The sequence below is a fragment of the Brumimicrobium aurantiacum genome, assembly GCF_003402975.1.
Taxonomy (GTDB): domain Bacteria; phylum Bacteroidota; class Bacteroidia; order Flavobacteriales_D; family Crocinitomicaceae; genus Brumimicrobium; species Brumimicrobium aurantiacum.
In genome coordinates this window covers 230,686-288,356 of the sequence record NZ_QURB01000001.1, presented here as the reverse complement: position 1 = coordinate 288,356, position 57,671 = coordinate 230,686, and the positions used below count along the sequence as shown (strand labels likewise).

Here is a 57,671-nt window from a genome sequence, read left to right as displayed (position 1 = left end):
ATAAGAAAATACATCAGGTTCATACACTAAGTATTTTGGTGCGTTGCTTGTATCTTTTTTCGATTTTAAAGTCATGAAAGGTTTTCCAGCAAGGATATATTTCATGTCGATTAAACTGTCTTTCAACCTTTCTGCTGTAGTGTTGATGGTGTATTGATTGATGTCGAAATCTTCAAAAAGATTATTCCATGTCCAACCTTGTTCAACAGTGTCATATTTTACAATATACTCGTCGAGATCGAAGCCGAATGTCAAATCCTCCTCTACAAAAACAGTGTCTTCCAAAGTGATGTCTTCAACTTCAACCTTTTTAGATTGGCTGCAAGAATTTGTGAAGAATAAGAGTGTGAAAAACAAGAATGCAAAATGAAAACTTTTCATAACGACTAAAGCTACTTTATATGTTGCAAAGATTGGTTAACGCGCTGTTAGTGAATTAATTAGCGATCTTTGCTTTAAAATTTATGTCCAAATTTAATGACTTTAGGTAGTTTATCGAAGGAATTAACGCTAAAATTTGAAACTTATTCTCTTCTATTCTAACGAAATATTAACTTTGCAGTTCAAATTTATAACAATGAAGATATTACTTTTAGGTTCAGGAGGACGAGAACATGCATTGGCTTGGAAATTATCAAGAAGCAGTACCTTAGACGCATTATTTATTGCACCTGGAAACGCAGGGACAAGAGAGTTTGGAGACAATATTTCAGTTGATCCTTGTGATTTTGAGGCGGTGAAGAAAGTTGTTTTAGAAAAAGGAATTGATATGGTTGTTGTTGGTCCTGAAGCGCCATTAGTAGCTGGTATTTCAGACTTTTTTAAGGCCGACGAAGATTTGAAGAATGTGTCTGTAATTGGACCAAACAAAGAAGCTTCACAATTAGAAGGAAGTAAAGATTTTGCAAAGGATTTTATGAATCGTCATAACATTCCCACAGCAAAACATAAAACATTTACAAAAGACACCATCAAGGAAGGTTTTGCGTTTTTAGAACGTTTAAAAGCTCCTTACGTTTTAAAAGCTGATGGTTTAGCAGCAGGAAAAGGTGTTTTAATCTTAGAGGATTTACACGAAGCTAAAAAAGAATTTTCTTCAATGTTATTGGACAATAAATTTGGAGGAGCAGGCGCAAGAGTTGTGATCGAAGAATTCTTGAAAGGAACAGAGATGTCAACATTTGTATTAACAGATGGAGATGGATTCAAGGTTTTACCAGAAGCTAAAGATTATAAAAGAATTGGAGAAGGAGATACAGGTTTAAACACCGGTGGAATGGGAGCAGTTTCTCCAGTGCCATTTGCTGAAGGTAAATTCTCAGATAAAGTTTACAATCAAATTATTGTTCCTACAATAAAAGGGTTGAAAGCAGATGGAATTGAATACAATGGATTTATCTTTATTGGTATTATAGAAGTAGCTGGTGAACCATATGTTATTGAATATAACTGTCGTTTAGGTGATCCAGAAACAGAGGTGATTCTTCCTCGATTAAAATCAGATTTGGTTGACTTATTTGAAGGTGTAGCAACGCAAACTTTATCAGAACGCGATATTGAATTTGATCCGAGAACTGCTACAACAGTAATGATGGTTTCGGGTGGTTATCCTGAGGCTTATCAAAAAGGAAAAATGATTTACGGATTAAATGCAGCCAACAATAGTTTGATTTTCCATGCGGGAACAGCTTCTGACGGTCCTGCGGTTACAACTGCTGGAGGTAGAGTTTTAGCTGTAACATCATTTGGAAAAGACATTGAGGATGCATTAGAAACTTCTTATGCTACAATCGAAAATATTGAGTTTGAAGGAGCATACTATAGAAAAGATATAGGGCAAGATTTAATATAGCATAATTTTTTTTCTACATTAGTACCCAATATATTATATGGATCCATCGAGTTTAATCGTTATCGTTATCGCTATCTGTGCATCTGCGTTTTTCTCAGGTATGGAGATTGCATTCATTACTGCGAATCGATTGAAAATAGAATTGGATAGCCAAAAAGGCTCTTTTTCTGGTCGTGTTCTCGCGAATTTCGTTAAAAATGACAGTCGATTTATTGCTACAATGTTGTTAGGAAATAATATCGCACTAGTTGTTTATGGGATTTGGATGGCGAAAATTATGCAGCCTTGGATTGAGCCATGGGTTGGTGGAAGCGAAGCGGCGGTATTGCTAGTTCAAACCATTTTGTCTACTTTGTTAATATTGGTGACAGCAGAATTTATTCCGAAAGCCACTTTTCAAATTAATCCAAATCGTGTGCTCCAATTTCTGTCTTTTCCATTAGCGTTGATTTATGGATTGCTTTATCCGTTAACGATTTTCACAATGACCATCAGTAATGGCTTGTTGAATTTGTTTGGAATGGATACCAAAAGTGGGGAATTGGTCTTTTCAAAGATTGATTTGGATGATTATGTTCGTGACCTCAATGAACGAATGGAAGATGAAAACGAGCTGGATAATGAGATGCAAATTCTACAAAATGCAATTGGCTTTTCAGATGTAAAAGCAAGAGATTGTATGATTCCTCGAACAGAAATTGTTGCCTTAGATATTGAATCTTCAATTGACGAATTAAGGATACGATTTATTGAAACAGGTTTATCCAAAATCTTGATTTATAGAGATACCATTGATAATATTATTGGTTATGTCCATAGTTTTGAATTGTTCAAAAAACCGAAAAGAATTAAAGAGGTTTTGATACCGATTGGTTTTGTTCCAGAAGCAGTTTTAGCCAAAAATTTATTGGAATTATTCGCCAAACAACATGGAAATATTGCCGTAGTTGTAGATGAATATGGAGGAACATCTGGTTTAATCACAATTGAAGATGTAGTAGAAGAAATTTTTGGAGATATTGAAGATGAACACGATATGGATCAGCTGTTGGAACAGCAAATCGATGAAACTACTTATTTGTTTTCTGCTCGACAAGATATCGATCATATAAATGAAACTTATGGATTTGAATTAGAAGAGTCTAGTGAATACGAAACTTTGGGAGGTCTTGTCTTGCATTATTTAGAGTCAATTCCTGAAGAAGGAACGGTCCTAGAGTTGGAAGATTTCAGTATGAGAATAGAAGCCGTTTCCGATCGAAGAATAGAAGTTATTCGTTTAAAGAAACATACAAATAATTAAGATTCTATTTTTAGTCGTCTTTATCCTTTCATATTTTGAATCATAATATTATATTCGCAACCTTAAATTAAACAGAGAAAATGGCATTAATTGGAAAAATACGCGAGAAATCGTGGCTATTGATTGCAGTAATAGGTATTGCAATGCTTGCATTTATTATTGGTGACCTAGATTCTATCGGAAGTGGTCCTCAAGAAGATGTATATGGTATAGGTACTGTAAATGGGGAGAAAGTTGATGAAGAACAATATAACCAGTTCTTAAATAATGCACGTAATAGCATTATGCAAAGTAAACAGCAACAAAACCCTACAGAGCAAGTAAGATTTACTGACGCTGATGATCAAAGAGCAATTCGACAAGCTTGGCAAACATCATTGATCAACGAATTGATGGCAAAAGAATACCAAGAAGTTGGTCTTGTAGTGGATGAATACGAATTGGAAAATGTTCTTTACGGTTCTAATGGTTACACTCCATCTGTACTTTCAGAGCAATTTAAAGACTCAGTAACTGGTGAATTTGCACCGGATCAATTACGTCAAGCTTTAGAAGATTTGCAAGCTTCTCCTGAACCAGGTGCTGCACAACAGTACAACGATTTAATGGAGTATGTGAGACAAATGAGAATGGAGGAAAAGTACAATACTTTAATCTCTTCAGGTGTTCATGCTACAACATTGGAAGCGAAAAATGAATTCGATGCTAAGAAAACGGTAAAAAATGTAACTTACGTTTACCAAAGTTTTTCTCAGGTTCCTAACGATGCAATTGGAGAGCCAACAGAAGAAGAGTTAAAAACTTATTTCGAAGAGCATAAAAATGAGAGCAAGTACCAGCAAAAAGCAAGTCGTAAAATTGCTTATTTCGCAATAGATGTAAAACCAAGTAAAGAAGATTCTACTTCTTCTTTTGATCGTTTGAATAAGTTAAAACCTAAATTTGAAGCAACGAAGAATGATTCGGCTTTTGTTCTACGTTTTAGTGATGTTAAGAAATATGCGAATGATTCAACTGCTATGGCTAAGCCAGAAGGTTCTGCAAATCAAGGGTTGACTTACCCAGCTTCTGTAGCTTCAGAAATGGAGAATGCGAAAGAAGGTGAAGTGGTTGGACCTTATGTTGGAAGAGGTGGTGCAATGATTTCTAAAGTTATTGGTTTCGGTGAAGAAGAAACTGCAACTGTACGCCATATCTTATTGAATGCAAAATTGCCAGAAGAAGTTGAGGCAGCACAAGCTAAAGCTGATAGTCTTATCAAAGTAATCAAGTCGAAAAATAATTTCGAAGAGATGGTTACTGAATTTAGTGAAGATCCAGGATCAGTAAACAACGGAGGTAAATATGAAAAGTTCCCTAAAGGACAAATGGTGCCTGAGTTTAATGATTTCTCTTTCTATAAGCCTATAGGAACAATTGGAACAGTGAAAACGTCTTATGGAATTCACATTGTTGAAGTATTAGATCGTGAAGCTACAAAGCGTCCAATCCTAGCAAATATCATTTTAAATGTAGAAGCAACAAAAACTACAGCTGACCAAGTGAATAGTGAAGCTTCAAACTATATTTATGACTTAGATGAAAAATTCCAAGGTAAATCATTAGAAGAAAAAAACACAATCTTTAAGGAATACGCAGTTGAAAACGGATACACAGTGCGTTCAGCGACGATTCTTGATGAAGAGCCAAGTGTTACAGCTTTCAATGAAATTGCAGAAGGAAGAATCTTGAGAATGGCTTACGAAGAAGATAGTAAAGCTGGTACAATTAGTTCTTCACCAATTCGTGATAAAAACAGAATTATTGTTGCTTTCATTTCTGATATCGTGGAAGAAGGTACACCAAAATTTGAAACGGTTAAAGATGTAATGCGTGCTGATCTGCGTAAAGAGAAACAAGCGAATTACTTGATTGATCAAATGATAGACCGTAAAGATCTACAAGCATTGTCAACTGAGTTGGGTGCTAAGTTAGAATCTGAAGGATTGACATTCTCTGCAAGTAATGTTGCTGTAGGACGTGAGCCGCAAATTATTGGAACAGCATTCTCTGGATTAATGGATGGAGAAACTTCTGTACCTGTAAAAGGAACAAATGGAGTATTTGTTTTAAGAGTAGACCAAACAACTCCAGCTCCAGAAACAACAGATTTCTCTGCTGAAAAAGAGCAAATCAAATCGCAAAGAGAAACAACAATTAAGAATCAATTTAGAACAGCTTTAATTGAATCAGCGAAGGTTATTGACAATAGAAAATTAAGAAGATACGGAATTAGATAATCCGATATTCTAGATATTAAAAAAACCGTCTCGAGCAATCGTAGACGGTTTTTTTGTGACTATAAATTTAAAGTGTACCCTAGTTTTATAAAGGATGGTTTTTTAGTTTTTGTATCAAACCCTATAAGCAGTATATGCTTACCTACAAAGGATTAAATGAACTAATTTCTCCAACGATAGAAACCTGCATTAAACGGCATATTTCCTTGGTGTCTGAGTAATTGCCTAAAAGGTACATGATCTTCGTAATTGCAGACTCTGTGGTCATGTCACCACCACTCACAACACCAATTCTATTGAGCATTGTCGAATTTGCATATTTTCCTTGCGCCACACTTCCTGATGTACATTGTGTAACGTTGATCACGATTCCTCCTTTCTCTATATATTCTTTAATCAATTCGAAGAATAGTGAGTTGTTTGGTGTGTTTCCAGAACCAAAGGATTCTAAAACAATTGCCTTGGCATGATCTGTATTGAACATGCTTCTATACACTTCCGTTGAGAATCCTGGGAAGATTTTCATTAATGCCACACGTCGATCCATTTTGAATTTTGGTTCAAGCTGGGGTAAGTTACTCCTATAAAAAGCAGAAGTATTGTATCGAATATCAACACCCGCTAATGCCAAGTCTAGGTAATTTGGCGAAATAAAGGCCTCAAACGCATGGGCAGAGATTTTGGTTGTTCTGTTTCCTCTATAAAGCGAATACTCAAAATAAATCGCAACTTCTTGAATGATAGACTCACCTTGTTGGTCTTTACTCGCTGCAATCTCAATAGAAGTAATTAAATTCTCTTTTCCATCAGTTCTAATTGTTCCAATAGGCAATTGAGATCCTGTTAAAATCACAGGTTTTTGTAATCCTTGCAACAAAAAGCTCAATGCACTTGCCGTGTATGCCATTGTATCTGAACCGTGTAAAACCACAAATCCATCAAAGTCTTCATAGTTATCTACCACTTTTTGAGCGATGTCTTGCCAGATATCTGGATTCATATCAGAAGAATCAATGGGCATTCCTAATGAAACCACTTTTAAATCAGCATTAATGCGTGATAATTCTGGTATTTGGTCGCTTAAATGATCGAAATCAAAGGCCATCAAGGCTCCAGTTTCTGGATCTTCAATCATTCCAATTGTTCCTCCGGTGTAGATCAATAAAACTTTCGATTTCTCCATTAGCTTATGCTTTTATTGTGAATACTTCTAAGGCATTTTTAGTGGTGATTTCACCCACTTTCTCTTCGCTGATACCATATATGTCCGATAGTTTTTTAGCAATCAAAGGAATGTATGAACTTTCATTTCTTTTTCCTCTGAAAGGTGTAGGAGAGAGGTAAGGTGCATCGGTTTCTAAAACGAGGTCTTCTAAAGCTATATTCTGAATGGCTTTATCTACACCACTATTTTTAAAAGTAACAACTCCGCCAATTCCCAATTTAAAACCACCATAATTCAAAATGCGTTTAGCCTGTTCTTCCGTTCCAGTGAAACAGTGAAAAACTCCAAAAAGACGCTCATCATTTTCTTGATCTAAAACTTCAAAAATTTCATCAAAAGCATCTCTACAGTGAATCACAATTGGTAACTCTTCTTCTTTCGCCCAATTGATTTGCGCACGAAAAGAAGCCGTTTGCTCTGCTTGTAATGTTTTGTCCCAATACAAATCAATACCAATTTCTCCTATGGCAATATGACGTCCTTTTTTGTAGTGTTTCTTTGTTTCTTCTAGCTGTTTCTCCCAATCTTTGGCTACATCACAAGGGTGAATTCCCATCATTGAATAGCAAATACCAGGATAATCTTCAACCAATTGCTCCATTTTGGGAATTGAAGCCAAGTCAATATTCGGTAGAAATAGTTTTTTAACTCCGCTGTCAATCGCACGCTGAATCATTTCAGCTCTGTCTTCATCAAACTGTTCTGCGTATAAATGCGCGTGTGTATCAATGTATGTCATATTACTTATTTCTAATGCGTTTGTAAATTTTTATTCCAATCATTAAGGCAATGGCTACTGCGAAGAAACCAATTGTTCCATAAATCCAGTTTAAGCTGTTTTTCATGATCACTAAGAAAACAATTGCAACAAGTGCTAAAGTAGCTACTTCGTTCCAAAGTCTAAGCTTGTTGGATGTCCAAGTAAACTCATTGTTTTTCAATTTAAACATGATTTTCTGACAAGTGAAATGATAAATTAAAAGCAGTAAAACAAATGCCAATTTGAGATGCATCCAATCCATTTTAAGTAATGCAGGATTGTAAATCAACATAGAGACGCCAAAAATCACTGTTAATATCATCGCCGGTGTGGTAATGATCCACCATAGTTTTTTTTCCATTTCGACAAATTGCTTACTCAAAATGTTTTTCTCAACTTCATCCTTTTCCTGTGCTTCTGTATGATAAATAAATAGACGCACAATGTAGAATAGTCCAGCAAACCAGCTGACCATAAAAATGATATGCAATGCTTTAAAAACGGTATAGCTCATAAAAAGCAAAGTTAAGGGGATTCTTTAATATATATGAAAAATAGTGAGGGATTTGAAAATCAGTAATAAACCATCGGCTATAATTGGAGTTGATTAACAAACTAAATGAAGAGATTGAGAGTTGTTATAATCTAGGTTTTACTTTGGGTTTATGTTCATCAATTTAGGTACAAGGTAAATCAATTCTAGATTGAAGCTAAAAAAAACTCTTGATAATTCGTGTATTGATGTTGGTAATAATTACTTTTTCAAAAGACTTCGAAGAAAAACTATTTCGCTTTTAAGGTGATTAATTTGGTTTTCAAATTGGGAATTCAATTCTTTTGAAGAATAGTTGTGGTTTATTCCTATATTCCCTTCTTGTCTGCAGTTATTGAAAATTTGTTTCTCATTAAATCCAAGGATTTCAATAGCTGGTATTTCTAATATTTCACCAATTTGATTTAATCTATCTATAGTGATTTTTGTTTCACCTGTTTCAATTTTGGAATAAGCCCTTGTACTTATTCCAATTTCTTGAGCTAAGAATTCCTGTGTTAAATTTTTTAACTCTCTAATTTTTTTGATTTTATTATTGGCATCTAGTATCATTATTTCAAAATTAGAATAAAATATTCATTTAATTGAACTTTTTAAGTGAATTAAATTCAAAGTTTGAAAATAAATTTGTAATAATTAATAATTTAACACATTTAAATTTATGAAAAAAATTTTATTGATGACTATTGCATTGTGCTTAGTTAGTGCTCTAAAAGCACAAGTAATTAGTACAAATGTTGCTTCAAAAGTGCATTTTGGTACTTACACCTATTATTTCCTTGAATCAAATACGGACGATATTTATAAAACATCTGCATTCCCTGATGATGTTTTAGCTATTTCGCAGTACGTGGAGTTAAGGTATAATTCAGATAAGGAAACTTACGACATAACAATTCCTGAATTGGATCATCAAGGAACGGCATCACTAGAAAGCGGATCCACCCCTCCAGTCTCAGAAATTTATTGGGAAGATCTTGATATGCCAGCATTTTCAAATAATATGCTGCATTTTGATGACAGTTTACATGCGGTTAACTTTTTTATTCAGCTTGATAGTATTTTTTCTCATTATAATCAATCAGATTTTGATTCAATTGCATTGGCTTTTCATGAACATTATTCAGATTATGTTTCTTTTTGGATGTATCTAGATGCGAAATATCATAATGATGATGATGGTTTGGATTATGATACATTTCTTGCATTAGAAGAGGAAGAATTTATTTCAGACCCAGTGCAACAACTACTCGTTTCTGATAAAAGATTAGTGAGAATTGATGATAGGGTATTTTATTATAATGATTTAAACCAAATAGTAAGTACAGAGTTTGATAACTATGCTGCAATTGAATTTTTGGATTCAGTTAGTGAATTGGAAGACTTTGATATTTATGACCCTTTTAGCACTGTTCTAAACAATGCTGATTTTGAATTGCCATACCATTATGAATATTTTCCGTTTAATAATTTACCTACTCCATATGATGATCGTGTTCCTGGCGATGGTGATGGCAACGATGATGGTGATTCTCCACTTGCCTCAATTGTTTATGTTGGATTCGATGATCCGAATCAAATTCGCTATACCTCGTATGTAATAACTGATAATGCGCCAAATGACTGTGATCCAAACACTAAGGTTCTTTCGGTGATTTTAAAAAGGGGTGAAAGAGAGTATTGGGACTCAAACGGAGATGGTAATGTTGATCATTTAGACCAATATGATTGGGTTGATTTACCTTATTATTTTGATGCGAGTAATAATGCGGAATTAACAGTAGATTGGGATGATGGATCAGCGATAGAGGTATTCCAAAACTATTCATATGGAGAAGGTAAGTACCACTTTTATTCTAACCTTGGTACTTATTATCCGACAACAACATTAACTCTGTTCATTCCAGAGGAGAATCAAGCCGTTACTTTTGTTGATGGAACAAACGCTCCAAACACTGATGCTGATCATTTTACATTTGTTAATAATGGCTTATTATGCTCAAACGCTGAAAAACAAAGATGGAATCATAAAGAAGATGGTGATTATAGATTACGAACTAAAATATGGGTAAATAACAATTTTTTTGGTAAACATTTTGGAGCCTATACACAAATGTGGAAAAAGAATGCGTTCGGTAATTTTAATAATAAAAAAGCAGATGCTATTGTGGTGAATATAATAGGTACCTTTCGAAATGATCAAGATTGTACCGTAAATACAACCAAATCAGGAAGCAAAACAAGATCAAATAAAAAAGAAGCAAGAAAATCGAAAAGCAAGGTATTTGATGATAGTAAATGGGCAATTGGAAACGAGGATATATATTCATATCATTATTTTTTCAATGGTGGAACTACAATACTCCATAATATGATATTGAATTTATGTGAATAATTTTTTTAACTTTATAATAATGTTCAGACAGATATCGTATCTGTCTGAACATGTTTTTATTTTAGATACATAACTTATGAAAACTAATCTTCCCAATTCTTCTTTATTGTTTTTTTTGGTAATATTTTTTTCGTCTATAATCTATGGACAAAAAACTAGAAAAATTGAAATTTACAATAATCCATTTGTTTATCGAGGCAATGTAAACAATCAATTCACAACAGTAGACCATAAATATGTTGTAGGAGAGTATCAAGTGCCTTATATTTTTGAAACAGGATTAAACTATGTTTCACAAAAAGAAAAGTGGGGATGGTATGCTGGGCTTTCTTTTATGATGGAACAACAAACTTTTTCATTGGAATTCTACGCTCCTGCAGAGTATTATGTTTATAGACCAACACGCATATTTCAATATAATTTTGATTCCTACTTTATCAGTTATAAAGCTGGGGTAAATTATTCATTAACATCAAAGATTCAGTTAAATTTAGGTATTAGTATTTATGATCAAATTGCTCCTTGGTACAATTTCCCTGGACACAAAAGTGATTTATCAATGGGATACAAATACGAACCTAATGCAGACCCAGGCCCACATCCTCCAGAAGAACTCCTAATAGCCCATTACAATATTGAAATACATGATGGTACTCCGTACTCTACTTACTTTATCCCAGAGTTACGAATAGATTATGAGGTCTTTAAGGATGTTTGCCTAGCTTTCGGAGTTCGATCTAAATTTTGGACAGGAAAATTTGATTATAGGTTTATTGCAAAAGTAGATGGCTATCTTGACGAAACAAATCAAATACATCAAACTTTTCATGAGTCCAAAATTAAAAGTCAAGGATTGTACACCTATATTGGGATTAAATATGATATTCCAATAGAAAGATGGACTTCAAAATAATTTTAAAGCTTAATTTATTTTAATATGAAAAATCAGTTCCATATTTTTACAATGATTTTGGTGTTTTTGTGTACTTCTCAATTTTCAAAGAGCCAGAATACTGAATTAGAACATACAATTCAACCTTTCTATACTCCTTTTATATTAAAAGCAGGTAATCTTTCTAGGCAGTACGCTTCATTGTCCAATGAACGTGTAGATGTAGAGTACGCCACTCCCTTTATTTTTGAATCTGGAATAAACTATGTCATTTCATCCGAGAAATGTGCGTGGAGTTTGGGATTTTCATTTATGAACCAACATCATGTTATGAGAAGCACATATCCAAATCCCTATGAGGAATATGAAAGTGATTATGCGTTGGAAAATAAATTTAAGTTGAAGAAGTTGACTTCAAACTTTGTTGGATTTAAAGGAGGTGTAGGGTTTAGTCCATTTGAACGATTCCGAATAAATTTTGGTGTGAATGCTTATTTTTCGGTCACACGGAAGTCAAGAATTCAATATTATGGTATACATAATCAGGCGTCATATCATAAAGATAATGACAGCTTTCAATATACTTATGAACTAATGACTCCAGAAGGTTTGCAAACAGTTACCACAAAAACCAAAGTAATGTATGAAGAACAAAAATCCAAACCAATTTTCCTTCCAGAAATCAGTTTAGATTATGAACTTGTTCCAAATTTGTTGTTAAACCTAGGTTTTCGTTGCCAATTTTGGGAAACACCCGAGAATTATCGTTTTAAATACACAGAAAGTGGTTTCATACACTCTACAACTTTTGAAGAGGAGGAACTTCATGAATCCAGAATTACTGCACAAGGTTATTATTTCTGGCTTGGTGTAAAGTATGATATTCCTATCCTTTTTAGGAAAGAATGAGGATTGTTAAGTCTTCTTCCTTGGTCCCTCCCGATTTTTACTGGACAAGTTATCCAAAAAGAGATGTAAAAGAACTATCCTTTTATAATGAGATCAAGGTTAACTTAACTTTGGATTTTTTGATGAAAAATAAAACCAACTACTAAATATAAATCATTATTTACCTTTCTTTAACTTAATTGTCTCCTGCTTGTATTAATTTTGTAGAAAAATCAAGATGATGAAAGCAAAAGCAGCAAAGGAATCGACTACTATAACAACTAAAATTGTATTGCCTAACGACACAAATCCACATGGGAATTTATTTGGAGGACAACTATTGGGTTGGATGGATGTCACAGCAGCGATTTCTGCTCAACGTCACTGTCGAAGAGTCGTTGTAACTGCTTCTGTAAATAACGTTTCGTTTGGTTCTCCAATTAGAGAGTCGGATGTGGTAACGCTTGAAGCTAAAGTTTCGAGAGCATTCAACAGTTCAATGGAAGTTTTTATCGATGTATTTGTTGAAAATCAAGTGTCAGGTGTCCGTTCTAAACACAATGAAGCAATTTATACTTTTGTTGCGGTTGATCAAAACGGTGGTCCAATTAGCGTTCCCCCGATTACTCCAGAAACAAAAGAAGAAATTGAAAGATATGATGGGGCATTAAGAAGAAAACAATTAAGTCTTATTCTAGCAGGGAAAATGAATCCTCAAGATGCAACAGAATTGAAAAGATTATTCTTGCCAGAAGAAGAGTAGTTTTTCAATTACCATAAATTTGATAATATCAATTCTTTAGGGTTATCAAGCGTTAACCAATCTTTGATTTCGACTTTTAACAGAACCTTATTTACTGATTGTTGGTGCAAGGTGATTTCACCATTTAGCTCCGGTGAGGTTATCGAGAGCTGTAATATGTTTGGTGAAGAGAACTTCTTGAATTTATTAAGATTAATCGCTGCTTTTACATTCTTTGCTGAAATTTCTGTTTCTAAAGGAGGAAGCAAGGCAATATGTAGTTTGTCTTTTTCTTGGTTGACATTTGGAAGTTTAAATACTGTGTTTAAAGCTGATTCAATCTCTTTACTTTCCCAGAAAATCCCAATGTCTAGGACACTGTCGATGGTTATGACTTCTTTTTCAATCTGATTAAAATTGTCGTCAAACTCTGTGATGTATTGAACTTTTTTCTTGACTTCTCTGCCTCCTAGTTGAATCGAAGCATTTCCTGTCCATTGTGAGAGAAGTTCGGCCCATTTTGAATCAAAATTATCAATGAATTGATATCCCAAATCGCTTAAATATGAATTTGAATATCGTTTAAAATGTTTTGAATCAACATTGAAAAAGCTTTGGATGACATTTTTTTCAGAATTATAGATGAGTACACTATCCTGATGTTTTTTTAATGGATGTGGGCCTTTCGTTTGCCAATCAATGAATAATTGAAAATCATCATTGCTTGTGTACGAGAATGTTGCAAAGTCTGTTGAATCGAGTGTAGATTTATTGGCAGTATTAATAATTCCAATGCCTTGAGTGCTTAGGGTATTTTTAAAAAACGAATTTAAAGGATTTTGATTTATCGCTATTGATTCAGGAAGAGTGTTGCCATAAGTTAGTTTAATATATCTTTCTTTAACGACAGCACTAATAGGGAGGTTTTTAGAAAGGAATAGCGATGGATTTTGATTAAATGTATCAAGTTGGAATAAAGTCGCTAAAAGTTCAAATGACTTTTCAAAAGCTTTTTGATCCGTAATTTCAGCATACAATGTTGTCGCATTTCCTTGGTAGAAATCATGGGTGAGAAAAGCATTTTCAGATTTGATTCCTGATGTTTCAAGTGTGTTTTTTATTTTTCCCAATAATATACCTAGACCTATTTTCTTCGTAACATTATTATTGAACAATATGGCTTCGTCAACCATTTCTTCAAGATTAGCATGGTAAATAATATTTGCTTGTTCAACTTGATTGATAAGTTGAAAAGGACGATCATTTTTGTTTTTTAGGAAATAGACGAAAAAAGCAACTACAGCGCTTGTAATAATAACTGCAGAGATAAATTTTACTGTAGTGCTTTTGCGCATAAAAAGAGTTTAGTCATTGAATAAAAAAACTGAGTTGATCAATTCGAATAAGAAGTAACCACCATTTTTGTAGGCTCCATTTGTAATCATATTGATTTGGTAACTCATTCGGTTGTCTTTGATAGGTGTTAACTCCACATCAACTTTTCCTGTTTTGTCTCCAAACAAACGAATGAATTTTTCCTCGTTTTTCATTAATCCTAAATCTAAAATATCTGGAGTAATGGTGCTGAAGTCCATGTGAGCATAAACCATTGTAGACTTTCTAGCTTTTTTATAAATGTCTTTATTAAATGCGTTTTGATCAAAACCATTCAAATGATCTTTTACCACACTTTCGTCATTTGTTACAATTAGAATATCATCAACAATAGCAATATGGAAAGGTATACCTAAATCGAATGGACCTTGTTCAACGGTATAATAGTACTCATTTTTCGTCACTTTTTCTTCTCCTAATTTATTGAAAGCCTTTAAATACTTCTCTAGTAAATAAGCACGTTCATTAGAAAGAGCAAAGGTAAACATCGGAATTTTCTCTAAGTAAGTTGTATCAACTTCTGTGTATTCGAATGTTTCGCTATCATATTCGTAAGATGTTTTTGACAGTAAAACTTCCTTAAATCCAGCATAAGAAACCAAAACCTTTGGAGGGTAAACCGATGTTACTGCTTCTATGTCTATAAATTCATCAATAGTAGACCAAACCGCAGATGCTAAAACCATTTCACCATCATCAGAAGCGTCAAGTTTAGGCATGTAAATCTCTTTCAACTTCTCATATGCCCCGAAAGTATTCAAATTATAAATAGCTAAGCCTTGTGCATTGTCAGGTACATATTTAAAAAGATCTTTATCTATTTTACCTGATGATCCTTCAGCAATGATTTCAGCAAAATTATCAGATACTTTTATATTCCAATCCATTTCAATACCTGTAGGAGAGAAATTGATGTAGGCAAATTGACGCATATCTTTAACCTCATCATAAATATATTCTTTCACAGGATAATGTCTTAGAACATTAACCATGTCAAGGTTCATTATTGGATTGATATACATTTTCGCATCAGAAGATTGTTTACTTACTTTTCTAAATTCTTCATCATTATCATAAAGGTTGTTGGCTGGACTTTTTACGAAGTTTAAATGCATGTTTTCAATATTCAATTGCTCAGCATTTGTAATAGAATCAAGGACCTCATCATATCTTTTCTTTAAGGCAATTTGTTTTAGCTCCTCATCAGAAATGATTTCCTCTTCCACTATTTCTTCTTCTTCGTAAATTTCCGATGGAGGCATCTCTACAGATTCTTCTTCCAAATAAGGCTCTTCATATACAATAGTTTCCTCTACAGGTTCGTATGCTTGACTTTCATAATAATAGTCATTGTAAGCATAGATGTTCTTTGGTTTTTCCCAACCTTTTCTTGCATATAATGCATTTGTTTTGTCACGATAAACATAATTGTTATAATCAATTAGGCTAATGAGTAAAGTTGATTTTTCAAGTGAAATTACTCCTTTGTTTGATTTTACAAAGCCTTTGAGTCTTAATTCTGCTTGATCGTATTGATCAAATAATTGAAGGACTTTTTCTTGGTCATCAATTGGGATAATCACATTCATCGATTTGAATCCACTTTTCTCAATGTTGAATACAATTAATTTAGAAGAAAAGTTGACACCTAAATCGTATAGATTTTGAATCTTATTTTCATCTGTTGAAATAGTCCTTAAGGTTTTTTTTACAAATTCTAATTGATTGATTTCTTCAATTGGAACTGATTTAGCAATTTTTCCTAAGTCTACCTCCATTACGAAGTAGGCTGAATCTGAAATCATTTTCTCAACCTGACTAAATGTTGAGAATGTAATTAGTAGGGCAAATAGTGAACAGAATATGTTTTTCATAAGTTTATTATATATAAGGTGTAAATTTAATAAAAATACGATGTATTATTTTTTAGTTGTGATGCAATAATCAATTAATGATGGTTGATCGATGATTTGTTTAGGTGTTAATTGAAGCATGGCAGCCTTCCTGTTTTTTGAGATTTTTAATAAATCTGAGCTGGCTGTCGATATTTCATTTTCAAATCGTTGAATAAAAACGCATTTTCCTTCATGAAGTTTTTGATATGCTTCTTCTGATTTTACTTTCTCTTTCCATTGATTAGGCATTAATGCTCCAATTTTTCTTTTGTACAGATTATTAGAATGAACTAAAACAATTGCCTTTACATCATCATTGGCTGGTTCCTTGCTGATTTTTTCAGAAACTTGAATAATAGCATCCTTTAAATGTGTTAAAGATTTGAAGTCTAAACTCAGTTTCAACACCCAAGAATCAGTGTCAAGAGAAGAAGTGATGTTTGATATTCCATCGTTTTCCTTTAATAAATGGGTGTATTGATTTAGTTCTGCTTGTAATTCTTTTTTACTAGGAACTTTTTTTCCTTGAATGCTGTCCATCACCATAATTGAATTGATTTTGGGGGTGCTTGCACTTAAATTGACAGTTAATTTATAAGTTCCACTACCATCACTTTTTAGTGTTGTATCTTCAATGAGTTCAAAACAACTTGTAAAGCTGAAAAGAATGAAAGAGAGTAGTAAAATTCTGAGTATTTTATGCATAAATGATTCTTTGACAACAATATTAGTTGTTTTTAAAGGTATATTTTAAAATTTGTCGAAAAAAATATGTTTTTGGTTTTAGTACCGATATTTTGTGACAAGAATGACTTAAATTATGGTGGTTTTGTCTTAGGAACCATCTTATAGTCTTAATTATTAGTCTTGTACCTCTTTATTTTTTTATCTATTATTGGAAAGCTAAAAAATAATTGTTGGACGATTATCCGACATTTGTCGCTTAATGGCTGTTTTTAATCGACGAGTATATCAATAAATCCCATGTATTTAGGAATTTAACCGATTAATTTGTTTTGTTTGTGACAAAGTTCACATGCGGTTTTCTTGCAAGGCTACGTTTCGAAATTAAAAATGCTTATCTCAAAAAAATAACTATTTTATTTATACTTTTGTACCAGTAGTAGTAGGTTAGGTTGATTAGTGTGATAGGAGCTTAGAACGCCAGTTCTGGGCTCCTATTCTTTTTTTGTAGAATAGTTTGTTTATTTTTGTTGACTACATTCCACAATACTCAAGCAAGGTGATCGATAAAAACACTCTTTCAGAAAATATCTTTAAAGTTAAAACAGAATCAGATTTTAATCGGTTAGCTCTAGAAGTTTATAATTATCAGTACAATCATGTATCATTATATAAACAGTTTTGTGATACATTGAATAGACCGGCTCCTCAGCATTATTCCGAAATTCCTTTTCTTCCAATTTCATTTTTTAAGACCCATCAAATTTTATCAGATGAATTCTCAAAGGAAGATGTGCTACTTTTTAAAAGTTCTGGAACAACAAAAAGTATTCGTAGTCATCATTATATTGCTGATGTGAATTTATATGAAGATTCGTTCAATAAAACTTTTGCCAATCAAATTACTGAACCAAAGTCTGCTATTATTTTGGCTTTACTGCCCAACTATATTGAGCAAGGAGAATCTTCTTTGGTTTATATGGTAGATGCTTTAATTCAACAAAGTGAAGATGATTTGTCAGGATTTTATTTATCAGATATAGATTCTCTGATCGAGGTGATTGAGCAAGCGAAGCGAACAAAGAAAAAGGTGGTTCTTTTCGGAGTTTCTTATGCTTTACTTGATTTAGCAGAAAAGAAAATTGATTTGTCAGGTGTAATTGTCCTTGAGACTGGTGGAATGAAAGGCCGAAGAAAGGAAATGATCAAAGAGGAACTTCATGAAGTATTATGTGAGGGATTAAATCTGAAACACATTTACTCTGAATACGGAATGACTGAATTACTGTCTCAAGGTTATACAAATGGTACAGAATATTTTACTCCAGCACCATGGATGAAAGTCTTGATTCGTGATGTTAATGATCCACTTCATATTCGCAATGATGGAAAAACAGGAGGTGTTAATATCATCGATTTGGCGAATTTATATAGTTGTTCATTTATTGCAACCGACGATTTAGGTGTTCAAAATCACAATAAATTTAAAATTTTAGGTCGTTTTGATCAAAGTGATATTAGAGGTTGTAATTTATTGGTTAATTCGTAGAGTGGAACGTTATTTGTTCTTATTTTCGTATAAACATTAGAATCAAAAATAAAGAGAATGAAAATACTTATTGCATTAATCACAGTATTGTTTTTAGGAAGTTGTGCAACAAAGGTTGCCTACACGACAAAGATTAAGGAGGAGTTCGAATTAACTTCAGACAAATTGAAGAAAGTACAGTTCTATACTTCAGAAATCATTATTTTAGAAAGAAGTGATGAGCAAACAAAAATTGTTACAACTGGTGATGATGGTGAATTGGTAACCTCTGAGCGTTCAACTTCTGAGCGTATTGTTATTCCAGCAAATCGTCCATGTATCTTTGAAGAATTGGAAGAAGACGGAACTGTTCAAATTCGATTTGAATTAGGTAACGGAAGGGTTTTAAGGTTTGCTGAAAGAAAGAATATTTCAGATGGACGTTTCTACCTTGTTGCACAATGGCAGAACGGTAAAGGTGAACTTGATTATGGTGGATCTGTATATTACGCAGTGAAACAAAGTGCTTCGGCCTACTTAATGGTGAAATTGAAAAACTGGAAAAAGAATCAACAAAAAGACCGTGTAGTAAAAGGTATGAAAATATAAATTTAATTAAGGAGTGTTTAACGCTCCTTTTTTTTGTCTTAATTTAAAAATAGGAATTATGAAAATTACGTATTTGGCGCTAATCTGCCTTGGCTTTTTAGTAGCTTGTAACTCTTCTCAAAACACTGAAGAAATCAGCAGTGACTCAAAGGATGCAGTTGTTATAAGTTCAGAAATTGAAGTGGGAAAAGAACTAGAAACAGAGAAAGATTCACTTCCAAGTATTGAAAATAATAGATTGAAGGTCAATGATGAAATGATGCCTTTCATTAAGGAGGGACAATTGTTGGTGACAAGTTTTGAGAAAACTGGTGATGAAGATTATTTGAATTTAGCAAATGAATTGGCAGAGCAGAATTCAAAATTAATCTCAAGTTGTACAATGTCTGGTGGAGATCATGATGTATTACACGAGTGGTTAGCACCTCATTTAAAGCTGACAAAAGACCTTCAGAATGCTGAAAACATCGAAATAGCCAATAACATTGTAGATTCTTTAGTGGCTTCTTATCATACTTTTGATCAAAACTTTCGCTAAATGTAAAGAAAGAAATTTAGCAATATATAAGTGTTATAGAAATTTGTTTTACAAAGCAATTTTAAATTAATTATGAATAAAACAGCAACTATACTTGGAGCAACAGGACTAATTGGGAGTCATGTTTTGGAATTCCTTAAGAAGAACTCTGATTACGATGAAATTCGTGTTGTATCGAGAAGGCCACTTTCAATTGATCATCCAAAAGTAAATGTTGTGGTAATTGATTTCTCTGATATGTCCCAATTTGAAGAAGCGATTAAAGGAAGTGATGTCGTATTTTGTGCCATTGGTACAACCCAAAAGAAGGTGAAAGGTGATAATGAGAAATATAAATCTATAGATTATGATATTCCCGTTAATGCCGCCACGTTTTGTCTGAAACACAATTGTGAACAGTTTCTGCTTGTTTCTTCTGTAGGTGCTGATCCTTCAAAAAAAGGCTTTTATTTAAAATTAAAAGGAAAAGTAGAAGAGGCTATTAAATCAAAAGTGAACGAGAAGACAGGTTTTACTTCCTTGTCCATTTTTAGGCCTTCATTGTTGTTGGGGAATCGTTCTGAAAATAGATTTGGTGAAGGGGTGATGCAATTCGTTGGGAAGGCTTTCAAATTTTTGACACCCCAGAATTTCAAGCCTATTTATGGTGAAGAAGTGGCTAAATCAATGGTGAATGCTGCCCGAAATAGCAAAAAAGGAATTGCTGTTTATCATTATAACGAGATGAAGGAACTTAATTAAATCTTGAATTCGATATTTAAAATCCTCCCCCTTAGTCCCCCTCCAAAGGGGTTAACATAGAGACTCACTTTTATGTATGCGATTGATGATTTTGATTGTTAAGCATAATCTTAAATGGGCAAGATTTGGTCCGAAGCATCTCCTTCTAAGGAGAGGGCAGAGGAGAGGGTGTCAAATCACACTAACAAAAAAGGAGCTCAATTTCTTGAACTCCTTTCAATATTGTCTTATTCTGGTTTTGTAATAATGTGTTCAATAGCAAGGCGTGATTAATTTTGAAACCTAAGGAGTTGACATTTGTCAATGACTGCTTTCAAAAATAATTGCAACGCCGATAGTGGACATATTATTACGAAACTATTATTAAGTAGTTTGTTTTCTTACCTTTACCTAAAAGAATAAACATATCGTTGATCAATTGCTCCTCAGTTAAAACAAAATCTTCTTTTACCTTCGTTTTATTAACGCTAATCGCATTTCCTTTTAACTCTCTTCTCGCTTGACCATTTGAAGCTAAGAATCCTGTTTTTGCTGATAACGCATCAATAATTCCAACACCTTCTTTCAGTTCTTCTTTACTCAGTTTTGCTTGAGGAACTCCATCAAATACAGATAAAAAGTCTTTCGTTGATAGTGATCTTAGATCATCTTCCGTTGATTTACCAAACAAAATATTAGAGGCTGCAATTGCTGTTTTTAACGCTTCTTCTGAATGAACCATAATTGTAACTTCTTCTGCCAATTTCTTTTGTAATTGACGTTGGTGAGGAGCTTCGTTATGTTCAGCTACTAATGTTTCAATTTCTTCTTTAGATAAAAATGTAAATATCTTAATGAATTTTTCGGCATCTTCATCTGAAGTGTTTAGCCAATACTGGTAAAATTCGTATGGCGAAGTTCTCTCTTCATCCAGCCAAATGTTACCTCCTTCAGTTTTACCAAATTTGGTTCCATCTGCTTTTGTAATTAATGGACAAGTCACGGCGAATGCTTTTCCGCTTTCCACACGACGTATCATTTCTGTTCCAGTGGTTATATTTCCCCATTGGTCAGAACCTCCCATCTGAATAGTTACTTCGTTTTCTTTATATAAATGTAAAAAGTCATTCCCTTGAACCAATTGGTAAGAAAATTCTGTAAAAGACATTCCTTCAGGATTTTCTCCAGTTAATCTTTTCTTAACTGAATCTTTAGCCATCATGTAATTTACAGTGATGTGTTTTCCTACGTCACGGATAAAATCAAGAAATGAAAAATTTTTCATCCAATCGTAATTGTTTACTAAAACTGCTGCATTTTCATCTTCAGTGTCAAATGCTAGAAATTTACTCAATTGTTTTTTAATCGAATCTTGATTGTGTTTAAGCTCCTTTTCATCAAGTAAATTTCTTTCTTGTGACTTTCCAGATGGATCACCAATCATTCCTGTTGCTCCACCAAGAAGTGCGTAGGGTTTGTGACCTGCCTTCTGAAAGTGACGTAACATCATCACACTCACTAAATGTCCAATGTGTAAAGAATCTGCAGTTGGGTCTATTCCCACATAGGCTGAGCGCATTTTTTCCAATAAATGCTCTTCTACACCTGGCATGCTGTCGTGAATCATGCCTCTCCATTTTAGCTCTTCGATGAAGTTCTTGTCCATTTTCTTTATTTTTTTTCAAAAATAGTATTGATAAATGAAATTCTCACATTTCTTGCGTTTTTTATCTAATTCAGTATTTGATTTTCAGCTTGGAAATTGTTTCTTATAGAATAGGATTTTTCTATATTTATAAAAAACAAACTAAACCAAATAAAATGTTAGAATCTAATATTACTGAAAAGTCACTTAAAGAACTGACAGAATCATACTATTCAATTGATTCTTTAGCAAATTATATAGACATTTATAGAATCTCAAAGGAAGATCCTGTTGATTTCTGGAATACCATCGCGGAACGTAATTTTTCATGGCGAAAAAAATGGGATAATGTACTCAATTGGAATAAAGAAGAGGCAACTGTAAAATGGTTTGAAGGTGCAAAATTGAACATTACAGAAAATTGTATCGATAGACATTTGGCAACAAAAGGTAACCAAACCGCAATTATATGGGAACCTAATGATCCTTCTGAGGAAGCACAGCACATTACTTATAATGAGCTTTCAAGTCGTGTTAACAAAATGGCGAATGTGCTTAAAAACAACGGAATCAAAAAAGGAGATCGCGTTTGTGTATACTTACCAATGATTCCAGAGTTGGCCGTGACTGTATTAGCATGCGCTAGAATTGGAGCAATTCACTCTGTTGTTTTTGCAGGATTCTCTGCTACAGCTTTGGCTTCTAGAATTAATGATTCTGAATGTAAAATATTAATTGCTGCAGATGGTTCGTACCGTGGTGCTAAGAAATTAAATTTAAAATCAATTGTTGACGAAGCCCTAGAAGAATGCCCTTCAATTGAAACGGTTATTGTATTCAATAGAGTAAATCTAGATATTGATATGAAAGCGGGTCGTGACCGATGGTTGGACAAAGAGCTAAGTTATGTTGATGATGTTTGTGAAGCGGAAGAAATGGACGCAGAAGATGAATTGTTCATTCTCTATACTTCTGGAAGTACAGGAAAACCTAAAGGTATGGTTCACACAACAGCTGGTTATATGGTTTATTCTGCATTTTCATTTAAGAATGTATTCCAATATAAGGACAATGATATTTATTGGTGTACTGCCGATATAGGTTGGATCACAGGACATTCTTATATTGTATATGGTCCTTTATTAAATGGAGCAACAACGGTTATGTTTGAAGGTGTTCCGTCTTATCCAGATTACGGAAGATTCTGGGAAATAATTGAAAAATACAAAGTAAATCAATTCTATACTGCACCAACTGCTATACGTGCATTGGCTAATCATGATATTGCATTCGTTAATAAATACGACCTTTCTTCATTGAAAGTTTTAGGATCGGTAGGAGAGCCAATTAACGAAGAAGCATGGAATTGGTATAACGATAATATTGGGAAGAAAAAATCACCAATTGTAGATACATGGTGGCAAACAGAAACTGGAGGAATCATGATTTCACCAATTCCATTTGTTACTCCTACAAAACCTACTTTTGCAACACTGCCATTGCCGGGAATTCAACCAACTTTGTTGGATAGTGACGGAAATGAAATCGAAGGAAATGGCTGCAGTGGAAGGTTATGTATTAAATACCCTTGGCCTAGTATCGCCCGTACAGTTTATGGCGATCATCAACGCTATAAAGACACTTATTTTTCTGCATTTGAAGGAATGTACTTTACAGGAGATGGTGCCTTAAGAGATGAGGTAGGCTATTATAGAATTACAGGTAGAGTTGATGATGTGGTTATTGTTTCTGGACATAATTTGGGAACAGCTCCTATCGAAAATGCCATTAATGAGCATCCAGCTGTAGCAGAGTCTGCAGTAATTGGTTTCCCTCATGATATTAAAGGAAATGCTTTGGCAGGCTTCGTGATTTTAAAAGATGAAAGTCGAGACCATGATAATCTTCAAAAAGAAATCAATGCAATTATTTCGAGTCAAATTGGACCAATTGCAAAACTTGATAGAATTCACTTTGTGTCTGGACTTCCAAAAACCAGAAGTGGTAAAATTATGCGTCGAATCCTAAGAAAAGTTTCTTCAAATGAAATGGAAAACTTAGGCGATACTTCTACTTTGTTAGACCCTACTATTGTGGATGAGGTAATAACAGAAGTGAAAGCAGTGCTGAAATAAATGGCCAACCTTTTTTCAATTTTTAACGTACTTTGATTAAACTTTTTGAAAACTAAAGGTTTAATCATAAAAAATAATACACTATGAAAAACTTTAAATTTACCACATTTATTACCTCAATTATGCTGTCTTTAAATGGTTATGGTCAGAACCACTCGGCCTTCCTTGATTATAATAACGTTAGTGCAATGATCATGAATAATGGCTCTTTGTTTTATGATATTATGGCTGGTTCTGCGGGTTATGAAGTACCGGCCGGAAGTAATAATCATTTAATCTTTCAAGGAGCATTTTGGTTTGGAGGCACAAATGAAAATGGAGACTTAAAACTAGCTGCTCATGCCTATGGAGAGGATAACGATTATTCAATCGGCCCATATTCGAGTACAGGAGAATATATGGAACCTGTATATTTTAATAAATACAATTCAGGTCTTTGGTGGGTAGAACGTATAGACATTATTAATCATATCAATAATCATGGCCAACAAGGATATGTTACTCCTTCTTCAATAATGAATTGGCCAGGAAATGGTGATACAACAGTTGGTGTTGCACATCAATTGGCACCCTATGTTGATGTAGATAGCAATGGAGTATATGAACCACATTTAGGTGATTATCCATGTATAAATGGAGATAAAGCAATTTATCAAATCATGAATGATGATGGAAATCATACCGAAAGTGGAGGGGAGGAGATAGGTGCAGAAATTCACATTATGGCCTATCAATATGTAGGTACTGGTGATGTTAATAATACCACATTTATCGAAACGAAAGTTATCAATAGGGGACAACATTCTTTTGAAGATTTTAAAGCAACTTTTTTCTTAGATACCGATATCGGTTTTGCTACGGATGATTATATCGGATCAGCGCCATCCAATAATATGGCATATTCCTACAATGCAAGCGCTTATGATCCAGGAGGGAATGGTTCGTCTGGATATGGAGCAAATCCACCTGCTGTAGGTGTTGTTTTATTAAACAAAAACCTAGCTTCCATAGGTACTTATTATAGAACTACAATGGGAAACCCTTCGATAACGGATCCACAAATTGCATCTGAATATTGGAATTATATGAATGCCAAATGGAAAGATGGAAGTGATTGGACACAAGGTGGAATAGGTTATGGAGGTAACAATGGAAGCACACAATTCTTATATGATGGGAACCCAAATCAAAATACAAGTTGGTCTGAAATGAATATAGATGGCAATGGAACAGTAAATCCAGGAGATGACCGTGTACTTCTACTTACAAGTGAGGAAGAAACTTTTCAGCCTGGTGAACAATTAATGTATAATTATGCGATTGTATACAATAATGAAAATGATCATTTAAACAATGTTGACAATTTGATCACAACCGCAAATAATATTCAAACCTTCTTTGACACAATTAATAACTACTGTGCGTCAAACACCAGTCTTAGTATTGATAATGAAAGTGAGTTGTCAAGTTTCAGTTTATATCCTAATCCAACAAAAGATCAGGTTCATGTAAAATGGACTGAAATAAACGTAAAATCGATACAAATTATATCATTCCAAGGGAAAACAATAAAATCGATTCCTGTAAACCAAAGTACAGGTGTTCAGACGATTGATTTAGGAACACTTTCTCCAGGTGTTTATTTTGTTGAAGTTGGAACGGAAAGACAGAAAATAATTGTTCAATAAACTATAGATTTATTTCGGATGTTAATGTAATTCTAATGATCCGATTATTACATTTGTCATAACTTAATTTAACCTGTGTCATTATTAGATGGTACAGGTTAAATTGTTTTAATTTGGAGTTTACCTGCTGATATTATATTTATTTAAACGAATTTAAAATGAATAATTTAGAACTTATTGAACAAAGAACCCAAGATTTGCGATCGCAATTAAAGAACCATAATCTTTACAGAAATTTAAATGCTGTTAAAGACGTAAGTTTATTTATGGAAAAACATGTTTATGCAGTCTGGGATTTCATGTCTTTATTAAAAGCCTTACAAATTAGTTTGACCTGTGTTTCATTACCATGGAAACCTGTGAAGAACGAAAAAACGGCTCGCTTTATCAATGAAATTGTACTTGGTGAAGAAAGTGATGTAAATGAAAAAGGAGTTCCTAAAAGTCATTATGAGATGTACCTTGACGCTATGGATGAGGTAGGTGCAGATACTTCTAGAATCTCTAAATTTGTTGAAGAAGTAGGTGATTTATCATCGGTTAATGAATATTTGGATCAGGCTGATTTGAAACCCGCAGAAAAGGAGTTTCTCAAATTTACTTTTGATGTTATTCAATCCAATGAAATACATAAAATTGCAGCTGCATTTACCTTTGGAAGAGAAGATTTAATACCAGATATGTTCATCGCAATTATTGAAAAATCAAATAATGAACATAATGTCGATTACCCAAAGTTGATGTACTATTTAAAACGCCACATTGAATTAGATGGAGATGAGCACGGTCCTTTATCATTAGAAATGATTTCAGAGCTTTGTGGTGAAGATCAGCAAAAATGGGACGAAGTTGTACAAATTTCAATTGCTGCACTTCAAAAAAGAGTTGAACTATGGGATGAAATTGAAAAAGAGCTTGAAATGCTGTGAATTACGTGTTTTTAATAATGAATGGTTGCTTTTATAAGTTGAATGGAATGTTAAAAATAAATAGTATACTCTGTTAATTAAATTATTATTTATATATTGTTAGCGATAATTCATTAAGACTCAAGCCCAATCACTTATTTTTATTTGTTACTACTATATGAAACGCTTAAAAATAATGTCTATGAAAATTATTAACACTGTTTACGCACTTGCAACTTTGATAATTTTGTTCGGTGCTTATTTAAAATTGAATGATTACGCTTCTTGTTCTAAATTCATACTTGGGGGGTTATGTTTAGGTATAGTTAACTCTGCGATTCATTACCTCATGTTAATCAAAAAAATTCAAGAATTAGAAGATAATCATGAAACTTCTAGTTAATCCATTATTAGTCTAATAATGTTGTGAACAATACTATTAGACTATAAATATTAATGAAGCATTTCTTATGTTTTACTATACGTTTGTTGATTTTCTATTGATTTGAAAAGTCAAAGGTTTATAAAGGTAAATTTTTTCGTTTCAATGTCTCCTCTTATTTCTCATCATAATCCTTATATGTGATGATGTTAAGAGTTTGATTTACCAACCTTTATAGCTAATATTCCGTATTAATCTTAAGTGGAGTTAAAGTAATTCCCATTAATCAATAAAACTACGGATATGAAAAACTCAATATTTATTTTAGGATCTTTTTTGATCTCTTTCTTTAATTTCTTAAATGCGCAACAAACATTGGATACCTTAAATGGGAACAGTGTTGCAGCGATGATTAGTGATGAGGGGATATTGTTCCAAAAACATGGGCTTGGGATGCCAGGCTATGAAGTTCCAGCTGGAAGTGGTAATAACCTTGTTTTTAGCGGTAGTCTTTGTTTTGGAGGAACAAATCAAAACGGAGACTTAAAACTCTCTGCTGATATTTATGCGGTAGATCGAAGATTCCATCGCGGCCCAATTTCATCAACAAATGATTACTTGGACACAGCTTACATATACAATTATGAGAGTGGATTGTGGACTGTTACTAAATCTGAAATTGTTTATCATGTTGACAACCATGATCAGCAAGGCTACGTTGCTCCTGACGCCATATTAAATTGGCCAGGAAATGGAAACACTGCAATTGGGGTAGCTTCTCAGCTTGCGCCATTTATAGATATTAATGGAAATGGAGTTTATGAACCCTATCTAGGAGATTATCCATGTATAAAAGGAGATGCCGCTTCGTATCAAATTTTTCATGAAAATCATGAACCTGCTTATATTGATGGAACTGAAGTTGGTGCTGAAATTCATCTAATGGCCTATCAGTTTAAGTCGAATAACTATATAGATTCTACAACTTTTATCGATGTTAAATTGATCAATAGAGGTTCAAATTCTTTCAATGATTTTAAAACAACTTTCGCGATGGATCCTGATATTGGTTTTGCTGAAGATGACTACATTGGTTCTGCATCAGTTAAAAATTTAGTTTATTGTTATAATGGTGATCCTCATGATGAAGGTGGAAATGGGGCGCCTGGATATGGTTCTGGTCCACCAGCAGTAGGACTTGTAAGTTTGAACAAAGATTTTGAATATTCATGGCATTTCCAACGAGGGGATTTAGGAACTCCAATTACGGATGATCCTGAAACGAATGCTGACTTCTGGAACTATATGAACGGTAAATGGAAGGATGGAACATATTGGACAGATGCACCTGGTGGCTATGGTCCGGGAAATGTGGTTCAGCATATTTATGATGGTAATCCTTATTTGGATACAGGAAGGACAGAATTAAATTATGATGGAAACGGAAATTCAAATCCAAATGGTGATCGACGTTTTTTTGGAACGAGTGGAGGAGAAGTTTTTAATCCTGGAGATACTTTAATCTATAATTATGCCATCATATACAATAAGCAAGGTGGTTATTTAGAAAACGTTGATGGTTTAATTCGTTACGCCGATTCTGTTCAACATTATTTTGATAACCTTAGTTCAGAATGTATACAAAAAGAAACGGGTGTTCAAGATGATTTCATTTTAAATGAAGAAAACTTAAAAGTAAATTTTGAAATTACACGTCTCGATGGTGAAGGAAATATGTCTCGTGCTGTTACTTTACATGAAAATTCTGAACAAGCTATTTTAACGTCATATTCCGTCGATAGCATAAAATATAAAAGAGGTAAAGGACCTATTGAAGCGCGATTAACAGATACAGTAAACCATGCTTTAGGTCATTTTGTTATCAAATTTCATGAGTATAACGCTGTTGATTCGGCAAACTGGACAATTTATCATTTTGATACTATTGGTGGAACTTTATTGGATTCTGCGATTTCAAGTTCGGCAATTAGTATTGGAGATGAGCAGTTTTTTCCACAATGGGAAATGGCCATAAGAATCAAGCAAGAAAACTATGTTTGCCCCGATTATAGAACAAATTGCGACGAAAGAGACAAGCATGCTTTACCCTTAAAGGCTACATTAAATTTTGAGAATAATGTGGAATGGTTAACTGGAGTTAAGAATACAAATGCTTCTTCTCCATTAAATTGGATAACCTCTGGAGATTATTTTCCGAGCCTAACGAGTGTACCAAATGACAGTGTCTATAATATTAATTGTTATTCCTCAAGGGGTTTTGATCCTCAAAATGTTTACAGTAAACTTCTCGATGGAATTGTCGCACCTGCTTGGTTAACTAGAGTAAACGAATGTTATTTTACTCCCATAGCTGTTTCTGAAACAATTGGAAATAGTCAAGTTTTTAGTTCGATAACACCACTTTCTCAAGCTGTTGTTTATCAGCCAAGTATTGATATAGTGTTTACAGCTGATACTTCAAAATGGACAAGAAGTCCAGTGATTGAGCTTAATGCTTTTGACCAAGGTTCAGTAGGAGGAGGAAAAGCAGGTTTATTACGTAAGAGTGCTTCTGTAAATAAACAAGGAAATCCAGATGGTACAGGAACTGGTATGGGGTGGTTTCCTGGTTATGCTATTGACGTAGAAACCGGAAGAAGATTAAATATTGCCTTTGGAGAAAACTCATCTTTAACGAATGATAATGGAGATGACATGATTTGGAATCCAACAGATAGGTTAATGGATAATAATGGAAACTTTGTTTTAGGTGGTCAACACGTAATATACGTTTTTGGTCGTGAAGAATTTGGAATGCCTCACTATGACGAAGGAGCATTTATTCATCAGCAACTGTCTATGGAAACAGAGCAAGCATTTAAAGATGTATATGCAAATTTGTCTTGGGTAATGCAGCCACTTTTAAAATCCGGAGCGCAATTAAATGCAGCTGATGCAAGATTAAGTATCCGTATCAATAAGGAGTTTAAAACCAAGGTGCTTTCTAATCAAAATGAAGGAAGACCAATGTTTTCTTGGGATGTAATTCCTTATGATCAAGTTGGACCTCCAAATCAAAGCAGTATGCTAATTTCGTCCATAAATGCTTACCCAAATCCAGCAACGAATCAAATGAATGTAGTTTGGAATAATGTAAGTGGTAATGAGATAAAGATTTTCTCTTTCCAAGGATTGCTCATTAATACAATCCCTATTTCAGCAAACGAAAATGAAAAGTTGATTGATATAAGTGGTTTATCGCCTGGAATTTACTTTGTAAATATAGGTAGCGGAGTAAAGAAAGTAGTGGTGAATTAATACCGAAATTTTTAGGCATGCAATAACTTCAAAAAAAACAAGCCTTCGAGAATTAACTCGAAGGCTTGTTTTTATATCTTGTTAATTAAAACGTTGTCACAAGTTTAGAACTGTTGGTCGCTTGTGAGTTACAATCTTTCAATAACTCCTGCTGCACCTTGTCCTGTACCAACACACATTGTTACAACACCATAGCGTTCGTTACGTTTCTTCAATTCATTCATCATTTGAACTGTTAATTTCGCACCAGTACATCCAAGTGGGTGACCTAATGAAATCGCACCACCATTTACATTTACGATGTCTGGATTTAATCCTGCTTCGCGAATTACGGCTAAGGATTGAGATGCAAAAGCCTCGTTTAATTCGAATAAACTAATGTCGTTCAATTTTAATCCTGCGGAATTAATTGCCGCTGGAATAGCGTCTACTGGACCAATACCCATGATGCGTGGCTCAACTCCAACAACATTGTAAGAAGCTAAACGAGCAACAGGCTCTAATCCGAGTTCTTTCACCATTTTCTCAGACATCACTAAAGTAAATGCTGCTCCGTCACTTGTTTGTGAAGAGTTACCAGCAGTAACTGAACCTTTTGCATCAAAAACAGGTCTTAATCGTGCCAATGCTTCATAAGTAGAACCTTTTCTTGGTCCTTCATCTGTATCTACAGTGTAGTTTTTTACTTGACGTTTTTCATTTTCATCCAAGTAAATGTGTTCAACTTCTACAGGAACGATATCATCTTTGAAACGACCTTCAGCAATTGCTTTTAAAGCACGTTCATGCGATTGCAAAGCAAATCTATCTTGGTCTTCACGCGAAATACCGTATTGTTGAGCTACAGCTTCTGCCGTTAACCCCATTCCCCAATACCAAGTTGGATTTTCCTTACCCACTTTTGGATTTGGCACAATTCTCCAACCTCCCATTGGAATTGCAGACATTGATTCGACACCTCCAGCGATAACACAATCGGCCATCCCCATATTGATTTTCGCAGTCGCTAATGCAATTGTTTCTAATCCTGATGAACAGTAACGGTTCACAGTCATTCCTGGAACCTTATTCGTGTCTAATCCCATTAATGAAACTAAACGTCCCATATTTAAACCTTGTTCTGCTTCTGGATTAGCATTTCCAACGATTACATCATCGATGCGACTTGGGTCCAAATTCGGAACATCTTCCATGATGCGCTTAATTACATTTGCTGCTAAGTCATCTGGACGATAAAAACGGAAACCACCACGGCCAGACTTCCCTACTGCCGTACGATATCCTGTAACTATATATGCGTTTTTATTTGTCATTTTATTTTGAGTTTTTAAGATGTTAGGTTTTTAGACATTGGATTTTAGACGTATGTCCATAATCTAATGTCAAAATTAACATCTATGGTTTTTTTTAATTCATTTTATTTTTTGGTTAACAAGCTTCTTTTGAATCCAATAATCATTTTTTGTAATTCATTAATATCCTTAATTAATTCCTCTATTTCTAAGCTATATAAATCATTTACGAGAATTAATTGAGTTTCTAATTCATAGGAAGATGAAATACTCATATTTAAAAAGTTAGTAAAATCTTTTACGGTTCCTCTACCAGAGCCTTCAGCAATATTAGAAGGAATAGAAACTGAACAACGTTGAATTTGAGAAACAAGACCAAATCTTTCATCTTTAGGAAGTCCCTCAGAAATTTGGTAAGTTGATTTTACAATCTTCATCCCATTTTTCCAAATGTTCAATTCCCTAAAATTATGATGTGCATTTCTCATATTCTTTATTGTTTAATTTCTACATCCTATCTCTCAAAACATAAAATCTTTCAGTCTAACATCTCCTAGTCTAACGTCTTCTTGTCTAACATCTTCTTGTCTAACATCTCCTAGTCTAACATCTCCTAGTCTAACGTCTTCTTGTCTAACATCTGAAAGTCTAATTTCTCAACACTTTTCCTTTCTTCACCATGCTTTCTAAACGTTCCAAAGTCTTACGTTCTGCACATAATTCTAAGAATGCTTTTCTTTCCAGGTCCAGTAAATATTGTTCTGAAACCTGTACACGTTCTGAAATATCACCTCCACAAAGAACATAACCTAATTTCTCAGAAATCACTCTATCATGCTCTGACATATAGTTTCCTGACATCATTGAGTGTGCTCCAACATATACAATTCCTAATCCCTCTTGACCTGAAATTGTAATGTTTTTCTCCTTTGGTGGAGCAGTATAGCCTTTGTTTGAGATTTCTAAACAGGCTGCTTTGGCACGTGTCAACTGACGTTCTTTACTCACAATTACTTCATCAGTTCCTTTGCGTAAATAACCTAAGTCAAATGCTTCGTGTGCTGAAGTAGCTACTTTAGCTTGTCCGATTGTAAGGAATCTTTCACGTAATGTGTTAATTCTGATGTCACCAGATTTTAGTTCATCTGAAAAACGCTTAGCGAATTCCTTAGAACCACCACCACCAGGGATCAATCCAACACCAAACTCAACCAATCCAATGTATGTTTCTGCGTGGGCAACCACTTTGTCAGCATGCATTGATAACTCACATCCACCTCCAAGTGTAAGGTTGTGTGGCGCAACAATTACTGGTGATTTAGAATAACGTACACGCATCATTGTATCTTGGAATGCTTTTACTGCAAAATTCAATTCATCGAAGTCTTGTTCAGCAGCCATCATAAAGATCATTCCAACGTTGGCACCAGCACTGAAGTTCTGTCCATCATTTGAAATAACCAATCCTTTGTATTTCGTTTCTGCTAAATCGATTGCCTTATTGATTCCTTCGATAACACCACTTCCGATTGTGTTCATTTTGGTGTGGAATTCAATGTTTAAGATTCCATCTCCAAGGTCAACAATGGTTGTGTCTGTGTTTTTCCAAACTGTATTGTCATCACGTAAAGCTTCTAACATTACTAAGTCTTCTGTTCCTGGAATAACTTTGTAAGATTTGCTGGCAAGATCGAAGTAAAGCTTTTGACCATTTTCTTTTTTATAAAACTTCGTTGCTCCACTTTCTTTCATGTCGTGAACCCATTGAGCGGCTTTTTTTCCTTGCTTTTCAATCAATTCTAATCCTTTCTCAAATCCTAGAATATCCCAAGTTTCGAATGGGCCTAATGACCAACCAAATCCAGCTTTAATGGCATCATCGATTTTGTATAAATCTTCTGCAATTTCGGGAACACGATTAGTAGAGTAGGCGAATAAGTCTCCAAAGATTGTTTTGAAAAATTCAGCCGCTTTATCTTGTCCTTGAACCAACAATGCAGTTCTTTTTGCCAAATCATCAACTGGCTTAGCCATATCTAAGGTTGGGAATTTTACACGCTTTTGAGGTGTGTATTCCATTGTATCTAAATCCAATGAAAGAATTGTTTTCTTACCATTTTCATCCTTCGTTTTCTTATAAAAACCTTGTCCTGTTTTAGAACCAAGCCATTTATTGTCAACCATCTTACTGATGAAGTCTGGCAATTCAAATACTTTGTTTTCTTCATCATCTGGACAATTATCCTTAACACCGTTGGCAACCAATACAAGTGTATCTAGACCAACAACATCAGCAGTTCTAAATGTGGCAGATTTTTGTCTTCCAAGAACAGTTCCCGTTAATTTGTCAATTTCTTCAACTGTTAAGCCAAGGTCTTTCACACTGTGGAAAAGCGACATGATTGAATAAACTCCAATTCTATTGGCGATAAAAGCTGGTGTATCTTTAGCAAGCACTGTTTTCTTACCTAAGAATTTACTACCATATTCCATAAAGAAATCAACGATTTCAGGTTTTGTTTCTTTGGTTGGAATAATTTCTAACAATTGTAAATAACGTGGTGGATTAAAAAAGTGTGTTCCACAGAAATGTTGTTTGAAATCATCAGAACGTCCTTCAAGCATCATGTTGATCGGAATACCTGAAGTATTTGATGTAATTAATGTACCTGGTTTTCTGTGTTTTTCAACATTTTCGAAAACAGTTTTTTTAATGTCTAATCGTTCAATTACAACCTCAATGATCCAATCAACTTCACTGATTTTAGCCATGTCATCCTCCATATTTCCTGTCGTAATTCGACTAGCAAATTCTTTTTTATAGATTGGAGAAGGCTTCATCTTTAAAGCAGAGGTAAGCGCAGTATCAACAATGCGATTTCGAACTACTTTATCAGTTAATTTTAATCCTTTCTTTTCTTCTTTTTCATCTAATTCTCTTGGAACAATATCCAAAAGAAGTACTTCGACACCAATATTGGCAAAGTGACAAGCGATCTGTGATCCCATTACACCCGAACCTAAAACGGCGACTTTATTTATTTTTCTTTTCATTTAATTGCGATTTAAATTATATAATTAATGCTTTTAGCTCATCTTCAACGTGCTCATCTATGGTTTCCATAACCTCAAAAAACGCTTGTAATTTATTAGTTGGGATAGAATTCAAAAGTTTTTCATTGAATTGAATAACATTTGCTTTTACTTCTTTTCGCAACGCAACACCTTGTTCTGTTAAGAAAATAAGTACTTTTCTTTTGTCATCTCTATCTACTTCTCTGTAAATGTATCCCCTTGTTTCCATCGTTTTAAGGGTTCTCGATAGGCTAGTAGGTTCCATACCCATTCTTGGTCCAAGTTGAGTACTAGGTGTTCCGTCTTTGTCAACAATCAATAAAATAAATCCTATTGACATCGTTAATCCGTGGGCTTTGGCTTTTTGGTTGTACATGCGTGATACCTTATGCCACGCGTGTCGTAGATGAAAATCTACGTAGTCTTCTGCTTTTGTATTTTTCATGGTTGTTAAAACTACAAAAAATATTAAGCATGCACAACAAAAAATCAAGAAAATTATAATTGATTTTGCTACAAATTGTTAAAGTACAGGAGTTCGAATTGAACGGAGGGATATGATGATCAATGACAATTTTTCTAAAAAGAATGAAGACCATTATTGATTTCGAAAAATACTAATCAATATACTGTATTAATTTATTTTTCTATAAGCCTTTCTTGCTTCTGTAACAAATAAGCTTCCTGGATAATCTCTCATTAATTTGAAGTAATATTCACCGGCTTTTTCATGGTTAAAAAGATGATTATCATAGATTTGTCCAATTTGGAAAAGTGCATCATCAGCTAAAATATCATCACCATGTTCTGTTGTTATTTGTTCCAATAATTCAATTGCTTTCTTCCATTCTCCCTTGAATTGGTAAGCAGAAGATTTTCTCATCAATATATCATCTTTTAATTTATGATCAGGAAAAATATCTGTAATGGAATCATAAAGCATAAAAGCTTGTTCATATTTATGTTGTTCGAGTAATAAATCTGCTTTTGCAAATTGAGCCATGGAGACAAAATTTGAATCTATTCCTAAATTATCGGTAATCAGAATTGAAAGATTCATAGCATCATTGGCGATGAGTCGGGTAGTGGCTTCTTTTAAAACATTAAGTTGGGATTGGGCAAATAGAAAGTCACCATCATAATAAAAGATACGTGCATTTTTAAATTTGGCTTCCTGACCGATTGGTTCAAATTTGAATTGCTTTTCAACTTGCATATAATAAAGTGAAGCGTCCCAAACATTATCTTGAAGTACCAAAATATCGGCGATTAATATTTTGACTTTAGCCTCTTCTTCTTCATTGTATTTTGGATACTTAAGGGCTTCTTCTAACACTATAATTGCTGAATCTGGTTGATCACCAAAATATGCCATAATGTATGCCATTTCTCTAATGATAGGCAGGGACTTACCATTTTTAGGCATTCGAGCTAAAGCTTCTTGGTATTCTTTGATTGTTTCATTGACTTGTTGATCGGAATAATTTCTGAATGTTGTAAGCTCTTTAAAACGGGTATTTAAAAGTAGTTGTTCAGCCATGTAACGGTAAGGAGTGTTACCGTCAAGATTAATAATGTATTGAAACGCCGATCTAGCAGTACTATATTCTTTGTTTTGAATAGCTTGATTTCCTAATTTGTAAACTTCTTTTCCGTCGTTTGCTAGTCTTTTATCTAAAGCCTTTACTTGGACCAATGCGGCTGGAAAATTCCCTTTTTGAATAAGCGCCCAGACCAAAAGTTCTGAATAGATAGTTTCATTGGGGTTCTTTTGAATCTTCTTAATTAATGCTGTTTGAAACATTTTAAATCGTGAATTGTCTTCCTCTTGAAAATCAATCATTCTTGGAATTAGTATCTTCAAGGATGAAATCATTCTTGGATTATAATCAAGGAGATCAATATATGAAGCAATCATTTTCTCATCTTGATTTAATGCACCATAAACTTCAGCAAATTGTGCATTTAAAGGGTAGTTTCCATTCAGTAACTGGTCTCCTTTTTCAAGTGTTTGTAATGCCAATTGATGTTTGCCTAATGCAGAAAATGATTTTTGCAAATCAATGATGGTACGTGGATTTGAAGGTAGGTTCTCAATTAAGTCTTGGAATGTTTTGTCTGCCTTCTTTTGATTGGATTGTTTTTCGTATTCATTTCCTAGTGCTACTTGATAGTCTAGATTATAAGGATGAAAATCAATTTGCTTTTCAATCAGTTTAATGGCTTCTTTTTCTTGATTTAATTCATTTAGACATGATAAATAACGTTTAAATATCAATTCTGACGGATTATTGTCGTAGATTTTTTCAAAGTAAGGAATTGCTTTTTCACAGTCCTCTTCATTGAAATAATACATTGCCAATTTTTCATCTGTGTTTTGACTAAACGCAAACGTAAAAATGAAAATGAAAATGATATTTAAAAAGTGTTTAATCATTTATTGCTTTGAAGATTTAAGCTCAATTAAAGAGTCTCCTATATGATTTACAATTGGGTGAAGTGAATCATATCGATTGTAATATTTTTCAGTTGTTTCTATATAATAGGAAAGAACCGTTTCGATTTCTTTTACCTTGGCTTGTTCATAGTTGATAAACTCCTGATATTTCTCTCTATCGTTAACGTTATTTTCAATATCATGTTTTAAATCTGCTAATTTCTTTTCTACTTCAGGAATTGTTTGCTTTACTTTGGCAAGATTACCAGAGTTTTTAGAAACTGCTTTTCTGATCTCTTTGTAACCGTTTATTTTCTCGGCTAACTTATAATCTATTGTATCAGGAGTATAATTGTTTTTGATTTTCAAGATAGTATTTCGTACAGAAATATTTACTTGATTTGGAAAATGGATTGTTGAGTCATTGGCAACCGCTTTCATACTGTCAAGCTTTGATTCCATTTGCTCAATGTCAGTTAAAAATTCTTTCTTTTCTCCATTGCTGCAGCTAGAAAAGGTTATAGAAATTAATGCTGCTGTAATCAAATACCATTTCATATTCATTGATTTTTTAATTTGAGTCAAACTTACGAAAAAACAATACGATTGACAAGCCAAAAAATTGTACAAAAAAAAGCTGCTCCAATTAAGGAACAGCTTATAATATTGTGTAAAAACTATGTTATTTTAGTTTTCTTGCAACTTCTTTTTCTTCGTATGCTTCGATAATATCTCCTTCTTTAATGTCATTAAATTTATCGATATTTAAACCACACTCATAGTTGTTTTTCACTTCTTTCACATCGTCTTTGAAACGTTTCAATGAACCAAGTTTACCTTCGTGAATTACAATTCCGTCTCTAATTACACGGATTTTAGAATTACGTTGGATATAACCTGAAGTTACGAAACAACCTGCAATTCTTCCTACTTTCGTAATATCGAATGTTTCTCTAACATCTGCAGTACCAACAATTTCTTCTTTAATGTCTGGAGATAACATTCCTTCCATTGCAGACTTCAATTCGTCGATTGCTTTGTAGATTACAGAGTACAATCTGATATCGATTTGTTCATCATCAGCCAATTTCTTAGCCATTCCTGTTGGTCTAACTTGGAAACCAATAATGATTGCATCAGATGCAGAAGCTAAATTCACATCTGCTTCGGTAATTGCACCAACAGCTTTGTGTACGATATTCACTTGAATTTCTTCAGTTGAGAGTTTCAATAATGAATCAGAAAGTGCTTCAATCGAACCATCCACATCCCCTTTTACAATAATGTTTAATTCTTTAAAGTCTCCAATCGCTAAACGACGACCGATTTCATCAAGTGTAATGTGTTTCTGTGTACGTAAACCTTGTTCTCTGTAAAGTTGTTCTCTTCGTGTTGCAATGTTTCTTGCTTCACGTTCATCATTCATTACATAGAATTTATCACCTGCACTTGGTGCACCGTTGATACCAATGATAGAAACTGGTCTTGATGGAAGAACTTCCTTCATGTTTTGACCTTTTTCATTCAACATCGCACGAACTCTACCTGTATGTTTACCAGCCAATATAATATCACCTACTTTCAAAGTACCTGCTTCAACAAGCATGTTTGTTACGTAACCTTTTCCTTTATCAAGAGAAGATTCAAGTACCGTACCAATAGCATTTTTATTAGGGTTAGCTTTTAACTCAAGTAAATCTGCTTCAAGCATTACTTTTTCAAGTAATTCTTCAATGTTTTTACCGTGTTTAGCTGAGATCTCTTGTGATTGGAATTTACCTCCCCATTCTTCAATTAGAATGTTCATTTGAGATAATTGTTCCTTTATCTTATCAGGATTTGCTCCTGGTTTGTCAATTTTATTGATTGCGAATACCATTGGTACACCAGCTGCTTGAGCGTGAGAAATTGCCTCTTTAGTTTGTGGCATCACGTCATCATCTGCTGCTACAATAATGATGGCAACATCGGTAACTTGAGCACCACGGGCTCTCATCGCAGTAAAGGCCTCGTGACCTGGAGTATCAAGGAAAGTTAAACGTTTTCCTTTTAGATCTACAGAATAAGCTCCAATGTGCTGAGTAATTCCTCCGGCCTCACCATCAGCAATTTTTGCTTTACGGATGTAATCCAATAGTGATGTTTTACCGTGATCAACGTGACCCATTACCGTAATAATTGGTGGTCGATCTTCTAAATCTTCTGGCTTATCTTCTTCAACTGGAATAGAGTCTTGAACATCTGCAGAAACAAATTCTGCTTCAAAACCGAACTCTTCCGCAACGATTTGAATTGTCTCAGCATCTAAACGCTGGTTAATCGATGCAAAAATACCAAGTGACATACATGCAGAAACTACTTCTGTTGGTCCAACATTCATCATAGAGGCCAATTCTGATACTGAAACGAATTCAGTAAGTTTTAAAATTGACTGTTCTTTTTCTTCTTGTTGGATTTCTTTTTCACGTTTTTCAGCATAAGAATCTCTCTTGGCTCTTCTGTTTTTCGAACCTTTTGATTTTCCTCCACCCGATAAACGTGCTAAAGTTTCCTTAATTTCTTTTTCAATGTCCTTTTCGGTAATCTCTTTTCTAGGCTCAGGTTTTTTATTTCCTCGACCTCTTCTATTGTTTGTTTTACCTTTTCCTGTATTCGACGAAGGCTGTTTTTTAACATCAACTTTCTTGATGCGTTTACGCTTTCTTTTATTGTCGTTTTCTTTTTTCTTAGGCGTCTTTTTCTCTGGTAGATCAATCTTACCTACAACTGTTGGCCCTGCAAGTTTTTTACTCGAAACAGAGATGAATTCAGTTTTCTTCTCTTCTTTTTTCGGAGTTTGTGCTTCTTTAGGCTTTTCAGCTTGTTTTTCCTGTTTTTGTGGAGCAGGTTTAGAAGTAGAAGGGGTGTCCTTCACTTGCTTTTTAGCAGCAGGTTTTTCTTCTTTCTTCTTTTCTTTTTTCTCCTTTTTCTTTTTGTCAGGACGCGTTCTTGTGTCGATGTTAGAAAGGTCAATTTTACCAATTACATTAAGTCCACCACTTTTTTCGTCTTTTGACTTGGCGTCTTCTTTAATGAGTTTTGGTGCTTTGTCTTCTTTTTCAACTGGTTTTTCAGTTTCCTTTTCAACTTCAACATCAGCTTTTGGAGTTTCTACTTCCTTGGCTTCTTCTGCCGGCTGTTCTGAAGGCTCCTTTTTCACTTCTTCCTCCACTTTTGGAGTTTCCGTTTCTTTTGGAGCACTTGGAGGAGCTGCTTTTTCCTCAGGAACATCGATTTCTTCGATTTCCTCATTAGAGATTTCCTCTTCTTCTTTTTCCTTAGTTTTTAAAGAAATAGTTTTTCTCTTTTCGCGTTTAACTGCTGCTTTCTCCGCCTCTTCTTTTAGCGATTGATCATCAGCAAATTGTTCACTCAAGATAGAATAGTGCTCAGGCTCCAACTTAGTGTTAGGGCTTGAGTCAATCTCAATCTCTTTCGTTTTCAAGAACTCTACTAACGTGGATATACCTACGTTTAATTCTCGTGCAACTTTGCTTAATCTTTTTACTTTACCGGCCATATATTACGTCCTTCCTATTAATCTATATTCTTTTTAAAATGCCTAAGTTAAGGTTTGTATTGAATCTATTCAAACTCTGACTCCAAAATCTTGAAGACTTCAAGAATTGTTTCTTCTTCGAGGTCAGTTCTTTTTATTAACTCAGCAACTTCTAATTCTAACACTGATTTCGCTGAATCGCAACCAATTGCTTTCAACTCATCAATAATCCAGCTGTCGATTTCATCAGCAAATTCTTCTAAATCTACATCTTCTACATCTTCAGCTCCTTCTCTGTAAACATCAATTTCATGTCCTGTTAAACGACTTGCCAACTTAATGTTGAATCCTCCTTTACCAATTGCTAAAGAAACTTGGTCGTTTTTCAAATAAACATTTGCTCTTTCTTCTTCTTCAAGTAATTCTACTGAAGTAATTCTAGCTGGAGAAAGTGCACGTTGAATGTACAACTGCATGTTGTTTGTGTAGTTAATTACATCAATGTTTTCATTACGTAATTCTCTAACAATTCCATGAATTCTTGATCCTTTCATACCCACACATGCACCAACAGGGTCTATTCTGTCATCATATGATTCAACAGCAACCTTTGCACGTTCACCAGGGACACGAACAATTTTCTTGATTGTAATTAAACCATCGAATACCTCTGGAACTTCTAACTCAAATAAGCGCTCTAAGAACTCAGGAGCAGAACGAGACAAAATAATAACTGGTGTACTGTTACGCATATCAACTTTTGCAACTACTGCACGAACAGGTTCACCTTTCTTAAAGTAATCTGATGGAATCTGCTCTGATTTTGGTAAAATCAATTCATTTCCTTCATCATCTAAAATAAGAATCTCTTTTTTCCAAACTTGGTAAACCTCACCAGTAATGATATCACCAATACGGTCTTTGTATATTTTGTAAAGTTGATCTTTTTCTAATTCTAAAATACGAGAGATTAAATTTTGTCTTAAAGAAAGAATATTTCTTCTTCCGAAATCTTCAAACTTAATTTCCTCTGATACTTCTTCACCTACTTCAAAATCAGGTTCGATTTTCACAGCTTGTGAATAAGCGATTTCTGTATTAGAATCTTCAACCTCTCCATCAGGAACGATTTCTTTATTTACCCATATCTCAAAATCACCTTTATCAATGTTGATAATAACGTCACAATGTTCGTCAGTACCATATTTTTTCTTTAAAATAGTACGAAATACGTCTTCTAAAACACGCATCATCGTTTGTCTATCTATACTTTTAAATTCCTTGAATTCAGTGAAAACTTCCATTAAGTTCATACTATTCATGAGTTCATTTTTTAAATGATATTACAATTTTTGTTTCTTTAATCTCGTCGAACGTGAATTGATGTTCACGTACTACAATCTCTTTTTTCTTTTTTCCTTCAACACGTTCCTTTGTTGTGGTTTCAAGCTTTAATCCGTTTTCATCTACAAAAGTTAATACTCCTTCAATGGTTTTGTTCTTTTCCTTGAGGTGTACTTTAACTTCATTTCCGATGTTTTTAACATATTGTTGCATAACTCGGAAAGGTTTGTCTAAGCCTGCAGAAGAAACATGAAGTTCGAAATCTTGTTCCTCTCTATCTAAATTGTGCTCAATATTCCTTGAAACAGAAACACAATCATTGATTGCAACATGACCTTCTTCGGTATCTAATTCTACTTGTATTACGTTTTTTCCAGTAATCGAAATCTCAACAATAAATAAGCCTTTGTCAAGTTCGTTTATTCTTTCTAACGCTAATTCTTCTATTAATTTTTTCTTCAGCATATTTACAAAAAGAGGGGACAAATTGTCCCCTCGTTCTATTTAATTTGTATATAAAACAGTGCAAATATAATTAAAATATTTCGAACAACAATATTATTTTTCTGAGTCTTAAGCTTATTACCTAAATTTAGGCTTGCTCAGTTGAACTGTTTTGCGTTGTTCAATTTGTTAAAAAGCATAAGAAATTCCAGCACTCAGATAAAATATGTTTCTAAATGTTTCATATCCTAACCTGTTTTTCACTGATTCAACATCAGTTCTGACACCAGGATCTATGCTTATAATTGAATAAGGTGAGATTGGACCAAATAACCCAAAATTACTTGTAAACCCGAGGTCTAAACTGATTCTTTCTGTTAATAATATTCTGTGGGTATAATTGACATTTAAACGAAAATAAGTAAATGGTTTGTTTTCTGTTTTCATATATTTATCTAGATCTTCATATGGCTCTCCTGATGAATCTCTATATTCTTTCGAAGTGTTTAAGAAATACATCTTTGGGCCTGCTTGAATCTGTAAAAGGAGTTTATTTGGTGAAAGTTGTTTTCCTAAAAATAAACCGAATGATAGCTGTGCATCAACAACGTGAAATAATGGTGTGGTTTTGAAGTTTGATATAGCTAAGTCCTGGTGAAGAAAAGTCATGTTATGAGATTGATAATTCATATCTATTCCCAATAAAACACGTTTTTTAAATAATCTACCATAAAACATGTTCAACTGAATGTTGAAATTTTGTTTCTTTACTTCTGTCTGACCATCTTCATTGTTCTTTATGTAATATGTCCCATATCCTGATTGATAATTATTGTTATAATAATATCCATAATCATAATCATAATCTTGATCATATGTACTTGCATCGTCGTTATGTAGCATAGGAGTAAAACGTGGATTGGCATTTATGTGGAATGAAAAAACGTTTTTTTGTCCATGAAAGTAGTCATATTGACTATTTACTTGATGAGCAAAAGGGATTAAGATGCAAAGTAAAATAAATGGTATATTTTTATTCATGACTTATCTAATTTTTGAAAAAACTAAGTGAGCGAAACCTTCGATAACTGTTTTCTTAAGTTTATATTTTGCATGATAATCCCTCGTTGACCAATGGCTTCCTGTTTTGAGGTTGATGTATGTAGCGTGACCATTAACAGCTTTATCAGAAAATTTATTGAAATAATATTCCCCTGTAATTAATAAAAGGTGAGGAGTATTGAATTCATTTACAATATTCTTCATCTCTTCATAATCCACCATTAAAATAGAGAAATTTCGCTCTTCTAAATTATAAGCTTGAACGATATATGAAGTTAAAATACAGGTTTGATTGTATTTTTCTGTGGTGAAATTCTCAACTTCACTTATATCTCTTGTAATGACTCTATTTTCAGGAGCATACCTATTTAATCCACTTTGAAAATATTCATAAAATAAAAGTGTCGTTTCAACATCAAATTCACCACTTATTTCAGCAGATAAGTTTGGTGCCATAAGGATTACGTCTCCTTCGATTGTGTATTCCTCTTCCTCTTCGTATTCTTTTTCACGTTCTTCTTTTATCCACTCTTCCTCATCTTCATAGGTTTTGATGAAATCAGCATTTTCTGCTAAATCATACAATACGAATTTCCAAAAGTTTTCATCGTTGAGGTTCTCTTCTGTTTGTTCTTCTCTTTGTTTACCTCTAATACGCTTAATACGATCGTATTTTGATTCGTTTTCTGGAATAACTTCCTCTTTTTCTTCCTTAGGAATTGTATCATTCTGTTGTTCTATAAATAATTGTTGAGCAACATAATAACTCCTATTCTCTAGTTCATTTAACTCGAAACCTCTAACATGTGCAAGGTTTCTAATGCTTTCTTTTTTAAGGTCTAGAATTCGTTTAGACTCAGGGAATTGCTGATGAATGTCCTCAATTTGACGAATCGTTAAAAGGGCGATTTCTTTTATAGAAAGTTCTTTAATTAATCCATAAAGTAATGAAAGTTGTCCCTCAATTCTTGAGTGACCTCTTGTAATTTGTCTCTTATTTCCTGAAATTGACTCTTGGTTGATGTTTGCCCAAGCAAGTGCCTTGAAAGTTTGAAGAAACTCATTGTTAGGGAATTCTTTCTCTAAAATGTAAATCTCATATAAGGCTTTTAAATAATCAGATGTTAAAATATTTTCCCTAACAGATTCAAATCGAGCAATATCCCTGACTTTTATAAACTCCTCACGCTCGATATAGTTTGTTTTGTCTCCCCAATTATCGTATTTCTCGATTTCTTCAGCAATGGTATCTCTTCTTTTTCTAATATTAGGATGACTACTTTTACTGTCATCGTAGTCTTCGAAAGCTAAGATAGGATTGGCTTCTTCTGGATATAAAGATTTAGGGATAAAAAGATCCTCGTTATTGAAAAATGAAGAATCAATTGTGATTTCATCAAATGATAGGTAAGAGTACATCAATACATCAAATACAGTATTGATTTCACGGTCGGAATATCCTGCAGAGTGATATAATTCTAAAGCGTTTGCATCTGCTTCAAATTCGTGATCTTTTGATAACATAACCATGTCTTCATAGTCTGTTGTATTTAATTCATTTTTGTTTGAGTTATTAAAAGAATGTTGAATGTGTTTTTCTAGATAATGTACTATTTCATGTGATAAAACATAGGCCAATTGTGCTTCATTTTCAATTTGAGAGAGTAAGCCTGTGGTTATGAAAATTACCCCAGGTTCTGTACAAAGCGCGTTGGTGATGTTTGCTTTGATTACATAAAATTGTAATTCTTTTTTAAGGGCGGGTTTATTTTCTAATAATTTATCTGCAACCTTATTCACAAATCTTGTCATTGGATCTCCATATAGGACGAATCCAGAAGTCAACAGGTTATTAAGGGAATAAGTTGTTGAATTTGAAAAATGCTCCCTTTTATCTTCGTCTACTTCTGTAGCCGTTTCAATTCTAGCTTTAACTTTGTCTTCAAATGCCGTTGTGAAAATAGGTGGCGGCTTACCTTCAGATAAAGTTGTTTTAAAATCGTCAAAGGATTCTTCTTGTCCATTTACCAAAAATGATATTAGGGAAAGAAAAATAATAGAAAGTGTTTTTACCGTATTTTTCATGGTATACAATTAATTTTTTGTCATATGATATGAAAATCTATATTTGAGATAAAGTGTTATCATGATTTTGTGAGTGATGTTTTTTATACTCGATTATCGCTAATCATTTTCGAATTCAAACTTTCTACAAATTAATTAGACTTATGTTCTTTTCAATGTTAAGTGTTGTTCAAATGCCTTTAAATGGCAAATGAAAGTCCTGTTCTGAAATAAATTATGTTATAAAAAGTTTCATGAGCAAGTTTAGCTTGAATAAAGTATCTATTGTATGCATACTCATCTCCATAAATACTACCATATGTTGATGGATCCCCTTCAACTGCTTCAGCTTTCATTGCGGCTAATCCTGCGTTGAGATTAAAACCAATGTCAAAACTCAAGTTTTTAGTAATAAGAGTCCTATATGTATAATTCACGGAAAACCTGTAAAAAATAAAAGGTTTGTCATAATCCTCCATATATGTATCGAGATCAGTGTAAGGAGTTTCACTATCTTTCCTGTAATTTTGATTCTGATCTAAAGAAAATAATCTTATTCCAAACCCATAAGTCCAGAGATGTTTGTTAGGAGCAATGTACGACGATGAAAAGCTTCCAAATTGAACTTGGAAGTCAAAAGTGTTGAATATCGGCGTAGATATATGGTAAGGAATCTCTATATCATTATAGTAGCCATCGGAATCACTATGTATAAAATCAATTGCATTTTCACTCATTGTAAAGTGATGTTTTTGATAATTTACTTCAAAACCAATGACCTTGTTGCCGTTATAAAGCCTTGCATAATTGGCATTCAACATTAAGTTCATTTTTTGGTGTCCTCCAAGGAGTTCATTGTTTTCATTATATCGTAGGTAGTAGGTTCCTCTTCCAACACCATAGGGACTTCCTTGATTTTGTGACAATGGAATTAATCTTGGATTAAAATTAGCTCTGATGGAGAAAATGTTTTTCTGATTATAGAAATATGCATCTTGACCAATGGAGTTTTGGGAAACACCAAACAGTAAAATGATTATGATTAGTAATTGTGAATTTTTCATTTTTTAATTAATTAAAATTTTGAAAATATTTCAAAGGCCAATCCACCAACGGATGCTTTTCGAATTTTTAAGGCTACTTTGTAATTTTCTGATTTTTCTATTTCTCCATTTTCAAGATTGATATATAAGGCGCTTCCAGATAATCTATTTTTGAATACAGATTTCTTATTCGCTTCACCAGATATTAAGAGAATGTGAGGGGTAGTAAGGTCTCCAAGTAAATCATTCATTTCAGTATAATCAATATAATGATCTTTGAATTTACCATTGTCCAAATTTGATTTCTGAATGAGGTATGAAGTTAAAATACATACTTCGTTATATTTTTCTGTAGTAAAGTCATTTGAAATTGAAATCCCCATGTTTACAATTCTACCTTTAGGAGCATGTTTAGAAATAGCATCATCCATTAAATCGTAAAACAATAAGGTCTTTTTTAAATTGAATTCTTGGTATTTTTGTGCCTGAAGACTTGGGGTAAGTAAGAGAATATCACCTTCTATTTTATCCTCCTTTATTTGCTTTTTCTCTTTTTTAGAGGGTGTTTTTTGGTTTCGTTCTTCATCTATTTTTTCTTGTTCTTCTTCGATAATGTTATTGAATTCTCGATCAGTTACCAAGTCGAATAAAAGGAATTTCGAGAAGTTTTCATCTGTTAATTCTGTTGTACTTTTTGTTGAACTTTGCTCTGCTCGAATCCTCTTAATCCTGTCATATTTTGAGAGCTCTTTTTCTTCTGAAATACTATCCTTTTGAATAGTATCCGCAAGAAATTCCTCACGGAGTTCTACCGCTTCATGATAACTAATTTTTTCAAGTCTATTCACATTAAAGCTTCTTAAGTGTGAGATATTTGAAATAGCATTATTTCTGATTTCCTTAATTCTTTTTGAATCTGGAAACGCTTTATGTACATCTTGTATTTGTCTGACAGACAATATTACCATTTCATTAGTAGACAACTCAGAAAAGAACCCGTAGAGTAGAGAGATCGCTCCTTCTTTATCTTTTTTACCCTTTACCAATGAACGCTTTTTATTCGCTAAATAACCTTGAGCCAACCCTAAATATGCTAATGCTTTATTTACTTGTAAAAACTCATTATTAGGAAATAACTTTTCTAAAATATAAATGTCATAAAGTGCATTTATATACTCTGCTTTTAAAAGATTTCCTCTAACAGATTCAAATCGAGCAATATTACGTACATAAGTAAACTCTTCTGTTCCTAAGAAGTGACTATTTTCCTTCCAATTACCATATTTTCTAATTTCATCTGCGATTGCTTCTCTTCTTTTTCGAATGTTTGGATGCGTACTTTTACTGTCATCATAGTCTTCAAATGCCAATATTGGATTCGCTTCCTCTGGGAAATATGATTCAGGAATGTAGATGTCTGGATTTCCAAAAAAACTATCGTCAATAGCAATCTCGTCAAATGTCAAATAAGAATACATTAAAACATCAAAAACGGTATTGATTTCAAGGTCAGAATATCCTGCAGCATGATATAATTCTAATGCGTTTGCATCTGCTTCAAATTCGTGATCTTTCGACAACATAACCATGTCTTCATATTCAGTCGTGCTGAGAGCATTGTCGTTTGAATTGTTGTAAGAATGTTGAATATGTTTTTCTTGATAATGAACAATTTCATGAGATAACACATAGGCTAATTGAGCTTCGTTTTCAATTTGTGACAACAATCCAGTTGTGATGAAAATAACTCCGGGTTCGGTACATAGTGCATTGGTAATGTTCGTTTTGATTACGAAAAATTGAAGTTCTTCTTTTAAGACAGGTTTGTTCTCCAATAATTTATCTGCAACCTTATTCACAAATTTTGTCATTGGGTCGCCATATAGCACAAGTCCAGATGTAAGTAGATTGTTGAGAGAGTAATTTGTTGAAATTGAAAAATGCTCTCTTTGATCCTCCTCAACCTCTGTGGCAGTTTCCATTCTTGCTTTAACCTTGTCTTCGAAAGCAGTAGTGAAAATAGAAGGTGGTTCCCCAACAGATAAAGTGGTTTTGAAATTATTGAATGAATCCTCTTGACCAAATACAGAAATAGTCATCAATAGAAAACAATAAAAAGGATATGTTTTTAAATTAATTTTCATAAGATTTGAGTTGGTTTTCTAGTAGTTTGATTTAAAATCTATAATTGAGATAAAGTGATCTTTACCTATGTCATGAATGATTTTATACTTTCCAGGTTCATCTAATGGCCTTGCACTTCGAATTGAAAATGAGTTAACCTCAGAATCAGTATAGAGTGCTTCTGTATCCATTTCACCTGATTCAAGGTTAATTCTTGCCCTTACTGGTTTTACACCGTTATCTACTCTTAAATATTGTGAGTTAGTACCTATTTCTGGTGTATATTGATTTCCTTTCATAAAGTCTATTCTTGAATTGAAAATGATTTCCAAATCTCCTGGATCTGTATAATATGATAGGTAGCCTAACATATTTGCTTTACCTGCTGATCTTGAAGTTCTATAAATGGTGTTTAACCATTCAAATTCCCCTTCAGGATTAACTTTAAAAATTATTATACTTCTTTCTTGCATCGATGCTTCTCCGTAAATCTCTCCGGCAAGGAAATGGATTAATGAACCATCTTCTAAATACTCAACCTTGATGTTTTTTAGATATTGGAGTTTGTCTTCTTTTCCTAATAATAGTTCTTTACCGTTAAGTCCATAGTTCATGTAACTCATTTCATTGGTGTTTAGGTTGTATCTATAAGCTGTCACTACACCGTTGTTATTATCATCCTCTTTCTTAGATCCTGTGGAAAGTATTGAAATAGTAACTTCATCATTATACATGTTTTCACTAATTTGTGATTTCACAATTTGTGATTTTGCTGGACTGAGGTCTGTTATTATTTGGCTACCGTCCTTTTTAAAATGAATCAATTTATAAGAATATACAAAGTCCCAATCGTTTTCGGATACAATAACTAAGACTTCACCATTATCAAGAATTCGATGTGCGATTAAATCAATATTATTATCCTCTTTTTCACCTATTAATTGAATACTATTGATCTCATTTAAGTCTTCATCAAGTACTACTAACTTCGTAAATGTCCTAATCGCCCAATTTTCAATACACAAATGAAATAATGATATGTTGTTGTTTTTGTTATGATGAATTTCTGAATCTCTCACTCTATATGGGTTTGTTATTCTCTTCTTTTCAATTTCTTCAGGTCGGAAGTAGGAATCATCAATTTTTATTGGTTGCCCAATTGGATCTAGATTGTAGTCATAGTTTTGGATATAATGTTGAATTTTTTCATGATTTTTAATCTGACTTAAAATTGAAAAATCATTGTCTCTGAATATGATATCTTTTCCTTGTGTTTGCCCCAGTTCAGATTCAGTAACTAATTCCTGTTTTTTGACAATTTCTTCTTCTCCTTTTAAAATTTGAAACTTACCTACCTCATTATCATAATGACTATTGGAATAATCACTAATCTTTAGATCTTTATGATAATGTCTAAAGTGGATTTTAAATTCATTTTTTCTTTCCGTTGGTTGTGAAGAAATAATTTTTTGTGCATTAATCGAAGCACATAGAAAAACATTGAGTAGTAGTATTAAACCTTTTTTCATCGTAATATAAATTTGAAGTTTAATTTACCTCCCTTTGACAATGAAAATTGGATGTTTCAAAAGCAAAAGTGGTGTAATTAAAAAACCTTGTTAATTTTTTATAAAACTAATAAATAAACAGAGTCATCAATGAAAATTGAAGAATTTTAAAAGGATTATGCCTTTTTTACACCAAAAGTTGAAAGTTTATGATTGAAATGAGGCTTATATAGCTCCCATCAATTGTAAAGTTTCCTTTGAAGCAGCTTGTTCAGCAATTTTTTTCGATTCACCAGTTCCTTTTCCGTAAGGATTTTTATTAATGAAAACTTCGACAGCATAATGCCATTTCCCATCAACAAATTTTTCTTGTAGTAATTTGAATTCTATATCTAAACGATTCTTTTGTGACCAAATATAAAGCTTGCTTTTAAAGTCAATTTCGTTTTGTAGTAATGTAGGTAGATCAAGATGGGATCTTAATACAGAATGGAAGATAGATTTCTTTGCAGCCAGGTAGCCACCATCAAGATAAATTGCGCCAATTAATGCTTCAAATGCATTTCCTTCTAAAGTTGCAAGGCGAATATTTCTTCCTTTTTGATAAATAATATGTTCAGATATATCCATTGACTGAGCAATGGTCGTTAGTGTTTTTCGGCTTACCATTTTAGATTTAACCTTTGTAAGGTAGCCTTCATCTTTATCAGGGAACTTATTATATAAAAAATCCGCAACTATTGCATCTAGAATAGTATCTCCTAGAAATTCCAAGCGCTCATTAGAAATTAATTTATCAGATGTATTGGATACTGATTTGTGCGTTAATGCAATTTTGAAATGTAATAGCTTCCTTGGTCGGTAGCCAAATTTCCTAATAATGAATCGGATTAACTTGAGATCATTTTTGCTTTTTGGACTTGTTCGGAAAGAGAACAGACGTTTCAAAACAATATTTACTTTAACTTTTTGAAAATTGCAGACGTATTATGTCCACCAAATCCAAAAGTGTTAGATAATGCGACATCAACTGTTCTTTTCTCTGCTTTGTTGAAAGTAAAGTTCATTTTATTGTCGATCTCAGGGTCATCCGTAAAGTGATTTATTGTTGGAGGAACAATATCATGTTTAATAGCCATTATACATGCGATTGCTTCAATTGCACCTGCAGCACCTAATAGGTGACCTGTCATAGATTTCGTAGAAGAAATATTTAGGTTGTATGAATGTTCACCAAACACTTGTTTGATTGCTTTCGGCTCAGCAATATCTCCTAATGGAGTAGAAGTACCATGAACATTAATGTAATCAACTGTTTCTGGAGCTAATTCAGCATCTTTTAAGGCTTCAATCATTACATTTCTAGCTCCGATTCCTTCTGGGTGCGGAGCAGTTATATGGTATGCATCACTTGACATACCACCACCAGCAACTTCTGCATAAATTTTTGCGCCACGTTTTACGGCATGATCATAGTCTTCCAAAATTAATGCGCCAGCACCTTCACCTAAAACAAATCCATCTCTGTCTTTATCAAAAGGACGTGAAGCAGTTTCAGGTGAGTCGTTACGCATTGAAAGCGCACGTAAACCATTAAAACCACCAACACCCATAATGTTAACTGCAGCTTCTGAACCTCCAGTAACAATCGCATCCGCTTTTCCTAAACGGATTAGATTGAAAGCATCAATAATTGCATTTGTAGATGAAGCACATGCAGAAACTGTAACATAGTTTGGTCCACGTAAACCATATTTGATTGAGATGTGCCCAGCGGCGATATCCGCAATCATTTTTGGAATAAAGAAAGGATTGAACTTTGGAGTTCCGTCACCTTTCAAAAAGTTTTCATGTTCATCTTGAAAGGTTTTTAAACCGCCAATTCCTGATCCCCAAATTACACCAATACGGTCTGTGTTTGGCTCTGATTCCATTAATTTAGAATCAGCCATGGCTTCTGTAGCAGAAACCATGGCATATTGAGAAAATTGATCTAATTTTCTAGCTTCTTTTCTGTCAATGTGATCATTGACTTTAAAGTCTTTAATTTCACAAGCAAATTGCGTCTTAAATTTTGATGCATCAAATTGTTGGATAGGTGCAGCCCCACTTTTACCTTCTAATAAAGCATTCCAATACTCTTCAAGAGTATTTCCAATTGGCGTTAAAGCTCCTAATCCTGTGACAACAACTCGTTTAAGTTCCATGAATAATCTAATTTAAATTGACAATTTGCTGTTAAATTGTGTACTGCTTATTTTGCGTTCTCTTCGATGTAAGAAACTGCTTGACCTACAGTTTGAATGTTCTCAGCTTGGTCATCTGGAATAGCAATGTTAAATTCTTTTTCGAATTCCATAATTAGCTCTACTGTATCTAGAGAGTCAGCTCCTAGATCATTAGTGAATGACGCTTCTGTAGTAACTTCAGCTTCTTCTACACCCAACTTATCAATAATAATTGATACAACTCTTGATTTAATATCAGACATTTTTTTCTATTTTTAAAGGGTTAATTCAGCCTGCAAAGAAATAATTTATGTTTTGAAAATCAAAATTTAAACATAAAATTATCGACTGCAAAGCCAATTTTACCCAGAGATTACTAGTTATTACTGCATTCTGGCAGAATTATTTGTTGTTATTTTTTTAAACAACGGGTTAAAGATAGAAAAAAAAATGATTTTTAAGGTCAAATTTGTGTTTGCTGGCTTTAAAAAATAACTTTGTAAAAAAATAATATTGAATTATGATTATTCATTCTGCAGACTTTGTAATAAGTAATACGGAAGTGGAAAAATGTCCAGCTCCCAACTTACCTGAATATGCTTTTATTGGAAGATCAAACGTTGGGAAGTCTTCGTTGATTAATATGCTTACTAATCACAAAAAATTAGCAAAAACTTCCGGAAAGCCTGGAAAAACGCAGTTGATAAATCATTTCTCTATTAATAAGGAGTGGTACCTCGTCGATTTGCCTGGTTATGGATATGCTAAGACCTCAAAGACAAATCGTAAAATGTGGAGTAAATTCATTGATCAATATTTATTGACACGTGAAAACTTGATGAATACTTTTGTTTTAATCGATAGCCGATTAGAACCACAGAAGATAGATCTTGATTTTATGGAATGGTGTGCAAGTAATGGTATCCCCTTCTCAATGGTTTTCACTAAAACAGATAAATTGTCAAAAGTGGAAATCGACAAAAACATCGCTGCCTACAAAAGGAGAATGTTGAAACAATGGGAAGAAATGCCGCCGTATTTTGTAACTTCAAGTGTATCTTCAAAAGGAAGAGAAGAAGTTCTCGATTATGTTGAAGAGGTTAATGGATTATTTGAAGTCCCTGAGAATTAAAATTATCGTTTCCAGCGGCTTTTGTAAATTGACTTTCTGTAATCATCCAAAATTTCGTTTCCATTTCTAGAACGGAATTTCTTGATCCATTTGCGGTATCCTTTATGTGTTTTTTGCTCATACTCCTTATGGAAAAGAGGAATGATTGCTAGGAAATGTACCGTCTTTCCATCTATATTAATGGGCGCTAAATAATCTTCGAATTCAATGGGGTCAGCAAGCAAGAAATGATCTTGCTTCATGGTTTCAGAGATTTCTACAGATGGGTTCCCATTGGCAATTGTGTGACCTGGACCATACCACGTTTTGTTTTCAATAACGTTTTTGGTTAGCTTTTGAATTACTTCCAATGGCCACATCATGTTTGGATTTTCCTTATCGTTTAAATCCCAGTATCCAGGTAAACAAAAAAACAGTTCAGTGAATTTTCTATCCTTGTATCTTTCGATTACAGGCATTTCGTAATCAGATAAGCCGTGCGTACAAATGATGGTTACTGGAAACTTTTTTTCGAGATCAATTTGTAATAAATCAATATAACGATCTTCACTTTCTATGTAATCATGGACCCTGTGCTCACCAAATCGATTCGATAATGCCTTTTTTAATTCACTCATGTTTTTGTTCCTTTTTTATGGAATCCATTTGATGTCTTTGAAGTTAGGTTTACGTTTTTCTAAAAATGCATTCCTACCTTCTTTAGCTTCTTCTGTCATATAGGCTAAACGTGTTGCTTCACCTGCAAAAACTTGTTGTCCGACCATTCCGTCATCTGTTAAGTTCATTGCGAACTTCAACATCTTAATTGAAGTTGGAGATTTTTCAAGAATTTCTTGTGCCCACTCGTATGCTGTGTCTTCTAATTCCGCATGTGGAATTGCAGCGTTCACCATTCCCATATCAACAGCTTCTTGTGCAGAATAGTTTCTTCCTAAAAAGAAAATTTCACGTGCCTTTTTCTGTCCAACCATTTTAGCAAGATAAGCAGAACCATATCCACCATCAAAACTTGTAACGTCAGCATCTGTTTGTTTGAAAATAGCATGTTCTTTACTGGCTAATGTCATATCACAGACAACGTGTAAAGAATGTCCACCACCTACAGCCCAACCTGGAACGACAGCGATAACCACTTTTGGCATAAAGCGAATTAATCGTTGAACCTCTAAGATGTTTAATCGGTGCATGCCATCATCTCCAACGTATCCTTGGTGACCTCTGGATTTTTGATCTCCCCCAGAACAGAATGAATAAACACCGTCTTTACTACTTGGTCCTTCAGCAGATAATAAAACGACTCCTATTGAAGTGTCTTCTTGTGCGTCATAGAAAGCTTCATATAATTCAGCTGTTGTTTTAGGTCTGAAAGCATTACGAACATCTGGTCTGTTGAATGCAATTCTCGCTACTCCATTACTTTTTTTGTAAGTAATGTCTTCGTATTCTTTAACTGTTTTCCATTCTGGATTTGCCATATTCAAAATTTTGGCGTGAAGTTAAGGAAATAAAGAGAAATTAAGGTGATTAATATGGCATATTTCCACAATTTAAGACTGTTTAATTCTTAAATCATATGTGATTTTTTTTGTTTCGATCAATTCAAAATCTTTGCCTAATTGTGTTGGATCAATTATATATGGGAACCTGAGACTGAACACTAGTATGATATTGTGTGGGTGTATCACTTACAAAACTAGGGGTTTCTTTTGCATGTTGGTATGTTTTTGACTTTGTAGTATGAAATTAAATGCTGTTCAATACAAAATCAGACTATTTTTCTCGGTATTCCAAGTTTTTAAATCTATTATCACGCCTTAATCAGTTTGTTATTAAGGTTTTAAAACAAAAAAACTTCCCATCACAATGAATGGGAAGTTTAGAATTAAGTTTAGTATTTATCGATATTACTTACTCCATTTATATCTTACTCCAAGTGTAAACCATCTTGGTGGCATAGGAACAGCACCCGCTTCAACATATTGTTCGTTCAATAAGTTACTCATGTCTGCATAAACAGAAAAGTTATTGATATCATAATTTGCACGAAAGCTCAATAAGTTATACGGAGAATTTAATTCACGTTCAATAAACCTGTTGTTCGCTTGAATAGAAAAGTTACCATACGCATAGTTTACTCCAACAATTAATTGATGTCTCAATGATTCAAGAATATACTTTGATTGAATACCATTATCTGATTTATAGCTTGGGTCAAGGTGAGTATAGCTCACTTTGTAGCCAATTTTGTGTTGCTTGATTTGAAATTGTTGCGAGATGTTGGCATATAATCCATGCACTAAATTCTCGCCAATATTAACCGGAGAATATGGATCTGTTGGAAGGTCTCTTACCCAATCAATATAGTTGGTGATAGAACGGTAAAAGTAACCACCTTTTGCTCTGAAGTTCTTCTTTTTATAGTCTATATTTGCCTCATAAGCCATTGCATCTTCTGGAAGGATATTTGGATTTCCTACGTTTGCAGGTGCTTGATTTAAATATAAATCTGTAAATGAAGGAATACGTTGTCCTGTTCCAACACTTGCAGAAACTTTCCAATGTGGTGAAATTCTATAACCTAAATCTACTCCAGGGTAAGCTTGCCAACCGTAGTTTGTATTGTAATTAACGTAGGTTCCAGCTGTTGCGATAAGTTTCCTCCAAAGTATTTTTCTGTATTCAGCTGAAATCCCGTAATTGTCTCTTTGGTGTTCTCCAATATTTGAACTGTTGATTTCATCAAATCGCGATTCTGCACCTAGACCGAAATCTCCAATTTTTGTTTCTAAGCTTGCATTCACTTCTGCCATAAATGCATTTGCATAATGTTTAGAACGGGCAATATCAATGTCTTTTCCAAGATAACGATAGTCATCTTCGTTGTAACGATTACTTATTCTTGGTGTGATTTTTACCTTGCCAAATTGGTGTGTCGAGGATAAACTCAATAATGTTGTTTCTACAGTTTCATGTGAGTTTATATCACCTGGGGCTGCGTAAAAACCATTGGCACCAAAATCATTGTAGGTGTAACCGCCCATCCATTCGATTTCATGATTTTGATTGACTTTGTGTTTTCCTGCATAAAAGAATCGTGAATTCTGTTGTCCCGTATTATATCGTTGTCCATTCGATAAGTCTTGACTCAAAGCAATCAGATGATTTTGTTTTTTTGTGTTGAAATTTCCGGTTAACTGGATTCCGCCACCACCGTAAATACCATCACCTTCAAGAGAGTCTCTTTCTTCAAATGAAGAGCCAGCAAAGGTGTTCACCGCAACAAATGAATTTGCTTCAGATTTCGTGACAATATTAATCGCACCTGTTAAAGAATTAATGCCATAAACGCGTGCAGCAGGTCCTCGTAAAACTTCAATTCTATCAATCGCATCCAATGGAATTGGAATGTTCATCATGTTGTGGGCTGTTTGTGCGTCTAACAATTTTACACCGTTGATTAATACAAGTGTTTGCTCAAAAGACCCACCATCGATGCTAATATCGGCTTGTCCACCAAAAGGACCGCGTTGACGAATATCTACTCCTCCAACATAGGCCAATAATTCATTGACAGTTCTGGCAGGGAGTTTTTTGATTTCTTCATGGGTTAATATTTCGATGTTTCGTGTCGCTTGGTTAACAGGGATTTCTAAACGGTTACGTTGAATGATTACTTCTTCATATACTGTTGTATCTTCCACTTGGGCGATTCCGCTATTTGCAACTAATGTTAGTGCTGTGAATGCAATAAACTTTCTCATTTTCTTACTTGTGATATCGTTTGTTCTAAAATTCTCCGCAAAGGTGCTATATTTGCAGGTTTAAAAGCAGTCCAGTTTTTAAATTTAAGATAGTCCAGATTTGATTTCAATAGCTCAGTTTATTCGTATCGATAGAAGGAAATCAGATCCACTTTACCTTCAAATTGCATATCAGTTTATTAACGCTGTTCAGCGTGGACTGATTCCAGTTGGTGCTAAATTACCTGGGACCCGCATTTGGAGTGAAGAAATTGGAGTACATCGAAAAACAGTTGTTGCTGCATT

The 57,671-nt window shown here is 33.8% G+C and carries 46 protein-coding genes (2 of these 46 only partly in view); 17 read left to right on the top strand and 29 right to left on the bottom strand.

What is annotated here, in order from left to right:
* Positions 1–381: the beginning of a peptidoglycan DD-metalloendopeptidase family protein gene (locus DXU93_RS01295; RefSeq protein ID WP_116879430.1), read on the bottom strand. The gene continues 918 nt to the left of window position 1, outside the view; only the first 381 of its 1,299 coding nucleotides appear in the window; the start codon lies at positions 379–381; its stop codon lies off the left edge, out of view.
* A 196-nt stretch (positions 382–577) separates the two neighbouring features.
* Between DXU93_RS01295 and purD the strand changes: the two genes are divergently transcribed.
* The 3 genes from purD (at position 578) to DXU93_RS01280 (ending at position 5,434) form a co-directional block, all read left to right on the top strand.
* Positions 578–1,852 (top strand): phosphoribosylamine--glycine ligase, encoded by a 1,275-nt coding sequence (gene purD, locus DXU93_RS01290; protein WP_116879429.1) that lies wholly within the window; start codon positions 578–580, stop codon positions 1,850–1,852.
* A gap of 37 nt (positions 1,853–1,889) precedes the next feature.
* A complete protein-coding gene (locus DXU93_RS01285) occupies positions 1,890–3,155 on the top strand; it encodes a hemolysin family protein (RefSeq protein WP_116879428.1) in 1,266 nt (421 codons plus the stop codon).
* Positions 3,156–3,235: 80 nt separating this feature from the next.
* Entirely contained in the window at positions 3,236–5,434 is a 2,199-nt protein-coding gene (locus DXU93_RS01280) for a peptidylprolyl isomerase (RefSeq protein WP_116879427.1), read from the top strand.
* Between the two features lie 142 nt (positions 5,435–5,576).
* Here the strand turns inward: DXU93_RS01280 and DXU93_RS01275 are convergent, their stop codons facing one another.
* The 4 genes from DXU93_RS01275 to DXU93_RS01260 all read right to left on the bottom strand — a co-directional run bounded on the left by DXU93_RS01275 (position 5,577) and on the right by DXU93_RS01260 (position 8,524).
* On the bottom strand, positions 5,577–6,617 hold the full coding sequence (locus tag DXU93_RS01275; RefSeq protein ID WP_116879426.1) for an asparaginase: 1,041 nt from the start codon (positions 6,615–6,617) through the stop codon (positions 5,577–5,579).
* A 4-nt stretch (positions 6,618–6,621) separates the two neighbouring features.
* The gene (locus DXU93_RS01270; protein ID WP_116879425.1) at positions 6,622–7,398 is read right to left on the bottom strand and encodes a TatD family hydrolase; all 777 of its coding nucleotides are present in this window, start codon (positions 7,396–7,398) and stop codon (positions 6,622–6,624) included.
* Between the two features lies 1 nt (position 7,399).
* A complete protein-coding gene (gene hemJ, locus DXU93_RS01265) occupies positions 7,400–7,933 on the bottom strand; it encodes a protoporphyrinogen oxidase HemJ (protein WP_116879424.1) in 534 nt (177 codons plus the stop codon).
* A 240-nt stretch (positions 7,934–8,173) separates the two neighbouring features.
* The gene (locus DXU93_RS01260; RefSeq protein ID WP_116879423.1) at positions 8,174–8,524 is read right to left on the bottom strand and encodes a helix-turn-helix domain-containing protein; all 351 of its coding nucleotides are present in this window, start codon (positions 8,522–8,524) and stop codon (positions 8,174–8,176) included.
* A 109-nt stretch (positions 8,525–8,633) separates the two neighbouring features.
* Here DXU93_RS01260 and DXU93_RS01255 point away from each other — a divergent pair, with 109 nt between their 5' ends.
* The 4 genes from DXU93_RS01255 to DXU93_RS01240 all read left to right on the top strand — a co-directional run bounded on the left by DXU93_RS01255 (position 8,634) and on the right by DXU93_RS01240 (position 12,910).
* A complete protein-coding gene (locus DXU93_RS01255) occupies positions 8,634–10,367 on the top strand; it encodes a hypothetical protein (protein WP_116879422.1) in 1,734 nt (577 codons plus the stop codon).
* 76 nt (positions 10,368–10,443) lie between these two features.
* Positions 10,444–11,280, top strand: a complete 837-nt coding sequence (locus DXU93_RS01250; RefSeq protein ID WP_116879421.1) for a hypothetical protein — start codon at positions 10,444–10,446, stop codon at positions 11,278–11,280.
* A gap of 24 nt (positions 11,281–11,304) precedes the next feature.
* Entirely contained in the window at positions 11,305–12,168 is an 864-nt protein-coding gene (locus DXU93_RS01245) for a hypothetical protein (RefSeq protein ID WP_116879420.1), read from the top strand.
* Positions 12,169–12,388: 220 nt separating this feature from the next.
* Positions 12,389–12,910: an acyl-CoA thioesterase gene (locus DXU93_RS01240; RefSeq protein WP_116879817.1), complete on the top strand. Its 522-nt coding sequence runs from the start codon at positions 12,389–12,391 to the stop codon at positions 12,908–12,910.
* An 8-nt stretch (positions 12,911–12,918) separates the two neighbouring features.
* On the opposite strand, the gene DXU93_RS01235 is transcribed toward DXU93_RS01240, so the two are convergent.
* From DXU93_RS01235 to DXU93_RS01225, 3 genes are read right to left on the bottom strand one after another with little or no spacing between them, the layout of a single operon-like run.
* Positions 12,919–14,244, bottom strand: a complete 1,326-nt coding sequence (locus DXU93_RS01235; protein ID WP_116879419.1) for a hypothetical protein — start codon at positions 14,242–14,244, stop codon at positions 12,919–12,921.
* A gap of 9 nt (positions 14,245–14,253) precedes the next feature.
* Positions 14,254–16,158 (bottom strand): hypothetical protein, encoded by a 1,905-nt coding sequence (locus tag DXU93_RS01230; RefSeq protein ID WP_123776010.1) that lies wholly within the window; start codon positions 16,156–16,158, stop codon positions 14,254–14,256.
* Between the two features lie 45 nt (positions 16,159–16,203).
* Positions 16,204–16,884, bottom strand: coding sequence for a hypothetical protein (locus DXU93_RS01225; RefSeq protein WP_116879417.1), 681 nt, complete (start codon positions 16,882–16,884; stop codon positions 16,204–16,206).
* A gap of 538 nt (positions 16,885–17,422) precedes the next feature.
* Between DXU93_RS01225 and DXU93_RS01220 the strand changes: the two genes are divergently transcribed.
* From DXU93_RS01220 to DXU93_RS01205, 4 genes are all read left to right on the top strand, one after another.
* On the top strand, positions 17,423–18,412 hold the full coding sequence (locus DXU93_RS01220) for a LuxE/PaaK family acyltransferase (RefSeq protein WP_240623402.1): 990 nt from the start codon (positions 17,423–17,425) through the stop codon (positions 18,410–18,412).
* Positions 18,413–18,469: 57 nt separating this feature from the next.
* The gene (locus tag DXU93_RS01215; protein WP_116879416.1) at positions 18,470–19,000 is read left to right on the top strand and encodes a LamG domain-containing protein; all 531 of its coding nucleotides are present in this window, start codon (positions 18,470–18,472) and stop codon (positions 18,998–19,000) included.
* Between the two features lie 58 nt (positions 19,001–19,058).
* Positions 19,059–19,538, top strand: coding sequence for a putative periplasmic lipoprotein (locus DXU93_RS01210; protein WP_116879415.1), 480 nt, complete (start codon positions 19,059–19,061; stop codon positions 19,536–19,538).
* 72 nt (positions 19,539–19,610) lie between these two features.
* Positions 19,611–20,279, top strand: a complete 669-nt coding sequence (locus tag DXU93_RS01205; RefSeq protein ID WP_205679213.1) for an NAD(P)H-binding protein — start codon at positions 19,611–19,613, stop codon at positions 20,277–20,279.
* A 349-nt stretch (positions 20,280–20,628) separates the two neighbouring features.
* Here the strand turns inward: DXU93_RS01205 and tyrS are convergent, their stop codons facing one another.
* Complete coding sequence (gene tyrS, locus DXU93_RS01200; RefSeq protein ID WP_116879413.1) at positions 20,629–21,924, bottom strand: tyrosine--tRNA ligase; 1,296 nt, start codon at positions 21,922–21,924, stop codon at positions 20,629–20,631.
* Between the two features lie 155 nt (positions 21,925–22,079).
* Between tyrS and acs the strand changes: the two genes are divergently transcribed.
* From acs to DXU93_RS01175, 4 genes are all read left to right on the top strand, one after another.
* Positions 22,080–24,038, top strand: coding sequence for an acetate--CoA ligase (gene acs / locus DXU93_RS01195; protein ID WP_116879815.1), 1,959 nt, complete (start codon positions 22,080–22,082; stop codon positions 24,036–24,038).
* A gap of 83 nt (positions 24,039–24,121) precedes the next feature.
* Positions 24,122–25,726 (top strand): T9SS type A sorting domain-containing protein, encoded by a 1,605-nt coding sequence (locus DXU93_RS01190; RefSeq protein WP_116879412.1) that lies wholly within the window; start codon positions 24,122–24,124, stop codon positions 25,724–25,726.
* A 158-nt stretch (positions 25,727–25,884) separates the two neighbouring features.
* A complete protein-coding gene (locus DXU93_RS01185; RefSeq protein ID WP_116879411.1) occupies positions 25,885–26,655 on the top strand; it encodes a DUF3050 domain-containing protein in 771 nt (256 codons plus the stop codon).
* Positions 26,656–27,319: 664 nt separating this feature from the next.
* Positions 27,320–30,334 (top strand): T9SS type A sorting domain-containing protein, encoded by a 3,015-nt coding sequence (locus DXU93_RS01175; protein WP_116879409.1) that lies wholly within the window; start codon positions 27,320–27,322, stop codon positions 30,332–30,334.
* A 128-nt stretch (positions 30,335–30,462) separates the two neighbouring features.
* Here DXU93_RS01175 and DXU93_RS01170 read toward each other — a convergent pair whose 3' ends face one another.
* The 17 genes from DXU93_RS01170 to DXU93_RS01090 form a co-directional block, all read right to left on the bottom strand.
* Positions 30,463–31,647 carry an acetyl-CoA C-acyltransferase gene (locus DXU93_RS01170; protein WP_116879408.1) on the bottom strand — a complete coding sequence of 395 codons (1,185 nt, stop codon included), beginning with the start codon at positions 31,645–31,647 and terminating at the stop codon, positions 30,463–30,465.
* Between the two features lie 104 nt (positions 31,648–31,751).
* A complete protein-coding gene (locus DXU93_RS01165) occupies positions 31,752–32,114 on the bottom strand; it encodes a four helix bundle protein (RefSeq protein ID WP_116879407.1) in 363 nt (120 codons plus the stop codon).
* 160 nt (positions 32,115–32,274) lie between these two features.
* Entirely contained in the window at positions 32,275–34,680 is a 2,406-nt protein-coding gene (locus DXU93_RS01160) for a 3-hydroxyacyl-CoA dehydrogenase/enoyl-CoA hydratase family protein (protein ID WP_116879406.1), read from the bottom strand.
* A gap of 16 nt (positions 34,681–34,696) precedes the next feature.
* Entirely contained in the window at positions 34,697–35,146 is a 450-nt protein-coding gene (locus tag DXU93_RS01155; RefSeq protein ID WP_116879405.1) for a MarR family winged helix-turn-helix transcriptional regulator, read from the bottom strand.
* A gap of 189 nt (positions 35,147–35,335) precedes the next feature.
* A complete protein-coding gene (locus DXU93_RS01150) occupies positions 35,336–37,138 on the bottom strand; it encodes a tetratricopeptide repeat protein (protein ID WP_116879404.1) in 1,803 nt (600 codons plus the stop codon).
* A complete protein-coding gene (locus tag DXU93_RS01145; protein ID WP_123776009.1) occupies positions 37,139–37,696 on the bottom strand; it encodes a hypothetical protein in 558 nt (185 codons plus the stop codon).
* Positions 37,697–37,820: 124 nt separating this feature from the next.
* Positions 37,821–40,697, bottom strand: a complete 2,877-nt coding sequence (gene infB / locus DXU93_RS01140) for a translation initiation factor IF-2 (RefSeq protein WP_116879402.1) — start codon at positions 40,695–40,697, stop codon at positions 37,821–37,823.
* A 65-nt stretch (positions 40,698–40,762) separates the two neighbouring features.
* Positions 40,763–41,998: a transcription termination factor NusA gene (nusA, locus tag DXU93_RS01135; RefSeq protein WP_116879401.1), complete on the bottom strand. Its 1,236-nt coding sequence runs from the start codon at positions 41,996–41,998 to the stop codon at positions 40,763–40,765.
* A gap of 4 nt (positions 41,999–42,002) precedes the next feature.
* Positions 42,003–42,485 carry a ribosome assembly cofactor RimP gene (gene rimP / locus DXU93_RS01130; RefSeq protein WP_116879400.1) on the bottom strand — a complete coding sequence of 161 codons (483 nt, stop codon included), beginning with the start codon at positions 42,483–42,485 and terminating at the stop codon, positions 42,003–42,005.
* A gap of 168 nt (positions 42,486–42,653) precedes the next feature.
* On the bottom strand, positions 42,654–43,505 hold the full coding sequence (locus DXU93_RS01125) for a hypothetical protein (RefSeq protein ID WP_116879399.1): 852 nt from the start codon (positions 43,503–43,505) through the stop codon (positions 42,654–42,656).
* Between the two features lie 3 nt (positions 43,506–43,508).
* Positions 43,509–45,611, bottom strand: a complete 2,103-nt coding sequence (locus DXU93_RS01120; RefSeq protein ID WP_116879398.1) for a M48 family metallopeptidase — start codon at positions 45,609–45,611, stop codon at positions 43,509–43,511.
* A 179-nt stretch (positions 45,612–45,790) separates the two neighbouring features.
* Positions 45,791–46,654, bottom strand: a complete 864-nt coding sequence (locus tag DXU93_RS01115) for a hypothetical protein (RefSeq protein WP_116879397.1) — start codon at positions 46,652–46,654, stop codon at positions 45,791–45,793.
* An 11-nt stretch (positions 46,655–46,665) separates the two neighbouring features.
* Positions 46,666–48,777: a M48 family metallopeptidase gene (locus tag DXU93_RS01110; RefSeq protein WP_116879396.1), complete on the bottom strand. Its 2,112-nt coding sequence runs from the start codon at positions 48,775–48,777 to the stop codon at positions 46,666–46,668.
* Positions 48,778–48,795: 18 nt separating this feature from the next.
* Entirely contained in the window at positions 48,796–50,286 is a 1,491-nt protein-coding gene (locus tag DXU93_RS01105) for a hypothetical protein (protein ID WP_116879395.1), read from the bottom strand.
* Between the two features lie 204 nt (positions 50,287–50,490).
* Positions 50,491–51,213, bottom strand: a complete 723-nt coding sequence (gene rnc, locus DXU93_RS01100) for a ribonuclease III (RefSeq protein WP_165851309.1) — start codon at positions 51,211–51,213, stop codon at positions 50,491–50,493.
* Between the two features lie 8 nt (positions 51,214–51,221).
* The gene (gene fabF / locus DXU93_RS01095) at positions 51,222–52,472 is read right to left on the bottom strand and encodes a beta-ketoacyl-ACP synthase II (RefSeq protein ID WP_116879393.1); all 1,251 of its coding nucleotides are present in this window, start codon (positions 52,470–52,472) and stop codon (positions 51,222–51,224) included.
* A gap of 47 nt (positions 52,473–52,519) precedes the next feature.
* Positions 52,520–52,756, bottom strand: coding sequence for an acyl carrier protein (locus DXU93_RS01090; protein WP_116879392.1), 237 nt, complete (start codon positions 52,754–52,756; stop codon positions 52,520–52,522).
* 257 nt (positions 52,757–53,013) lie between these two features.
* Between DXU93_RS01090 and yihA the strand changes: the two genes are divergently transcribed.
* On the top strand, positions 53,014–53,625 hold the full coding sequence (yihA, locus tag DXU93_RS01085; protein WP_116879391.1) for a ribosome biogenesis GTP-binding protein YihA/YsxC: 612 nt from the start codon (positions 53,014–53,016) through the stop codon (positions 53,623–53,625).
* 2 nt (positions 53,626–53,627) lie between these two features.
* Here yihA and DXU93_RS01080 read toward each other — a convergent pair whose 3' ends face one another.
* From DXU93_RS01080 to DXU93_RS01070, 3 genes are all read right to left on the bottom strand, one after another.
* The gene (locus tag DXU93_RS01080) at positions 53,628–54,242 is read right to left on the bottom strand and encodes a suppressor of fused domain protein (RefSeq protein ID WP_116879390.1); all 615 of its coding nucleotides are present in this window, start codon (positions 54,240–54,242) and stop codon (positions 53,628–53,630) included.
* A 15-nt stretch (positions 54,243–54,257) separates the two neighbouring features.
* Complete coding sequence (locus DXU93_RS01075; RefSeq protein WP_116879389.1) at positions 54,258–55,100, bottom strand: 1,4-dihydroxy-2-naphthoyl-CoA synthase; 843 nt, start codon at positions 55,098–55,100, stop codon at positions 54,258–54,260.
* 429 nt (positions 55,101–55,529) lie between these two features.
* A complete protein-coding gene (locus DXU93_RS01070; RefSeq protein WP_116879388.1) occupies positions 55,530–57,386 on the bottom strand; it encodes a TonB-dependent receptor plug domain-containing protein in 1,857 nt (618 codons plus the stop codon).
* Between the two features lie 100 nt (positions 57,387–57,486).
* On the opposite strand from DXU93_RS01070, the gene DXU93_RS01065 reads away from it, so the two are divergent.
* On the top strand, positions 57,487–57,671 hold the start of the coding sequence (locus tag DXU93_RS01065; protein WP_116879387.1) for an aminotransferase-like domain-containing protein. 1,288 nt of this gene lie beyond the right edge of the window; only the first 185 of its 1,473 coding nucleotides appear in the window; it begins with the start codon at positions 57,487–57,489; its stop codon lies beyond the right edge, outside the window.

Coding starts and splice junctions, on each gene's coding strand:
- purD (WP_116879429.1), top strand. CDS start 578: ATGAAGATATTACTTTTAGGTTCAGGAGGACGAGAACATGCATTGGCT.
- DXU93_RS01285 (WP_116879428.1), top strand. CDS start 1,890: ATGGATCCATCGAGTTTAATCGTTATCGTTATCGCTATCTGTGCATCT.
- DXU93_RS01280 (WP_116879427.1), top strand. CDS start 3,236: ATGGCATTAATTGGAAAAATACGCGAGAAATCGTGGCTATTGATTGCA.
- DXU93_RS01275 (WP_116879426.1), bottom strand. CDS start 6,617: ATGGAGAAATCGAAAGTTTTATTGATCTACACCGGAGGAACAATTGGA.
- DXU93_RS01270 (WP_116879425.1), bottom strand. CDS start 7,398: ATGACATACATTGATACACACGCGCATTTATACGCAGAACAGTTTGAT.
- hemJ (WP_116879424.1), bottom strand. CDS start 7,933: ATGAGCTATACCGTTTTTAAAGCATTGCATATCATTTTTATGGTCAGC.
- DXU93_RS01260 (WP_116879423.1), bottom strand. CDS start 8,524: ATGATACTAGATGCCAATAATAAAATCAAAAAAATTAGAGAGTTAAAA.
- DXU93_RS01255 (WP_116879422.1), top strand. CDS start 8,634: ATGAAAAAAATTTTATTGATGACTATTGCATTGTGCTTAGTTAGTGCT.
- DXU93_RS01250 (WP_116879421.1), top strand. CDS start 10,444: ATGAAAACTAATCTTCCCAATTCTTCTTTATTGTTTTTTTTGGTAATA.
- DXU93_RS01245 (WP_116879420.1), top strand. CDS start 11,305: ATGAAAAATCAGTTCCATATTTTTACAATGATTTTGGTGTTTTTGTGT.
- DXU93_RS01240 (WP_116879817.1), top strand. CDS start 12,389: ATGAAAGCAAAAGCAGCAAAGGAATCGACTACTATAACAACTAAAATT.
- DXU93_RS01235 (WP_116879419.1), bottom strand. CDS start 14,244: ATGCGCAAAAGCACTACAGTAAAATTTATCTCTGCAGTTATTATTACA.
- DXU93_RS01230 (WP_123776010.1), bottom strand. CDS start 16,158: ATGAAAAACATATTCTGTTCACTATTTGCCCTACTAATTACATTCTCA.
- DXU93_RS01225 (WP_116879417.1), bottom strand. CDS start 16,884: ATGCATAAAATACTCAGAATTTTACTACTCTCTTTCATTCTTTTCAGC.
- DXU93_RS01215 (WP_116879416.1), top strand. CDS start 18,470: ATGAAAATACTTATTGCATTAATCACAGTATTGTTTTTAGGAAGTTGT.
- DXU93_RS01210 (WP_116879415.1), top strand. CDS start 19,059: ATGAAAATTACGTATTTGGCGCTAATCTGCCTTGGCTTTTTAGTAGCT.
- DXU93_RS01205 (WP_205679213.1), top strand. CDS start 19,611: ATGAATAAAACAGCAACTATACTTGGAGCAACAGGACTAATTGGGAGT.
- tyrS (WP_116879413.1), bottom strand. CDS start 21,924: ATGGACAAGAACTTCATCGAAGAGCTAAAATGGAGAGGCATGATTCAC.
- acs (WP_116879815.1), top strand. CDS start 22,080: ATGTTAGAATCTAATATTACTGAAAAGTCACTTAAAGAACTGACAGAA.
- DXU93_RS01190 (WP_116879412.1), top strand. CDS start 24,122: ATGAAAAACTTTAAATTTACCACATTTATTACCTCAATTATGCTGTCT.
- DXU93_RS01185 (WP_116879411.1), top strand. CDS start 25,885: ATGAATAATTTAGAACTTATTGAACAAAGAACCCAAGATTTGCGATCG.
- DXU93_RS01175 (WP_116879409.1), top strand. CDS start 27,320: ATGAAAAACTCAATATTTATTTTAGGATCTTTTTTGATCTCTTTCTTT.
- DXU93_RS01170 (WP_116879408.1), bottom strand. CDS start 31,647: ATGACAAATAAAAACGCATATATAGTTACAGGATATCGTACGGCAGTA.
- DXU93_RS01165 (WP_116879407.1), bottom strand. CDS start 32,114: ATGAGAAATGCACATCATAATTTTAGGGAATTGAACATTTGGAAAAAT.
- DXU93_RS01160 (WP_116879406.1), bottom strand. CDS start 34,680: ATGAAAAGAAAAATAAATAAAGTCGCCGTTTTAGGTTCGGGTGTAATG.
- DXU93_RS01155 (WP_116879405.1), bottom strand. CDS start 35,146: ATGAAAAATACAAAAGCAGAAGACTACGTAGATTTTCATCTACGACAC.
- DXU93_RS01150 (WP_116879404.1), bottom strand. CDS start 37,138: ATGATTAAACACTTTTTAAATATCATTTTCATTTTCATTTTTACGTTT.
- DXU93_RS01145 (WP_123776009.1), bottom strand. CDS start 37,696: ATGAAATGGTATTTGATTACAGCAGCATTAATTTCTATAACCTTTTCT.
- infB (WP_116879402.1), bottom strand. CDS start 40,697: ATGGCCGGTAAAGTAAAAAGATTAAGCAAAGTTGCACGAGAATTAAAC.
- nusA (WP_116879401.1), bottom strand. CDS start 41,998: ATGAATAGTATGAACTTAATGGAAGTTTTCACTGAATTCAAGGAATTT.
- rimP (WP_116879400.1), bottom strand. CDS start 42,485: ATGCTGAAGAAAAAATTAATAGAAGAATTAGCGTTAGAAAGAATAAAC.
- DXU93_RS01125 (WP_116879399.1), bottom strand. CDS start 43,505: ATGAATAAAAATATACCATTTATTTTACTTTGCATCTTAATCCCTTTT.
- DXU93_RS01120 (WP_116879398.1), bottom strand. CDS start 45,611: ATGAAAAATACGGTAAAAACACTTTCTATTATTTTTCTTTCCCTAATA.
- DXU93_RS01115 (WP_116879397.1), bottom strand. CDS start 46,654: ATGAAAAATTCACAATTACTAATCATAATCATTTTACTGTTTGGTGTT.
- DXU93_RS01110 (WP_116879396.1), bottom strand. CDS start 48,777: ATGAAAATTAATTTAAAAACATATCCTTTTTATTGTTTTCTATTGATG.
- DXU93_RS01105 (WP_116879395.1), bottom strand. CDS start 50,286: ATGAAAAAAGGTTTAATACTACTACTCAATGTTTTTCTATGTGCTTCG.
- fabF (WP_116879393.1), bottom strand. CDS start 52,472: ATGGAACTTAAACGAGTTGTTGTCACAGGATTAGGAGCTTTAACGCCA.
- DXU93_RS01090 (WP_116879392.1), bottom strand. CDS start 52,756: ATGTCTGATATTAAATCAAGAGTTGTATCAATTATTATTGATAAGTTG.
- yihA (WP_116879391.1), top strand. CDS start 53,014: ATGATTATTCATTCTGCAGACTTTGTAATAAGTAATACGGAAGTGGAA.
- DXU93_RS01080 (WP_116879390.1), bottom strand. CDS start 54,242: ATGAGTGAATTAAAAAAGGCATTATCGAATCGATTTGGTGAGCACAGG.
- DXU93_RS01075 (WP_116879389.1), bottom strand. CDS start 55,100: ATGGCAAATCCAGAATGGAAAACAGTTAAAGAATACGAAGACATTACT.
- DXU93_RS01070 (WP_116879388.1), bottom strand. CDS start 57,386: ATGAGAAAGTTTATTGCATTCACAGCACTAACATTAGTTGCAAATAGC.